The organism is Nocardia sp. NPDC055053 (assembly GCF_053608285.1).
This window is the reverse complement of sequence record NZ_JBSGVD010000005.1, coordinates 237,355-292,269: the sequence shown is the minus strand read 5'-3', so window position 1 is coordinate 292,269 and position 54,915 is coordinate 237,355. Positions and strand designations below refer to the sequence as shown.

Annotated in this window: 56 protein-coding genes and 1 pseudogene (1 of these 57 only partly in view); 25 read left to right on the top strand and 32 right to left on the bottom strand. The window is 68.3% G+C overall.

Annotated features, from left to right (window positions below):
* From ACWF82_RS07995 to ACWF82_RS07980, 4 genes and pseudogenes are all read right to left on the bottom strand, one after another.
* Positions 1 to 896 carry the 5' portion of an RNA-guided endonuclease InsQ/TnpB family protein gene (locus tag ACWF82_RS07995; protein WP_452499139.1) on the bottom strand. Its footprint begins 253 nt before the window's first position, so 896 of the gene's 1,149 nt are visible here — the first part of the coding sequence; it begins with the start codon at positions 894 to 896; its stop codon lies beyond the left edge, outside the window.
* Positions 897 to 976: 80 nt separating this feature from the next.
* Complete coding sequence (locus ACWF82_RS07990) at positions 977 to 1,414, bottom strand: DUF6745 domain-containing protein (protein ID WP_452499137.1); 438 nt, start codon at positions 1,412 to 1,414, stop codon at positions 977 to 979.
* 240 nt (positions 1,415 to 1,654) lie between these two features.
* A pseudogene (locus ACWF82_RS07985) lies at positions 1,655 to 1,753 on the bottom strand (OsmC family protein); the annotation flags it as partial.
* A gap of 78 nt (positions 1,754 to 1,831) precedes the next feature.
* Positions 1,832 to 2,470 (bottom strand): TetR/AcrR family transcriptional regulator, encoded by a 639-nt coding sequence (locus tag ACWF82_RS07980; RefSeq protein WP_452499135.1) that lies wholly within the window; start codon positions 2,468 to 2,470, stop codon positions 1,832 to 1,834.
* 252 nt (positions 2,471 to 2,722) lie between these two features.
* Between ACWF82_RS07980 and ACWF82_RS07975 the strand changes: the two genes are divergently transcribed.
* From ACWF82_RS07975 to ACWF82_RS07965, 3 genes are read left to right on the top strand one after another with little or no spacing between them, the layout of a single operon-like run.
* The gene (locus tag ACWF82_RS07975; RefSeq protein WP_452499133.1) at positions 2,723 to 3,547 is read left to right on the top strand and encodes an alpha/beta fold hydrolase; all 825 of its coding nucleotides are present in this window, start codon (positions 2,723 to 2,725) and stop codon (positions 3,545 to 3,547) included.
* On the top strand, positions 3,544 to 4,035 hold the full coding sequence (locus ACWF82_RS07970) for a hypothetical protein (protein WP_452499132.1): 492 nt from the start codon (positions 3,544 to 3,546) through the stop codon (positions 4,033 to 4,035). The genes ACWF82_RS07975 and ACWF82_RS07970 overlap by 4 nt, the downstream gene beginning before the upstream one ends.
* 39 nt (positions 4,036 to 4,074) lie before the next feature.
* Positions 4,075 to 4,884, top strand: coding sequence for an SDR family NAD(P)-dependent oxidoreductase (locus tag ACWF82_RS07965; protein ID WP_452499130.1), 810 nt, complete (start codon positions 4,075 to 4,077; stop codon positions 4,882 to 4,884).
* Between the two features lie 41 nt (positions 4,885 to 4,925).
* On the opposite strand, the gene ACWF82_RS07960 is transcribed toward ACWF82_RS07965, so the two are convergent.
* Both ACWF82_RS07960 and ACWF82_RS07955 read right to left on the bottom strand, forming a co-directional pair.
* Positions 4,926 to 5,537, bottom strand: a complete 612-nt coding sequence (locus tag ACWF82_RS07960; RefSeq protein ID WP_452499128.1) for a class I SAM-dependent methyltransferase — start codon at positions 5,535 to 5,537, stop codon at positions 4,926 to 4,928.
* Positions 5,538 to 5,576: 39 nt separating this feature from the next.
* Entirely contained in the window at positions 5,577 to 6,662 is a 1,086-nt protein-coding gene (locus ACWF82_RS07955; protein ID WP_452499126.1) for a metallophosphoesterase, read from the bottom strand.
* A 143-nt stretch (positions 6,663 to 6,805) separates the two neighbouring features.
* Between ACWF82_RS07955 and ACWF82_RS07950 the strand changes: the two genes are divergently transcribed.
* A complete protein-coding gene (locus ACWF82_RS07950; RefSeq protein ID WP_452499124.1) occupies positions 6,806 to 7,750 on the top strand; it encodes an AraC family transcriptional regulator in 945 nt (314 codons plus the stop codon).
* 4 nt (positions 7,751 to 7,754) lie between these two features.
* Here the strand turns inward: ACWF82_RS07950 and ACWF82_RS07945 are convergent, their stop codons facing one another.
* A complete protein-coding gene (locus ACWF82_RS07945) occupies positions 7,755 to 9,233 on the bottom strand; it encodes a sugar porter family MFS transporter (protein ID WP_452499122.1) in 1,479 nt (492 codons plus the stop codon).
* A 182-nt stretch (positions 9,234 to 9,415) separates the two neighbouring features.
* Here ACWF82_RS07945 and ppk2 point away from each other — a divergent pair, with 182 nt between their 5' ends.
* Positions 9,416 to 10,351, top strand: coding sequence for a polyphosphate kinase 2 (gene ppk2, locus ACWF82_RS07940; RefSeq protein ID WP_452499120.1), 936 nt, complete (start codon positions 9,416 to 9,418; stop codon positions 10,349 to 10,351).
* Position 10,352: 1 nt separating this feature from the next.
* Here ppk2 and ACWF82_RS07935 read toward each other — a convergent pair whose 3' ends face one another.
* Positions 10,353 to 11,096, bottom strand: a complete 744-nt coding sequence (locus tag ACWF82_RS07935; RefSeq protein WP_452499118.1) for an SCO6745 family protein — start codon at positions 11,094 to 11,096, stop codon at positions 10,353 to 10,355.
* Between the two features lie 93 nt (positions 11,097 to 11,189).
* Between ACWF82_RS07935 and ACWF82_RS07930 the strand changes: the two genes are divergently transcribed.
* Both ACWF82_RS07930 and ACWF82_RS07925 read left to right on the top strand, forming a co-directional pair.
* Complete coding sequence (locus ACWF82_RS07930; protein WP_452499116.1) at positions 11,190 to 11,915, top strand: SIR2 family NAD-dependent protein deacylase; 726 nt, start codon at positions 11,190 to 11,192, stop codon at positions 11,913 to 11,915.
* Positions 11,916 to 11,967: 52 nt separating this feature from the next.
* The gene (locus ACWF82_RS07925) at positions 11,968 to 12,624 is read left to right on the top strand and encodes a CPBP family intramembrane glutamic endopeptidase (RefSeq protein ID WP_452499114.1); all 657 of its coding nucleotides are present in this window, start codon (positions 11,968 to 11,970) and stop codon (positions 12,622 to 12,624) included.
* Positions 12,625 to 12,675: 51 nt separating this feature from the next.
* Here ACWF82_RS07925 and ACWF82_RS07920 read toward each other — a convergent pair whose 3' ends face one another.
* A complete protein-coding gene (locus tag ACWF82_RS07920; RefSeq protein WP_452499112.1) occupies positions 12,676 to 13,560 on the bottom strand; it encodes an NAD(P)-dependent oxidoreductase in 885 nt (294 codons plus the stop codon).
* 50 nt (positions 13,561 to 13,610) lie between these two features.
* Between ACWF82_RS07920 and ACWF82_RS07915 the strand changes: the two genes are divergently transcribed.
* On the top strand, positions 13,611 to 14,018 hold the full coding sequence (locus tag ACWF82_RS07915; protein ID WP_452499110.1) for a MerR family transcriptional regulator: 408 nt from the start codon (positions 13,611 to 13,613) through the stop codon (positions 14,016 to 14,018).
* A gap of 75 nt (positions 14,019 to 14,093) precedes the next feature.
* On the opposite strand, the gene ACWF82_RS07910 is transcribed toward ACWF82_RS07915, so the two are convergent.
* From ACWF82_RS07910 to ACWF82_RS07875, 8 genes are all read right to left on the bottom strand, one after another.
* A complete protein-coding gene (locus tag ACWF82_RS07910; protein ID WP_452499108.1) occupies positions 14,094 to 15,572 on the bottom strand; it encodes a hypothetical protein in 1,479 nt (492 codons plus the stop codon).
* A gap of 91 nt (positions 15,573 to 15,663) precedes the next feature.
* Positions 15,664 to 15,855 (bottom strand): hypothetical protein, encoded by a 192-nt coding sequence (locus ACWF82_RS07905; RefSeq protein ID WP_452499106.1) that lies wholly within the window; start codon positions 15,853 to 15,855, stop codon positions 15,664 to 15,666.
* A 38-nt stretch (positions 15,856 to 15,893) separates the two neighbouring features.
* The gene (locus ACWF82_RS07900; protein WP_452499105.1) at positions 15,894 to 17,150 is read right to left on the bottom strand and encodes an MFS transporter; all 1,257 of its coding nucleotides are present in this window, start codon (positions 17,148 to 17,150) and stop codon (positions 15,894 to 15,896) included.
* Positions 17,151 to 17,283: 133 nt separating this feature from the next.
* Complete coding sequence (locus ACWF82_RS07895) at positions 17,284 to 17,586, bottom strand: hypothetical protein (protein WP_452499103.1); 303 nt, start codon at positions 17,584 to 17,586, stop codon at positions 17,284 to 17,286.
* Positions 17,587 to 17,662: 76 nt separating this feature from the next.
* On the bottom strand, positions 17,663 to 18,196 hold the full coding sequence (locus tag ACWF82_RS07890) for a DUF4334 domain-containing protein (RefSeq protein WP_452499101.1): 534 nt from the start codon (positions 18,194 to 18,196) through the stop codon (positions 17,663 to 17,665).
* Positions 18,197 to 18,215: 19 nt separating this feature from the next.
* On the bottom strand, positions 18,216 to 19,880 hold the full coding sequence (locus ACWF82_RS07885) for a GMC oxidoreductase (RefSeq protein WP_452499099.1): 1,665 nt from the start codon (positions 19,878 to 19,880) through the stop codon (positions 18,216 to 18,218).
* The gene (locus ACWF82_RS07880) at positions 19,877 to 21,325 is read right to left on the bottom strand and encodes a flavin-containing monooxygenase (protein WP_452499098.1); all 1,449 of its coding nucleotides are present in this window, start codon (positions 21,323 to 21,325) and stop codon (positions 19,877 to 19,879) included. The genes ACWF82_RS07885 and ACWF82_RS07880 overlap by 4 nt, the downstream gene beginning before the upstream one ends.
* Positions 21,322 to 22,122 carry an alpha/beta fold hydrolase gene (locus tag ACWF82_RS07875; RefSeq protein WP_452499096.1) on the bottom strand — a complete coding sequence of 267 codons (801 nt, stop codon included), beginning with the start codon at positions 22,120 to 22,122 and terminating at the stop codon, positions 21,322 to 21,324. Before ACWF82_RS07875 ends, ACWF82_RS07880 begins: the two co-directional genes overlap by 4 nt.
* A 141-nt stretch (positions 22,123 to 22,263) precedes the next feature.
* On the opposite strand from ACWF82_RS07875, the gene ACWF82_RS07870 reads away from it, so the two are divergent.
* Positions 22,264 to 22,923: a TetR/AcrR family transcriptional regulator gene (locus ACWF82_RS07870; RefSeq protein ID WP_378854874.1), complete on the top strand. Its 660-nt coding sequence runs from the start codon at positions 22,264 to 22,266 to the stop codon at positions 22,921 to 22,923.
* Between the two features lie 12 nt (positions 22,924 to 22,935).
* On the opposite strand, the gene ACWF82_RS07865 is transcribed toward ACWF82_RS07870, so the two are convergent.
* The 3 genes from ACWF82_RS07865 to ACWF82_RS07855 are packed head-to-tail and all read right to left on the bottom strand — an operon-like array spanning position 22,936 to position 25,155.
* Positions 22,936 to 23,565 (bottom strand): TetR/AcrR family transcriptional regulator, encoded by a 630-nt coding sequence (locus ACWF82_RS07865; protein ID WP_452499093.1) that lies wholly within the window; start codon positions 23,563 to 23,565, stop codon positions 22,936 to 22,938.
* Between the two features lie 31 nt (positions 23,566 to 23,596).
* Positions 23,597 to 24,685 (bottom strand): NAD(P)-dependent alcohol dehydrogenase, encoded by a 1,089-nt coding sequence (locus ACWF82_RS07860; protein WP_452499091.1) that lies wholly within the window; start codon positions 24,683 to 24,685, stop codon positions 23,597 to 23,599.
* Positions 24,685 to 25,155: a DUF4334 domain-containing protein gene (locus ACWF82_RS07855; RefSeq protein WP_452499089.1), complete on the bottom strand. Its 471-nt coding sequence runs from the start codon at positions 25,153 to 25,155 to the stop codon at positions 24,685 to 24,687. Before ACWF82_RS07855 ends, ACWF82_RS07860 begins: the two co-directional genes overlap by 1 nt.
* Before the next feature lie 93 nt (positions 25,156 to 25,248).
* On the opposite strand from ACWF82_RS07855, the gene ACWF82_RS07850 reads away from it, so the two are divergent.
* Entirely contained in the window at positions 25,249 to 25,812 is a 564-nt protein-coding gene (locus ACWF82_RS07850) for a TetR family transcriptional regulator (protein ID WP_452499087.1), read from the top strand.
* Positions 25,813 to 25,877: 65 nt separating this feature from the next.
* On the opposite strand, the gene ACWF82_RS07845 is transcribed toward ACWF82_RS07850, so the two are convergent.
* The gene (locus tag ACWF82_RS07845; RefSeq protein ID WP_452499085.1) at positions 25,878 to 26,537 is read right to left on the bottom strand and encodes a TetR family transcriptional regulator; all 660 of its coding nucleotides are present in this window, start codon (positions 26,535 to 26,537) and stop codon (positions 25,878 to 25,880) included.
* 130 nt (positions 26,538 to 26,667) lie between these two features.
* On the opposite strand from ACWF82_RS07845, the gene ACWF82_RS07840 reads away from it, so the two are divergent.
* Together ACWF82_RS07840 and ACWF82_RS07835 are read left to right on the top strand one after the other, a co-directional pair.
* Positions 26,668 to 27,594 carry an oxygenase MpaB family protein gene (locus ACWF82_RS07840; protein WP_452499083.1) on the top strand — a complete coding sequence of 309 codons (927 nt, stop codon included), beginning with the start codon at positions 26,668 to 26,670 and terminating at the stop codon, positions 27,592 to 27,594.
* Positions 27,595 to 27,691: 97 nt separating this feature from the next.
* Positions 27,692 to 29,116, top strand: a complete 1,425-nt coding sequence (locus tag ACWF82_RS07835; RefSeq protein ID WP_452499081.1) for an NAD(P)/FAD-dependent oxidoreductase — start codon at positions 27,692 to 27,694, stop codon at positions 29,114 to 29,116.
* On the opposite strand, the gene car is transcribed toward ACWF82_RS07835, so the two are convergent.
* Positions 29,073 to 32,576: a carboxylic acid reductase gene (gene car / locus ACWF82_RS07830; protein ID WP_452499079.1), complete on the bottom strand. Its 3,504-nt coding sequence runs from the start codon at positions 32,574 to 32,576 to the stop codon at positions 29,073 to 29,075. The genes ACWF82_RS07835 and car overlap by 44 nt on opposite strands.
* The gene (locus ACWF82_RS07825; protein WP_452499077.1) at positions 32,573 to 34,099 is read right to left on the bottom strand and encodes a carboxylesterase/lipase family protein; all 1,527 of its coding nucleotides are present in this window, start codon (positions 34,097 to 34,099) and stop codon (positions 32,573 to 32,575) included. Before ACWF82_RS07825 ends, car begins: the two co-directional genes overlap by 4 nt.
* Before the next feature lie 79 nt (positions 34,100 to 34,178).
* On the opposite strand from ACWF82_RS07825, the gene ACWF82_RS07820 reads away from it, so the two are divergent.
* Both ACWF82_RS07820 and ACWF82_RS07815 read left to right on the top strand, forming a co-directional pair.
* The gene (locus ACWF82_RS07820) at positions 34,179 to 34,937 is read left to right on the top strand and encodes a uracil-DNA glycosylase (RefSeq protein WP_452499075.1); all 759 of its coding nucleotides are present in this window, start codon (positions 34,179 to 34,181) and stop codon (positions 34,935 to 34,937) included.
* Between the two features lie 9 nt (positions 34,938 to 34,946).
* Positions 34,947 to 35,483 carry a DUF488 domain-containing protein gene (locus tag ACWF82_RS07815; RefSeq protein ID WP_452499073.1) on the top strand — a complete coding sequence of 179 codons (537 nt, stop codon included), beginning with the start codon at positions 34,947 to 34,949 and terminating at the stop codon, positions 35,481 to 35,483.
* 295 nt (positions 35,484 to 35,778) lie between these two features.
* On the opposite strand, the gene ACWF82_RS07810 is transcribed toward ACWF82_RS07815, so the two are convergent.
* Complete coding sequence (locus ACWF82_RS07810; protein WP_452499071.1) at positions 35,779 to 36,300, bottom strand: DUF2231 domain-containing protein; 522 nt, start codon at positions 36,298 to 36,300, stop codon at positions 35,779 to 35,781.
* Here ACWF82_RS07810 and ACWF82_RS07805 point away from each other — a divergent pair.
* Positions 36,293 to 36,424, top strand: coding sequence for a hypothetical protein (locus ACWF82_RS07805; RefSeq protein ID WP_452499069.1), 132 nt, complete (start codon positions 36,293 to 36,295; stop codon positions 36,422 to 36,424). The genes ACWF82_RS07810 and ACWF82_RS07805 overlap by 8 nt on opposite strands.
* 44 nt (positions 36,425 to 36,468) lie before the next feature.
* On the opposite strand, the gene ACWF82_RS07800 is transcribed toward ACWF82_RS07805, so the two are convergent.
* Together ACWF82_RS07800 and ACWF82_RS07795 are read right to left on the bottom strand one after the other, a co-directional pair.
* A complete protein-coding gene (locus tag ACWF82_RS07800) occupies positions 36,469 to 37,203 on the bottom strand; it encodes a hypothetical protein (protein ID WP_452499067.1) in 735 nt (244 codons plus the stop codon).
* Positions 37,204 to 37,259: 56 nt separating this feature from the next.
* Positions 37,260 to 37,532, bottom strand: coding sequence for a hypothetical protein (locus ACWF82_RS07795; RefSeq protein ID WP_452499065.1), 273 nt, complete (start codon positions 37,530 to 37,532; stop codon positions 37,260 to 37,262).
* Positions 37,533 to 37,731: 199 nt separating this feature from the next.
* On the opposite strand from ACWF82_RS07795, the gene ACWF82_RS07790 reads away from it, so the two are divergent.
* Positions 37,732 to 39,513 carry a thiamine pyrophosphate-requiring protein gene (locus ACWF82_RS07790; protein WP_452499063.1) on the top strand — a complete coding sequence of 594 codons (1,782 nt, stop codon included), beginning with the start codon at positions 37,732 to 37,734 and terminating at the stop codon, positions 39,511 to 39,513.
* 338 nt (positions 39,514 to 39,851) lie between these two features.
* Here the strand turns inward: ACWF82_RS07790 and ACWF82_RS07785 are convergent, their stop codons facing one another.
* Positions 39,852 to 40,508, bottom strand: coding sequence for a class I SAM-dependent methyltransferase (locus ACWF82_RS07785; protein ID WP_452499061.1), 657 nt, complete (start codon positions 40,506 to 40,508; stop codon positions 39,852 to 39,854).
* Between the two features lie 87 nt (positions 40,509 to 40,595).
* Here ACWF82_RS07785 and ACWF82_RS07780 point away from each other — a divergent pair, with 87 nt between their 5' ends.
* From ACWF82_RS07780 to ACWF82_RS07760, 5 genes are all read left to right on the top strand, one after another.
* On the top strand, positions 40,596 to 40,742 hold the full coding sequence (locus ACWF82_RS07780) for a DUF1059 domain-containing protein (protein WP_378853047.1): 147 nt from the start codon (positions 40,596 to 40,598) through the stop codon (positions 40,740 to 40,742).
* A 231-nt stretch (positions 40,743 to 40,973) separates the two neighbouring features.
* Entirely contained in the window at positions 40,974 to 42,683 is a 1,710-nt protein-coding gene (locus tag ACWF82_RS07775; protein ID WP_452499058.1) for a glycoside hydrolase domain-containing protein, read from the top strand.
* An 89-nt stretch (positions 42,684 to 42,772) separates the two neighbouring features.
* Positions 42,773 to 43,246: a hypothetical protein gene (locus ACWF82_RS07770; RefSeq protein ID WP_452499056.1), complete on the top strand. Its 474-nt coding sequence runs from the start codon at positions 42,773 to 42,775 to the stop codon at positions 43,244 to 43,246.
* Between the two features lie 94 nt (positions 43,247 to 43,340).
* A complete protein-coding gene (locus ACWF82_RS07765) occupies positions 43,341 to 44,966 on the top strand; it encodes an FAD-dependent monooxygenase (RefSeq protein ID WP_452499054.1) in 1,626 nt (541 codons plus the stop codon).
* 96 nt (positions 44,967 to 45,062) lie between these two features.
* Positions 45,063 to 46,130 carry an NAD-dependent epimerase/dehydratase family protein gene (locus ACWF82_RS07760; protein ID WP_452499052.1) on the top strand — a complete coding sequence of 356 codons (1,068 nt, stop codon included), beginning with the start codon at positions 45,063 to 45,065 and terminating at the stop codon, positions 46,128 to 46,130.
* 15 nt (positions 46,131 to 46,145) lie between these two features.
* On the opposite strand, the gene ACWF82_RS07755 is transcribed toward ACWF82_RS07760, so the two are convergent.
* The 4 genes from ACWF82_RS07755 to ACWF82_RS07740 are packed head-to-tail and all read right to left on the bottom strand — an operon-like array spanning position 46,146 to position 48,108.
* On the bottom strand, positions 46,146 to 46,598 hold the full coding sequence (locus tag ACWF82_RS07755) for an SRPBCC family protein (RefSeq protein ID WP_452499050.1): 453 nt from the start codon (positions 46,596 to 46,598) through the stop codon (positions 46,146 to 46,148).
* Positions 46,599 to 46,637: 39 nt separating this feature from the next.
* Positions 46,638 to 46,871, bottom strand: a complete 234-nt coding sequence (locus tag ACWF82_RS07750) for a hypothetical protein (protein ID WP_189029049.1) — start codon at positions 46,869 to 46,871, stop codon at positions 46,638 to 46,640.
* 26 nt (positions 46,872 to 46,897) lie between these two features.
* Positions 46,898 to 47,593 carry a hypothetical protein gene (locus tag ACWF82_RS07745; RefSeq protein ID WP_452499048.1) on the bottom strand — a complete coding sequence of 232 codons (696 nt, stop codon included), beginning with the start codon at positions 47,591 to 47,593 and terminating at the stop codon, positions 46,898 to 46,900.
* Positions 47,594 to 47,610: 17 nt separating this feature from the next.
* Positions 47,611 to 48,108 (bottom strand): STAS domain-containing protein, encoded by a 498-nt coding sequence (locus ACWF82_RS07740; RefSeq protein ID WP_452499046.1) that lies wholly within the window; start codon positions 48,106 to 48,108, stop codon positions 47,611 to 47,613.
* Positions 48,109 to 48,289: 181 nt separating this feature from the next.
* Between ACWF82_RS07740 and ACWF82_RS07735 the strand changes: the two genes are divergently transcribed.
* Positions 48,290 to 49,075: an alpha/beta fold hydrolase gene (locus ACWF82_RS07735; RefSeq protein ID WP_452499044.1), complete on the top strand. Its 786-nt coding sequence runs from the start codon at positions 48,290 to 48,292 to the stop codon at positions 49,073 to 49,075.
* Between the two features lie 12 nt (positions 49,076 to 49,087).
* On the opposite strand, the gene ACWF82_RS07730 is transcribed toward ACWF82_RS07735, so the two are convergent.
* Positions 49,088 to 49,726 (bottom strand): TetR/AcrR family transcriptional regulator, encoded by a 639-nt coding sequence (locus tag ACWF82_RS07730; protein ID WP_452499042.1) that lies wholly within the window; start codon positions 49,724 to 49,726, stop codon positions 49,088 to 49,090.
* Positions 49,727 to 49,928: 202 nt separating this feature from the next.
* Between ACWF82_RS07730 and ACWF82_RS07725 the strand changes: the two genes are divergently transcribed.
* From ACWF82_RS07725 to ACWF82_RS07715, 3 genes are all read left to right on the top strand, one after another.
* Positions 49,929 to 51,344 (top strand): NAD(P)/FAD-dependent oxidoreductase, encoded by a 1,416-nt coding sequence (locus ACWF82_RS07725; protein ID WP_452499040.1) that lies wholly within the window; start codon positions 49,929 to 49,931, stop codon positions 51,342 to 51,344.
* Positions 51,337 to 53,118 carry a hydroxysqualene dehydroxylase gene (locus ACWF82_RS07720; protein ID WP_452499038.1) on the top strand — a complete coding sequence of 594 codons (1,782 nt, stop codon included), beginning with the start codon at positions 51,337 to 51,339 and terminating at the stop codon, positions 53,116 to 53,118. The genes ACWF82_RS07725 and ACWF82_RS07720 overlap by 8 nt, the downstream gene beginning before the upstream one ends.
* 125 nt (positions 53,119 to 53,243) lie before the next feature.
* The gene (locus ACWF82_RS07715; protein ID WP_452499036.1) at positions 53,244 to 54,788 is read left to right on the top strand and encodes an acyl-CoA carboxylase subunit beta; all 1,545 of its coding nucleotides are present in this window, start codon (positions 53,244 to 53,246) and stop codon (positions 54,786 to 54,788) included.
* The last annotated feature ends 127 nt before the right edge of the window (positions 54,789 to 54,915 follow it).

Below are 54,915 nucleotides of genomic sequence, written 5' to 3'. Positions count from 1 at the left end.
AACATGCCCCATCCGGCATCATGCACCGACTTCGCCAACCGGGTTCGCGCCAAACCTCTCACACACAAGTCCTCGACATAGACCGCTTGGTTCTCGCGGATGATCGCCGTGGACTGTTTGTGCGCGAAGTCGCGGCGGGAGAAAGCCACCCTCGCATGGGCTTTGGCGACCCGAAGGCGTGCCTTGGCCCGGTTCTTGCTGCCCTTGTCCTTACGGGACAGGGCCTGCTGCGCCTTGCGGAGTTTACGTTCGGCGCGGCGCAGGAACTTCGGGGAGGTAATGGTTTTACCGTTCGACAAGACCGCGAACGTGGCCAAGCCCAGGTCGATACCGACCTCGGAGTCCACCTGGGGTAGTTGTGCGGGGCCGACCTCGACGACGAACGACGCGAAATAGCGGCCGGCCGCGTCCTTGACGACCGTCACACTGCTCGGCTCCGACGGCAGTACGCGGGACCAGCGGACCCGCATATCGCCGATCTTCGGCAAACGCAACTTCCCGCCCACGGTCACCTCGAAGCGCGCATTACGGGTGAACCGGATCGCCTGTCGGTTGTCGCGACGCGACCGGAACCGGGGAACCCCCAGTTTCGGGCCTTTCCGTTTCCCGGTAACCGAGGCGAAAAAGTTACGGTAGGCGGTGTTCGCATCGGCAAGAGCTTGCTGCAACACCACCGACGACACCTCGGCCAGCCATGCCCGCTGCTCGGTGCGTTTCACCGCGGTGAGCGCTTTCGACAGTTCCGCGTCTTTCGGGTACGACAACCCATCCCGTCGCGCCTGCTCGCGCGCGTGGATCGCGTCGTTGTACACCACCCGCGCACACCCGAACGCCCGCGCCAACGCGATCCGCTGGCCAGGCGTCGGGTAGACGCGAAAGTTGTACCGGAGCTGCATGTTCCGACCATATCCCAAGGGCACGACAGAACTGTCCGTCCAGGGCACGCTCGGCCCCGGAGGGCCTCCCGCGCGGGCCTTCACCCCCACCCCGACGGGCGGAGCACTGGCCCACCCCCATAGCCGTAGTGCTCGAGGATGACCCGCCGCAGTTCGGCGTTGTCCTCGTCGCGGATCCGCTGCGGCGTCAACGAGTCGAGGCTGCCGAGAAATTCGGCGGGCACCGGCATGGCGCGCCCGGCATATAGGCCGAAGCCGTCGGCGTAGGCCAGGGTGGGGCCGTCGGCGCGGTCGAGGCGTCCGGCCTCGTCCCGGTGCAGTGCGAGCGGCCGCTCGGAGATGATCGCGACCTTCTCATAGGCCCACCACCAGCCGACTTCCGTCGCGACCGCGGCGATGCCGTCGAGTGGTCGTCCGGGTGCGGTGTCGTAAGCGCTGGGCCAGGCCGCCTCGTGCTGGCCGAGACCGGAATCCGGTTCAGCGTCGGCATCGTCGGCCTGCCCGAACACCTCGACCACGCCCGCCGCACCGGTTCCTCGGTATCTCGGTCGACGGCGACGGCGAGGTTCGCCGCTGCCATTTCGTCCGCACCCCACTGGGCAACCTCTACGACGGCTCCTACCGCGCGGCACTGCCGCCACGACTGCGCCCACTGACGGTGTGCGACTGCCACATCGGCTACGTCCACCTCGAAACACTGCCGCTCTACGCGTATCCGCCGGCGGCGTCCTGGAACGAATCCCGGCCGCGCCTGCGGTTCAGCCGATGTCGAGTGTGGTGCACACCGGTGTGACACCGGTCGACAGGTCGAGCACCTGGCAGTGCGCGTCGACCGCCTGCTGCAGTTCGGCATAGCGCTGCACGGACTCGGGACCGCTGATCCGCAGGTTCACTCGCGGCATCGAACCCTGACCAATCAGCTGGTGATGTATTGGTCAGCCAGCGGTGTTCAGTACGGCGCCGACAGCTTCGACCATCAGGTCGGTGGTGCGCTGGAGAACAGTGGTCAGGGGTTCGGCGAATTCGGTTGCGGCCCAATGGTCGATGCCAGCGAGATATCCCCAGGCCGCCTGCGCGGCGGCGTAGCGGATGGTCAGGTCGTTCTCGTCGCGGCCGAGCCGAAGGGCGAGCAAGCGCCGGATGCGGTGTTCCAGATTGTGCAGCTGTTGCAACTCGCCGGTTCGGACCTCCGGTTCGGACGTCATCAGGCGGACTCGGCGTCGGATGCGTTGCTCTTCGCTCGCGTGCCCGACGGCCACAATGATGATCGGCGCGACAGCGGTTACCGCGGCCAGTAGCTCGGCCGGTGTGACGACGTCGGTGTCGGCGGTCAGCAGGGTGAGGGCTTGGGTGTCGACATGATCCCAAACAACCAGTTGTTCCTTGGTGCCGAAGTAGCGGTAGATCGTGCTGGCCGAGACTCCGGCCGCGGCGGCGACCTGCTCCACCGACACCTTGCGGTAGCCGTCGGACTCGAACAATCCCAGGGCGACGTCCTGGATTTCCAGCATCGCCTGAATCTTGCGGCGCTCGAGCAGGCCGGGCGCTTGTGATTGACGGACGGGATCGGGCACGCCGAAACGATACGCGAGCCCATTGCCGAAGACTGACAGTGACTTGCAGAACCTTCCCAAGCGACGCTAGTCTCTGAAAGTCACTTTCAGCTCGAAAGTGACTTTCAGATCGGTGGGACGACGAACTCCGAGCCACCGACAGTGCGAGGGGGAGCCAGGGTGGGCAGAAACTCCACAGTCAGCGTCGGATCCGCGAGCCGACCGAATCCGCAGCGGCACGATCTCGTCGTCAACGGGCGTCGAGTCGCTTACATGCAGGCTGGTGCCGGTGAACGCGTGTGTGTCCTCGTCCATGGACTGGGCGGATGCTGGCGGCACTGGGCTGCAACAATCCCGGCGCTGGCGCGCACGCACCGGGTCATCGCGGTGGACCTGCCGGGATTCGGCGATTCCGAAAAACCGCAGGTGTCGACCATCGGCAACGCCGTGGCGGTGATCGACGCACTGCGGCAACGGTGTGAGGTCGAGCGGACCGATGTGGTCGGGCATTCGATGGGCACACTGGTGGCGTCCGAGGTCGCGGCTGGACTTCCCCACACGGTGGACCGAATCGTGTTGGCCGGTGGCCCGATCACCTCGGTGCTGGCACTGTTCGACGCACCGATGACTACCCTGTGCCGCCACCCCGGGCTGGTGAATTTCCTGATCGAAGCGGCGACCGCGGGTCTGCCGCTGCCGTCCTCGATCCAGGCACTGATCGTTCGAACCCCCTGGGCGCGAAAACTGGCACTGGCACCCTATGTTCCGCGTCCGAACGACATCTCCGAAGAGACGTTCGGCCACTTCCTCGCCGGTGTCGGCGGTCCCGGCACCCTATCGACGTTGCGACAGGGATTCGGTTATGACTTCACCGCCGCACTGACGCTCACCCGTCCGACACTGCTGATCGGCGGCGAGCTCGACCGGATCGCTCCCGTAGCCGACTTGCGCGGCTTCGCCGCCAACAACCCGACAGTGCAGCAGGTGGAAATCCTCCCCGGTACCGGGCACCTGCCGATGCTCGAACAGCCCAACGAATTCAATCGGATCGTCGCCGAATTCCTCTCTACCGACACAGAAATCCAGGTGAAACCATGACCACGATCCCCACCCGCATCACCGCCGATCTGCACCGTCTCGTCGAATCGGAAGACCTCGGCTCGTCCTTCTTCGCCGCCGCTGCCGACCACGCCTCGTCCTCCCGCCGCCGCGCCGGCTGGCAAGCCCTGCACGAGTTGGAGATCCGGACCCAGGCCGGCGTCAACGCCTTCCTCGAACGCGCCCATCTGGCTATTCCACCGACCAACGCCATGGCCGACACCCTCGGCCGCATCGGTGGCAGCGGATTGCACCTGTTGCCCTACGGGCTGCAACTACGCGCGGTCCGCGAAACGACCACCCGCTACCTGCCCGCCTTCCACCGCCTCGCACGCCACTACGAAAACACCCCCGAGGCCCAGTTCTTCGACTACGTCGTCCGTCACGAACTGGCCATCATCGAATTCACCAGCCACGCCCTCGCCGACGCTCCCGGCTGCATCGACCCGGTCCTACGCCTACTCGACCATCCGGTCCCTCGCATCTGAACCGGCATTCAATCACAGAAACTATTCAGAGGACGATCCATGGAACGCGAAACTCATGGCAGTGACCTGGAACGAACGGCCCTGATCACGGGGGCCGGCAGCGGCATCGGTGCCGCCTTCGCCCGCGTGCTCACGCGGCAGGGCTGGCGCGTTGTGGCAGTGGGACGCGATCGCCGCCGTCTCGACAAACTGGCCAGCGAGATCGGAGCGGAGGTCCTCGTCGCAGACCTGTTGAACGAACACGACCTCGGTATCGTCGAAGACCGTCTCCGTGATCGGGTGCAACTACTCATCAACAACGCCGGATACACAACCTACGGAGCCTTCGCCGATCTCGAACTGACACCCGAAGTCGGGCAGCTGATCTTGCATGCGGTCGTACCCCTGCGGTTGTGCCACGCCGCGGCGCAATCGATGCAACCTGGTGGCCGCATCCTCAATATCGCCTCCCTGGCAGGAATTGCCGCCGCCCCCGGCCTGGCTTCCTACGGCGCCAGCAAAGCAGCACTGATCTCGCTGAGCGAATCACTGCACCACGAGCTGCGGGACAAGGGAATCACCGTGACCTGCGTCTGCGCCGGATACACCCGAACCGAATTGCAGACCCGCGCCGGAGTCGATGCCTCAGCATTGCCCTCAGCGATATGGACCGACCCGGAATTCGTGGCAAAGAAGGCCCTGATCGCCAACGAACGAGGCCGTGCCCTCGTTTTTCCCGGCCGTCTCAATACCCTGACGGCAACACTGATGCGACTTCTGCCGCGCGCCCTGGCCCGCCGCGCGGCAGCCGGCACCTACGCAATGGTCGTGCCCGTCGGACCGGAAGAACTAGCCGACAAAATACCCTAACCGTCAGCGACAAACTCGCCCTGTGCTCGGCATGATTCCAATCAGCGCGCGACACCCAGCGACAACGCGGCGAAGGCCTTCGGGGCGCCGGGTTGATAGAACCGGTCGAGTTCGACGGTCTCGAACCCGGCGTCGCTGATCAATCCGGGGATGTCGCGCACGAGGTGACATCCGCCCGCGATCCGCTGCTGGATCGGATCGAGCCGGTGCTGCCAGGTCCGGACCGATGCGTCGGGAGCGAGGCCGTGTTCGACGAAGTGCAGTGTTCCACCGGGCTTGAGCACGCGGCGGATCTCGGCCAGCGCGGTCGTGACGTCGGGGATGGTGCACAGCGTGAACGTCGACAGCGCGGTATCGAAGGTCGCGTCCGGAAACGGCAGCGCCTGACCGTCCAGCCCGGCCCGCTCGATCGGGACCCGGCTCGCCGCGACCCGCTTCGCCGCGATCTTCCACGCGATGTCCGCGGGTTCGACACCGCTGACCCGCTTCACCGCGTCCGGGTAGAACCCGACATTGGTCCCCGACCCGAACCCCACTTCGAGCACCTCGCCGTGCAGACCGGCGCAGGTGCGGCGGCGCAGGGGATCGTTGTTGGCCACCCCGCACACGGTGTCGACGATGTGCGGCAGGATCCGGTCGGTATAGAAGCCCATCCCCCGATCATCCTCCTGCCGGCAGCGAACCGCCGTCGATCAGGCCAGTCGGCGGTCGAAGACCTGGGTGCCCGCGCCCGACCCGGGGTCGACCGTGACCACACGCAGGTTCACCTTGTCCGGGGTCAGATCCATGACCATGAAGCCCAGTTCGTGCTGGGTCTCGTACAGGGCAGGGTGCCGCGATCCGGTCGCGGCGTGGCCGCTGGCCGTCTTGCCCGCCGCGCCCGAGATGATCTGGCGGGTGCCCTTCGACGCGGCGGTCGGTTCGAGCACCTGCAACGTGTGGTCGTGGCCCGACAGCAGAAACGACACCTTGCCCAGCACATGATCTTCGAAGAACCGTTTGGCGTGCACACCGTTGAGCGGCTCGATCGGCAGGCCCTCGTAGTTGCCCGCGTCGCCGTGCGGACCGTTGCTGAGGTACGGGTGGTGGGTGCAGGCGATCTTCCACCGCGCGGTGGATTCGGCGAGGGCGCGGTCGAGCCAGGCGCGCTGTTCGTTCATGTACTGCCCGTCGACCGACCAGTACGGGTCGAGCAGCGGTGGAATGTAGGCCGCGAGCGGGTTGACGTCGAGGACGAAGAGCTCCACCACCGGGTTCTGTTCGGGCACCCGCACCGAGTAGTAGCGGCTCGGCATCCACCACCGCGGCGATGTCGCGTGGTACTCGACCTCGTGGTTGCCGCGGACCAGCCAGCCGCCGTCACCGGGGAATACACCGGAGGTGTCGTGGTTGCCCAGCGCCATCGCCCACGGAAAGTCCAGTCCCGCATTGGGATCCTCGAACTTCGTGGCGAACTGCACGTCATCGGGACCGTCGGGGCCCGATTCGTAGATGTTGTCGCCGAGACCGACGGCCATCGTGAACGGCTCACGAGCATGGAACGCGCGCGCGGCGTCGGCGACCGCCCACTGCGTGCGGCTGCCCGTTCCGGCGTCACCGGTGATCAGAATCCGGGCGGTGCTACCCGCCCGTGGTGCGAACTTCGGCACCTCGGCGGGCACGGCCGCCGCCGGCGTCAGCCCGACGAGCGTGATACCGGCGACAACGCCTGCCGCGCCGGCCAGAACTTCCCGTCGGCCGAACCCTGTCGGCGTGGAATCGGTGGTGGAGTGCGACACGGGGATACTCACCTTCTGGTCAGGGATCGAGGGAAACTTACACCGCGCACATCAACGGCACGACTCCGCACGCGACACGCTCCGGATCGTGGCTATCACGACGATCGGGCGACAAGGACGGTTGCCCGTTGGATACTGGGCCGATGCCCGACCGGATGTCTCCCCTCGTGCTGAGCACCGAGAGCGTTTCCGCCCGCGAGGCTTTCGACTATTGGCGCGACAGCGTCTGCGCGATGTATGTCCGGATGCAGGTCGATCCGCTGACCCCGGCGGACTTCCACGCCCGGATCGAGTACGCCACGCTGGAGAACTCCGTCGGCCTGTCGAGAGTCAGGGCCGACGCCCAGCGTGCGCGCCGACGCCCGGTCGACCTGCAGGCCGACGCCGAGGACTGCATCCTCGGCGTCATCGCCCTCGACGGGCAGGCGGTTCTCGAACAGGACGGCCGCACCGTTGCCGCCGAGCCGGGCACGCTGATCCTCCTCGACAGCACCCGCCCCTACACCGCGACCTGGACGGCGACGTTCGAGGAACTGGTGGTGCAGGTCCCGAAACACAGCATCTCGGTCACCGACACCCGCTCGCTGACCGCCCAAGCCTTCGGGCCCGGCACCGTCGCACCGGTCGTGGCCTCGTGCTTCACTTCCCTTTTCGACCTCGTCTCCACCGACCCGGCCCAGGCAGCCCCGCTGGTCCCGCACGCCCTCGGCTTGTTCGGCGCGGCCGTCGCGACCGCGGCGGGGCGCAAGAGCGAGCCGGAGGAGATCACGGCGCTGCTGCGTCAACAGGTCTTCGACTTCCTGCACAGTCACGCGGGCGATCCCGAACTCGGTGCCGACACGGTCGCCTCGGCGTGCGGCGTGTCCCGGCGGACGCTGTACCGGATCGTCGGCGGTGGCGGCATCGCCCACCATATCCGCGAGATCCGGATCGATCGCGCCAAGAAGCTGCTACAGCGCGAGCGCTATCAGTCGATGGGGGCGATCGCCGCGGCCTGCGGTTTCGGTAGCGAGTCCGGGTTCCACCGCGCGTTCCGGGAGTCGGTGGGCGCGACACCGGCCGACTACCGGCAGTTGGTGCGCCCGTAGGCGATCACACGGCCGAGGTGGGCCGCCCGACTCCGGTCGCGGCATCCATGTCCTCGAGCGACATGCCCTTGGTCTCGGGCACGAACCGGGACACGAACAGCAGCGACAGCAGGGCGAACGCCGCGTACATGCCGTAGGCGAAGCCGAGCGAGAAGGTCTTCAGGCTCGGGAACGACACGGTGATCGCCCAGTTCGCGGCCCATTGACCGGCCGCGGCCAGCGAGAGCGCGGCGCCGCGGATCCGGTTCGGGAACATCTCTCCGAGCAGCACCCACACCACCGGACCCCAGCTCATGCCGAAGAAGACGACGAACAGATTCGCCGCGACCAGCGCGATCGGGCCGCTCGCGCCGGTCAGCTGCGGCTCCAGGACGCCCTCGTCGTTCGGCACCTGGTCGGCGGTGCCGAAGCACACCGCCATCGTGGCCAAGGTGATGGTCATGCCGATCGAACCGATCAGCAGCAGCGGCCTGCGCCCGATCCGGTCGATGAGCATGATCGCGACGATGGTGGTGGCGATATTGACCACCGAGGTGAACACGCTGATCTGGAACGACAGCGACTCCTCGAATCCGACGGCCTCCCAGAGCACATTCGAGTAGTAGAAGATCACGTTGATACCGACGGCCTGCTGGAACACCGACAGCAGCAGACCGACCCACACGATCGGATAGATCCCGCCTGCGGGGCGGCGCAGGTCCTTCCACGACGGCTTCACATCACCCTCGAGACTGGCCTCGATCCGGCCGATGGTGAGTTCGAGGTTCTTCTCGCCGAACAGCACCGTCAGGACCTTGCGTGCCTCGGGGATGCGGTGCGTCGCGACGAGGTAGCGCGGCGATTCCGGAATCGTCGAGGCCAGTACGCCGTACACCACCGCGGGCACCATCATCGACAGGAACATCCAGCGCCAGGCGTCGAGACCGAACCACAGTGTCTCACTGGCCCCGCCCGCGATCTCGGCGAGAACGTAGTCGACGAGCAGTGCCAGGAAGATGCCGAGCACGATCGCGAGCTGCTGCAGCGATCCGAGTCTGCCGCGGATGCGCGCCGGTGAGGTCTCCGCGATGTAGGCGGGGGCGATGACCGAGGCGACGCCGACACCGAGGCCGCCGATGACGCGCCCGATCACCAGGATCCAGACGCTCGGCGCGAACGCGGTCACCACCGCGCTGAGGAAGAACAGCGCGGCCGCGATCTTCATGACCTTGATCCGGCCGATCCGGTCGGCGATGCGGCCCGCGGTCATCGCACCGGCGGCGGCGCCGAGCAGGGCCGAGGCCACCGCGAAGCCGAGAACGGCGTCGTCGACACCGAATTCGTCCTGGATCGCGGCGACCGCGCCGTTGATCACCGCACTGTCGAAGCCGAACAGCAGACCGCCCAGCGCCGCGACGGACGCGATCCGGACGATGTGGTTGCCCGCCGCGCCTTCCTCGTCGGGTGCGGCGGACTGATCGGTGAAGGAACCTCCGTCGGACATCGGCGTCGTCCTCTCCGCGGCGCGGCAGGCGGATGCCACGCTGAGCACTGGGTGGGCCAGGTCGCAGTATGCCCTGACCTGCGGACCGATGTCGTCGAGGACACGCGCACGAGCGCAGCGCCACCGGCGGCCCGCACCGCGTGTTCACCTCGGCGACACGGTCGTCGGTTAGCGTCCGGCAGATGACCGATGCCGCGACGCGCACGATCCCCCGCGACCTCAGCGAGATCGCCGATCTCGCCACCGCAGTGAATCTCGCCGACACCACGGCGTTCTCCGTCGACGACAGCGACGACGACGATCCCGTCCTGCTCACCGAGCCCGGCGGCCTGATCGTCGACACCTGGCGGGAGGGCTACCCGTACGACGAACGCCTCTCGCGCACCGGCTACGAGTTCGACAAGCGGCTGCTGCAGATCGAGCTGCTGAAGCTGCAGAACTGGACCAAGGCGACCGGCCGTCGCATCGTCATCGTCTTCGAGGGCCGCGACGCCGCGGGCAAGGGCGGCACCATCAAACGGTTCATGGAGCATCTGAATCCGCGCGGCGCGCGGGTGGTGGCGCTGGAGAAGCCCTCGGCCCGCGAATCCACCCAGTGGTATTTCCAGCGTTATGTCGAGCACCTACCCGCGGCCGGTGAGATCGTGCTGTTCGACCGCTCCTGGTACAACCGTGCCGGTGTCAAACGGGTGATGGGTTTCTGCACGCCGGAACAACATCGGCGCTTCCTCGCGCAGGTGCCGCTGTTCGAGCGGATGCTCGTCGACGACGGCATCGATCTGGTGAAGTTCTGGTTCTCGGTGTCGCCACTGGAACAGCGCACCCGCTTCGCGATCCGCCAGGTCGACCCCGTGCGGCACTGGAAGCTCTCGCCGATGGATCTGGCCTCGCTGGACAAGTGGGAGCAGTACACCGCGGCCAAGGAAGAGAACTTCGAGCACACCGACACCGACTACGCGCCGTGGATCGTGGTCAAGAGCAACGACAAGAAGCGGGCGCGCCTGAACGCGATGCGCCACGTGCTCAACCGGTTCGAGTACGACAACAAGGACGACGAGATCGTCGCCACCGCGGACCCGCTGATCGTGGGCCGCGGTCGCGACGTCCTCGGTTCCTGAGTCAGCGCACCAGCATCACCCGGTGTGCCGCGGTCAGCAGGACCGCCAGCTCGTCGCGTTCGCCGGTGTCGAGTACCTCGAAGCAGGGGGCGATGAGCTCGTCGGTCAGCGCCTCGGCGGCGTCCCAGCGCGCCCGCATCTCGTCGGTGACCTCCTCGAACGGTTCGGACCAGCCGAGCAGTCGCGCGTGGGTCGGGCCGTCCGACATCGGTGAGCCCGCGATCAGGATCGCTTGCAGCGGGGTCAGCCCGTTGGCGGTCACGGCGATGAAATGCAGACCGCCGCGCAGTTCCCGCAGGACGTGGCTCACCTGCACGAGCGCTGCCTTGCCGTCGCCGGGCAGCGGCATCGCGCGCCAGCCTGCGAACAACGGCAGCCCCGCCGAGGGCGCGGCGTCGACGACGCGGCCCAGCAGTCCGGCGAGGCGAGCGGCGTCGGCCTCGTCGAAGCCGGCGAGCTTGCGGCGGCCGAAGTCGTGACAGGCGGCCAGGTAGGCCGCGGCCGCGTCGGCGGCGGGCATCGGCACCGATTCCCATGCGGCGCGGACACATCCGGGTTCGAAGAAGCCGAAGGCCGCCGAGACCACATCGGCGTCGACGTCACCGAGGACGCCGCCGCGCCCGCGGGTGTAGGTGCCGTGGAATCCGGGGACCCCGACCGTGTTCCCGAAGTCCCTGACCTCGCGCGAGAGCATGAACGCCCCACCGAGTTCGAGCACCTGCTGTTTGACCGCTGTCGCCGTCATCGTCCGACCACCTTCCGCTGTGTACGTCCTCCAGGCAGACTTTAGCGCACCATAGCCAGATTGGGCAGCCCTCAGTTGCCCTACGCTGAACTCATGAACGGCCGGCCCCTCGTGGCGATCCTGTCCGGCGCCGGTGTTTCCACCGACAGCGGCATCCCCGACTATCGCGGGCCGAACGGCTTGTGGCAGCGCGATCCCGACGCCGAGAAACTGGTCACCTACGACTATTACATGCGTGACCCCGACATCCGCCGCCGATCCTGGCTCATGCGCGGCGAACACCCGGCCTGGCGCGCCCGGCCCAATGCCGCGCATCTGGCCGTCACCGCCTTGGCTGACGCCGGGGTGGCGGTGCGGGTGATCACCCAGAATGTCGACGGACTGCATCAGCTCGCCGGTCTGCCCGACCGCAAGGTCCTGGAACTGCACGGCAATGCCCGCGCGGTGGTCTGCACGGCGTGCGAGGACCGCACTACCACCGAGGCCGCGCTGGACCGGATCGCGGCGGGCGAAGACGATCCCGCGTGCCTGCGCTGCGCCGGCATCCTCAAGACCGCGACGGTCATGTTCGGTCAAGCGCTCGATCCGGAGGTCCTCGGGCAGGCGATGACGATCGCGCAGGCATGCACGGTTTTCATCGCCGTCGGCACGAGCCTGCAGGTTCAGCCCGCCGCGTCGCTGGCAGGCATCGCCGCCGAGCACGGGGCGCGGCTGATCATCGTCAATGCCGAGCCGACGCCCTATGACGCGCTCGCCGACGAGGTGATCCGCGAACCCATCGGCACGGCACTGCCCGCGCTGCTGGCCACCCTCGCCTGACTCGCTCGACTCGCCGGCGGCGCGATCCCGGCGCCGCGGCTAGTCTCGGGACATGACCGTCGATACCGGCCTCGGCAGCCGGAAGACATGGCTCACAGTCGAATTCGCCGGACTGTTCTTCGGAGTCGCCGGCATATACGCGGTGTTCCTGCGCGGTGTCAGCCCGCTGCCGTTCCTGCTGGTCGTGGCCGGGTGTGTGGTGGTGTATCTGCGCCGGACCGGGTTCGACCGTCGTGATTTCTGGCGGGCCGATGCCCTGCGCGGCGCGTTGCCCGGGATGCTCGGGTTGTGGGCGGTGGCGGCGGTCGTGCTCGGTGTCGCGGTCGCGCTGTTGCGTCCGGGATCGCTGTTGGACCTGCCGCGGGAGCGCCCGCTGATCTGGCTGCTGGTGCTGGTGTTCTATCCGCTGGTCAGTGTGTATCCACAGGAATTGTTGTTCCGCGCCTTCCTGTTCCACCGCTACGCGCCGGTGTTCGGTGACGGTGTCCGGATGGTTGCGGCCAGTGCGGCCGCGTTCGGGTTCGTGCACCTGATGTTCGGCAGCTGGCTGTCGGTGGCGCTGAGCGCGGCCGCCGGGTGGCTGTTCGCCGAACGATACCGCCGCACCCGTTCCCTGCTGACCGTCTCGATCGAGCACGCGCTCTACGGCTGTCTCGTGTTCACCATCGGCCTCGGTGACTTCTTCTTTCACGGCGCTGTGACGGCGTGACCCGCGAATCGGTGTGCCGCCCAGTCGCTCTGGGCGGCACACCGGCCACGATCAACTGCCGTGGGGCTTGGAGAATTCCTCGATCAGCACCGGATACTGTTCTCCGCCATGTCCGGCCGCGATCGACCGGTCGGCCATCGCCTTGATCAGCCTCGGCAGCTCGGCGTTGACACCCAGTGCCTCGCATTCCTCGACCAAATGTGCCATCGACCGCGCATCGGTCGCCAACGCCGCCACCTCGGCGGGAAACTCACCGCGGTCGATCTGCTCGGCATAGCCGGGCAGCCACTCGGCAACGCCGGTGGCGATCAGCTGCGCGAACGGCGCATAGGTCGCGGCGTCGACGCCCGCGGTCCGCAGCATCGCGGTGCCCTGCAGCCACGCATTGAGCACGCTCCACATCATGGCCAGGCCCGCCACGTCGTACAGCGACGCGAGCCCGTGGTCGGCGCCGAGGTAGCGGACGCCGCCGAGCGCTTCGAATGTCGGCCGGTGTTCGTCGAAGTCCGCTTGCGGCCCGCTGTGCAGGATGACGGCCGCGGCGGTTCCGATCGTCGACGGGATTGCCATGACGGCGCCGTCGAGGTAGCGGAGGCCTCGCTGCTCGGCCCACCGCGCGGCTTCCCTGGCCTGGGCCGAATCGCCCGAAGTCAGGTTGACAACGGTTGTACCGTCGAGCGGAATATCGCTCGCGCCGAGCAGTTCGCGCACTGCTGCGTAGTCGGTGACGCAGACGATGGTCAGCGGACTCGCTGCGAGCGCGTCGCCGACCGTTGGCGCCAGTCGTGCGCCCCGGGTCACCAGGTCGTCGGCTTTGGCGGCGGTGCGGTTCCAGACGGTGGTGGGATGCCCGGCGGCGAGGAAGGCGCCTGCCAGTGCCTGGCCCATCAGGCCGAGTCCGATGACGGTCACAGGTGTGTCGGTGGTGTTGTTCATGGGAGCATCGTCAACGTTGATACCGGTGTGAAGGTCAAGTGAGGGATTCGATGCGAATCGGGGAACTGAGTCATCAGACGGGCGTCAACGCCCATCAGCTGCGCTATTACGAGGCCCAGGGACTGCTCGAGGCCGACCGCAGTGCCAACGGCTATCGCGATTACCCCGAGCATTCCGTACTGCGGGTGACCCAGATCCGGCACCTGCTCGGTGCGGGCCTGTCCTCGGAAGACATCGCCTACCTGCTGCCCTGCGCCCAAGGCGAAGTCCCCGAGCTCCCCGGCTGCCCCGATCTCCTGGCCGCCATGCAGTCACGGATGCAGCGCCTCACCGACCAGATCGACCGGCTGGCGCGGTCTCGCGACGCGTTGGCGGCCTATATCGCGGCGGCCGAGCAGACCGGCGGTGACAGCTATCCACCGTTCGACGGTGCCGGCCGTGAAGCTGTTCCCGCCTGAGATTCCGCACGAGCCGGGCAACCCGGTCCCCACAATGCGGATCAGCATCAGCCCATCCTCCAGCACCGGCGCAGCTCACGGCTGGAACTGTGTCGCCCCGATCCGCAGCAGCGACCAGATCAGCAGTGCGCCGACACCGATCGTGAGGAACACGATCATCGGAAGATCCCCGTCATCACGGGTTTTCGTGATGATCTTCACCGCGCCCGATTCGAAGAAGAAGGCCAGCACGAGCACCGCGTTCACCGCCACCGCGGCCCACATCGCGCCGGGCTGATAGGCCAGGTAGCCCAGGATCCAGCCGGACAGCAAAGTGATCGGCAGCCCGAACAACATCCAGCCGAAGCCGAGGACCACCAGGTTCGCACCGTGCGCCTTCGGATCGGTCTCGACCATGTCGTCCAGCGATGCACCGGCTATCGGGCGGACCCGGCCGATCTGCACGACGGCATGCCCGAGGCTGGCCACCGCGCACCCGATGACCAGGGCGAAGTATCCCTCGGCTGGGTCGAGCGGTGGTTCCGACGCCCATCGCATCGGCAGCCACCCGCCCCACACCATCAGCACGATCGCCGCCACGGCGGAGCGCCGTGCCCGCAGCCTTTTCCGCGCGTACCCATCCGGGAACAGGTGCTTCTCGCGCCCGTACAACCAGCCTGCCCACATGGGCGCCATGACACCGACGGCGACGGTGAGCCAGCGCCACTGCGCGGGAGCCAGGAACATCGACACCATCGCGAGCAGCCAGCTCGTCACGACGATCAGCACGGCGGGTCGAGCGACGGCCGTCCACAGCGTGTCGGCGCGAGCACACAGCGTCACCACGGGGTCGGGTTCCGGTTCCGGTGGCGGGAGCGCGCGCTCCGATTCGGCTGTCATCTCGTGGGACGGCTGCTCCCACTCCCCCTCGAACGCCGATCCCGGACACAGCACGGGACTGTCGTCGTCGCGATAGTCGTAGTCGACATCCACCTCGCCGTAGGTGCGCATCCGTTCCATGCGTGTGGTGATCGCCAGCCCGTGCCAGGGCTCGTCGCAGTACGGGTTCGGACAGTCCGGATAGGTCGGATCGTCGTAGTCGTACCCGACCTGCGGCTCGCCGTCGCGCAGGCTCTCCTCGACGAGCTCATCGATCTCGTCGAGCAGCCGCCGCACCGGTTCCTCGACCGTGACAGGTTCGGCGAGAACAGGTTCCGGCGCGACACCGCCCGCCGACACCACGGCGTAGTCGACCGATCTGGCCTCGGCCGCCACCACGTCGACCGAGGTGGGCCGCCGCCGGTCCCGGCGAAACCACAAGTGCCGCACCAGCACCGCGTGTGCGGTGCCACCGACCATCAGCAGGAACAAGCTGATGTCGAACACCGTCTCGTGTGTCCGGAACGTCCACAGCGCCAGGGTTAACAACCCCAGATACCCGAGTGCGGCGCACGCCACCGGCCACGACCGGGCCCGCACCGCCAGGACCGTGAACAGCAGCCACGTCAGAAAACCGAGCGAGAGCAGCGGAACGAAGGACACGACCCAGCTCGCGCCCCTGAGTACGGTCGACACGACAAATCCCCCCACTACCCGGACGTGATCCGCCGATCCTAGGGTCGGCCCCGCACCGAGTCCAGGCGTTTCGCGGGCACTCGGCTCCCGTCTACGACCTGAGTTCGGGAGCCACCGCCTCGGCGGAACGGCGCCGGTCCCGGACGACGAGGACCACCGCGGCAACAGACCAGATGACGCCGTAAGCGACAGCACGCATCGGGCTCCAGTTGGTGATCAGCAGCAGGACAGCGACGCCACCGAGCAAGCCGAGCAACCGCGGGGTGTTCGCTTGACCTTTCATGCGGCAGATCATCGCACGGCTCCCGGTCCCATCGCTGGTCAGTTGTCGATGCGGGCGTCGACGGGGCGAACCTCGTCCCGCACTCGCGAGCGGCGGGTACTCCACGCCAGCGCCGGGACGATGAGCAGCGCGATCGCCGCGCCGAGGTAGGCCAGGCCCGGGAAGTCGGCGGCCGCGACGATCAGTCCGGATCCCAGGCCGCCGCCCGCCCCCGCGATGGCGATGCCCACGTCGACGGTGCCCTGGGTGCGGGCGCGGGTCGCGACCGGGGTGGCGTCGGCGATCATCGTGGTGCCCGCGACGAGGCCAAGGTTCCAGCCGAGGCCGAGCAGCCCGAGCGCGGCCGCCAGCGCGATCACCGAACTCGGCGGGGCCAGCGCCGCGGCCAGCCCCGCCGCGACCAAGGTGGCTGCCGCGGCCACGGCGACCAGCCCGGCCCCGAACCGGTCGACGAGCAGGCCCGACAGCAGCGACGGCAGATACATCCCGGCGACGTGCACCGCGATGACGAAGCCCGCGGCCCCGACACCGTGACCGTGATGCTGCATGTGGATCGGCGTCATCGTCATGACGGCGGCCATGACCAGTTGGGTCACCACCATCACCGTCGCCCCGGCCACGATCGGCCCCGACCACGTCTTCGCGGGGAGCGTCCCGGCCGACTCGGCGGCTTCTTCCGACACGGCGATGCCGCGGGCGAGCACGAGCGGGTCCGGCCGCAACGCCACCCACAGCACGATCCCGGCGACCAGATACGCCGCACCCGACAACACGAATGGCCCCGACAGTGGCGGAATCCCCCACGCCGTGGCCAGATCGGCCGTCGGATGCAGCAGATTCGGACCGACGACCGCGCCAACCGTCGTCGCGACGAGGACCGTGCTGATCGCTCGCGCCCGGTGCGCCGGGGTGGCGAGATCGGCGCCGGCGTAGCGGGCTTGCAAGCTCGTCGCCATGCCAGCCCCGTAGACCAGCAACGACGCGAACAGCACCGCGATGCTCCCGGTGACCGCCGCGACGACCACACCGAAACTGCCGAGCGCACCGACCAGATAGCCGAAGGTCAGCCCGGCTCGGCGTCCGGCACGCTGCGAGATCCGCCCGACCGCGACCGCGGCCGCCGCCGACCCGACGGTGAACATCGCACTGGGCAACCCGGCCAGTCCGGTCGACCCGAGCATGTCCTGTGCCAGCAGCGCGCCGACGGTGATGCCAGCGGCCAGGCCCGCTCCACTGAATATCTGGGCGGCCACGAGCACTGTGAGAGTGCGCCGCTGGGCGGGATGTTCGCTCATGACCGTCAACACTGCGCCAAAGATGGACAGTGGTCCAATCAGTTTCCGGTCAGTGCGCGGCGAGATCCCGCCGGACCTGACGCACGACTATCGCCCGGGCAGATGCTGCCCGGGCGAGGACCAGCCGGTCACCTCAGTGGCCGCCCGGGTCACTCAGGTGCAGTCCCTCACCGAGCTTGATCCGGCGGTGCTCCGCGAGCACGATCATCACTCCCGACAGCAAGCACACGCCACAGATCAGGCCTGCGATCACTGCCCACCCGACGTGGCCGGATCCCGCGGCGGTCAGCGTCGCGGCGAGAAAGACGATGCCGACACCGATGAGGAACAGTCCGGGCCAGTTGAGCGAATCCTGGATGGACTCACCCGCGTGGGAACGGAACGTGCGCTCGGTATCGGGGAACTTGTGTACATGCGGATCGTGGTGTGTAGCCATGGCCTGCCGTCCTTTCGACCAGCCGTTCCATATCTCATGAGTACCCCTGATCGCGGCGATGCACCACCCCTGACCGTCAGTCGCGGGCCAGGACGAAGAAGTACGGCTCCGGCATGTCACGGAAGTCCATCAAACCGAGCACGGTGTCGTCGTCGACCCGGCGGAAGACGTCGATGATCGGCAGGTGGTCGTAGACCATGGCCGCCGTCACGACCCCACGGTGTTCGACCCCGCGCAATCGCGCCCGGTACCTGCGCGTGCGCAGCGCGGGCCCGAGCACCCCGAGCAGGCCGCGCACACGCTCGACGAGCGCGTGCGGCACCTTGTCGGCGATTCCGAGAGGCACCTTCTTCGGGTCGACGGCGAAGATCTCACCCGCGGGGTCACAGAACAGCAGCGGATGGACGCTGTCGAGGCCGTCGAACTGTTTGCCGTACCAGCCCGACGCCGCGAGCAGCCCGTCGAGCGGGTGGCCGGTGGCCAGTTCGCGACCGTGCCAGCGGCCGGTGAGCTCGCTCGCAGGCACGGGCGGGAGGCTGTCGAACAACGCCAGCGCCGCGTCCCGGCTACAGGCGGGTTCGAGGAGGGTGAGCTGAGCGGTGGCGGTCATGGATTCCTCTCCGGAGATGTCAGGCGGGCAGGCGCAGCGCGCCAGGCGCCGTCGCGGGCACCGCGGGCTGGGCAGGGGCGACCGGGCTGATCCGCCGGTAGGGAGCTCCGAGGTCGGGTCGCGGATCCTCCTCGCCCTTGTTGGGCCAGAACGCCATCGCCCGTTCCGCCTGCGCGGTGATGGTGAGCGACGGGTTCACGCCGAGGTTCGCGGTGATGGCGCTGCCGTCGGCGACGTGCAAACCCGGGTAGCCGTAGACCCGCTGGTAGGGATCGATCACCCCGGTCTCACGGGAGTCTCCGATCGTGCACCCGCCGATGTAGTGGGCGGTCGCGGGGATGTTGAAGATGTCGGTGGCGACATTGCCACTGATGCCGTCGATCTCGCCCGCGTACTTGCGGGCGATGTCGTGCGCCAGCGGAATCCAGGCCGGATTCGGTTCCCCACTGCCCTGCTTGGTGACCAGCCTGCGCCCCTTCAGATACGAGGTGAGCGAGTTGTCCAGTGACTGCATGACCAGCAGGATCACCGACCGGTCCGAGGCGCCGTGCGCGTTCTGCGAGCGCAGGAACTGCAGCGGATGCAACAGGATCGTCAGCAGCAGCCGCAGGAACCGGAACGCCCCGCCGTCGACCATCGGCACCGTCTGCAGGAACAGCGCGTTCTGCCCCGACCCGTAGGTGCACACCTCCACGTGGGTCTGCGGTTCGGGATGGATGGAGGAGGTGATCGCCACGCCCTGGGCGAAGTCCTTGCGGGACTTGCTGGTGACACCGATGATCGCCTCGGAATTGCTGCGGGTCAGCTCGCCGACGCGCGGCGACAGCTGCGGCAGCGTGCCGTCGGCGCGCAGCGTGTGCAACAGCTTCTGGGTGCCGAGCGCGGCGGCGGCGAACACCACCTGCTGCGCGGTGAACGTGCGCCGCTCCTTACGCAACCAGCCGTTGGACGCGACGGTCCCGACCCGGTACCCGCCGGCGCCGTCGGGCGCCACCGAGGTGACCGTGGTCAGCGGATGTACCTGCGCGCCACGGCTTTCCGCGAGATGCAGGTAGTTGACCGTCGTCGTGTTCTTCGCGTTGTGCTTGCAGCCGGTGAAACAATCCGAACAGTGGATGCAGCCGGCGCGGCGCGGGCCGGCGCCACCGAAGTAGGGGTCCTCGACCTCGGTGCCTTCGTTGCCCTCGTTGAAGAAGACCCCGACCTGGGTGCGGTGGAAGGTGTCGGCGACGTTCAGCCCACGCGCGATGTCGAGCAGCACTTCGTCTTTCGGACCGAGCCGCGGGTTCTCGACGACGCCGAGCATCCGCTTGGCCTGGTCGTAGTAGGGCGCCAGCTCGCTCTTCCAGTCGGTGATGTGCGCCCACGCGCGGTCGCGGTAGAACTCGGGCAGCGGCTCGTAGAGCGTGTTGCCGTAGATCAGCGAACCACCGCCGACACCGGAACCGCTGAACACCAGGCACTTGCCGAGCACGCTGATCCGCTGCGGCCCGGTCAGCCCGAGGCGCGGCGCCCAGATGGCCTTGGGAATGTTCCAGTTGGTCTTGGGATAGTCCTCGGCGTTCCAGCGCCTGCCGGATTCGAGAACACCTACCCGGTAACCTTTTTCGGTCAGGCGCAGCGCGGTCACGCTGCCACCGAATCCGGAGCCGACGACGATCACGTCGTAGTCGTACGCAGTCATGCGGAGATCACCTCGTAGTCGGCGGGGTCGAACCGCGCCTGCTTCTTGTATTGGAATCCGAGCAGTGGCCAGTTGGTGGTGATCCGGCCGTCGGCCTGCCGGTACCAGGACGTGCATTGACTCCACACACTGCCCGACAGCCGTGCCTGGATCTGTTCGTCGTAGGCCTGTTCCACCTCGGGGCGCACCGTCAGCGGTTTCCCGGTCGCGGTGAGATGGGCGACGTAGTCGCCGAGGTATTCGGCCTGCGCCTCGAGGAAGTAGATGATCGAACCGCCACCGGTATTGGTGTTGGGTCCGTACATGATGAACAGGTTCGGGAACCGCGGCACCGTCATGCCGTAGTAGGCGTGCGCCCCGGTTTTCCACTCCTGCTCCAGCGGAAGACCTTCCGCGCCGGTGATCGTCATCGGCGCCAGGAACTCGGTCGTCTTGAACCCGGTGCCCCAGATGATGACGTCGACGTCGTGTTCGCGTCCGTCGGCGGTGTGCACCCCCTCCGGGGTGATCCTGGTGATCTTCTCGCTGGTCACCTCGACATTCGGCTCGGTCAGGGCAGGCAGATAACTGTCGGAGAACAGGATCCGCTTACAACCGATCGGATAGTCGGGCCACACCTGCTCGAACAGGCCGGGCTTGGCCTTGGTCTGTCTGCGCATGTGCGCTTTGGACCACGACTTGACCACGGCGGCAGCCATTTTCGAGTAGACCCAGGCGAAGCTGAGGCCCTCGGTCACCCCGTACCAGGTGCCGCGTTCGGCGAGCGCGGTCACCGGCAGTTTCTCGAACACCCGATGGTGTAACGGGGAGAACTCCCGGTCGGGTCGCGGGATGATGTAGGGCGCGCTGCGCTGGAAGACGGTCAGTGTCGCGACCTCGGGCTGAATCTCGGGAACGAACTGGATCGCGCTCGCGCCGGTGCCGATCACCGCGACCCGTTTGCCGGTCAGGTCGAGGTCGTGATTCCACTCGGCGGAGTGGAAACTGTCTCCCGCGAAGGAGTCCCGGCCCTCGATAGCGGGCAGCGCGGGCCGCGAGAGCTGGCCGACCGCCGACACCACGACATCGAAGACCACGCTGTCCCCGGTGCTCAACCGCACGGTCCACGTGCCGGTCGCGTCGTCGTACTCCGCGGCGGTGACCTCGGTGCCGAAGCGGATGTGGCGGCGCACATCGTATTTGTCGGTGACGTTGCGGATGTAGTCCAGAATCGCCGGTTGCCGCGAGAACCGGTGCGGCCAGCGCGGATTCGGTTCGAACGAGTAGGAGTAGAACGGCGAGGGCACATCGCAGGCGGCCCCGGGATAGGTATTCTCCCGCCAGACGCCGCCGACGTCGTCGGCCTTCTCGAAGACGACGATGTCGTCGAAGCCCCGCTTCTTCAGCGCGATGACAGCGGCCAGCCCGCCGAAACCGCTTCCGATGACCGCGATCGACGGTGTCATGAGGTCCTCCGGTTGTCGAGGATGGTCCGGGTGCACAGCTGCGGGTCGTCGCTGAACGGCAGGTGGCCGCAGCCGGGGAGATCCAGGTGCCGTGCGAACGGCAGGACTTCCCGCGCGCGAGCGCTCTGGGTGCGATGGATGAGCACGACGTCGCGGGTACCCCAGGCGATCGTCAGCGGGATATCGCGCAGCGACCCTGGGTCGTCGCCGGGGTCGAGGCGGTAGGCGGCGAAGTCGTCGCGCGCGTCGGTGAACGAGGTCGCGCCCGCCAGTCCTGCCAGCGCGCCGCGCGCGGCGTCGGGGTCCACCCGCGTCGGGTGACCGAACATCACCGACAGCAGCACGGCCCGGCCGAGGCGATGCCCGACCGCGCGGTCGAGCCCCGGACCCGCCGACCGTGCCGCGGCGCGCATCGCGGTCAGCGACCCCTGCACCCAGCGCAGGCCCGGTGTGCCGTAGAAACCGACAGGCGAGAACGCGGTGACAGCGGAGGCGACGCCGGTGCGCCCCAGCTCGATGGCGATACCGCCGCCCATCGAGCTCCCGACGACGTGCGGCCGTCGGATCTCGTTGTCGCGCAGCCATTGCGCCAGCCAGCTCGCGTACCCGCGTGGTCCGGGCCGGATGCCTGGCAGCGGCGGTGAGGCGCCGAATCCGGGGAGGTCGACGGCGATCACCTCGTGCTGTTCGGCCAGCAGGTCGATGACCGGCGCGAAGATCTGCCAGCGGCTGCCGAGCCCGTGCACGAGCACGATCGGGGAGCCGGTGCCCCGGCGAACATGAGAGATCTGCGTCATCGCAGCCCTTCATCCAGAAGAAACAGTTACTGCGTACGGTTTGTTGATTGCACCAGGTCATCACTGCTGCGTCAATAGGCAATCGGACAACAAGACGCGCGAGATCCCCAATCTTTACCGTCACGGCGTACGATTTCTCGGGTGACCGTGCAACAACCGCGCCGCACCCAGGCGCAACGCCGTGCCTCTACCAGGGCCCTGATCCTCGACTGCACCGCGCAATGCCTGCTCGAACGCGGCTACGCGGCGACCACCGTCAGCGCCGTCCAGGAACGCGCCGGCCTCGCGCGAGGCACCGTGCAGCATCACTTCCCCACCCGCACCGAACTGCTCATCGCGGCCACCACCCGCGTCGTCGACCTGCGGCTCGAACAGTTCCGCCGCGAGGCCGAACTCCTGCCACCGGGCCGCGACCGGCTGCAATCGGTCGTCGACCTGGCCTGGCGCGACCTCAACAGCCCCGCCTTCTTCACCGCCCTGGACCTGTGGGTCGCGGCCCGCACCGACGCCGAACTGCGCGAGCGCCTCGTCCACGAGGAACGGCGTGTGTTCACCGAGATGCGCAGGCTCTACCTCGAGGTCGTCGGCGAACCGTACGCCTCCGATCCGCGCGCGGAGATCCTGGTCGAATTCACCATCGACCTGCTGACCGGCCTGTCCATGACGGCCATGCTCACCGGAACGCTCGGCGAGCGCGAAGCGGTCGTACGCCGCTGGAAGCGCGCACTCGCCGTCCTGATCGGCCGGCTGCCCAGCGACGAACTGCTCGACGGCAGCCCCCTGCCCGCGGTCGCGAGCTGAGCTGACCCCGCGTCAGCTGATCCCGGACAAGCCGTTCCAGCACAGCGCGACCGTCGTCGCCACGGCATCACGCTTGGGAATCGGGCGGCCCGTGTCCAGCCACTGACGGGCCGCCAGATGACTGGCCCCGACGACACCGAACGCGCACGTGAACGCCCGTGCGTCATCCATGCCAGCCGCCCGCAACTCGGCACTGACCAGCACCGCGCACTCGCCGAACGCGTGCCGCGACCGCCAGCGCACGCTGGGTTCACTGGGCACCGGCGACTCGAAGATCAGCACGTGACCGTCCGGGTCCTCGTCGACGAAGTCGAAATAGGCCCGCACCGCCCGCCGCACCTTGTCCTCCTGCCCGGTGGCACCGGCCAGCGCATCACGGATACCGCGCACCATCCGGTCCAGATGGTGTTGCAGGACAGCGAGATACAGATCCAGCTTGTTCGCGTAGAGGGTGTAGATCACCGGCTTGCTCATTCCGGCGCGCGCGCTGATCTGGTCCATGCTCGCGCCGTGATAGCCGTGCGCGACGAACACCTCGCGCGCCGCGTTCAGCGCCGCGAGGAGCCGTTCCGCGCGGGCGGCGACGGTACCGCCGCCGGACTCGTCCTCGGAGAACAGGATCTCGCTGTGCAGGACTGTCATGAGACCAGCCCTCCTTCGCTGGGTCGTTCGGTCACCATGTCAGCACCGGCTTCACCACACGCCCGGCCCGCTGATCGGCCAGCGCGGCCGCGATCTCGGTGTGCGGATAGCGGCCGATGAGCCGCTCGACCGGGAACCGGCCGCTCGCGTGCAGATCGAGCAGGTGCGGAATGAAGGTGGCGGGCACGCTGTCGCCTTCGAGGCAGCCGCGAATGGTCTTGCCGCGCAACACGATATCGCTGACATCCACCGGCGGGGCGCCCGCACCGAGACCGACCGCGACCACCGTCGCCCCGGTCGTCAGCGCCGACACCGCATCCGCCAACACCGCCGGGACGCCCGTGGTGTCCAGCGCGTGGGTCACCCCACCGCCGGTGAGGTCGCGAATCCGCGGCACCGTCGGCCCCTCGGCCGGATCCAGCGCCACCTCGGCACCCAGCTCGAGCGCGAGTTCCCGCCGGGCGGCCGACGTCTCGACCACCACCACCCGTACCCCGGCCACGGTGCGCGCGGCCAGCAGCGCGGCCATCCCGACCGCGCCCGCGCCGTAGACCGCCAGCCAGGCGCCCGATTCGGGACGCAAAGCATTGAGAACCGCGCCAGCGCCGGTCTGGAATCCGCAGCCGAACGGCGCGGCCGCCGCCAGGTCGATCGCGGCGTCGACGACGACGGTGTTGTCCTCGGTCGTCAGCGCGTACCCGGCGAAACTCGACTGGCCGAAGAATCCGTCCAGCACCGGCGTGCCGTCGAGCAACACCCGCGGCGTGTCGTGGGCGCGGCGCCCGAACTGGTTGAGCGCGACCGAGCGATGACAGTAGGCGGGGCGACCGGCAAGGCAGGTCGCGCACGCGCCGCAATGCCGGAAGGTCAGCACGACATGGTCACCGGGTGAGACCGTGCTGACGCCGGGCCCGACCGCGGCCACCACACCGGCGCCCTCGTGGCCCAGCAGGATCGGCCGGTCCGCGGCTCCTGCGCGCCGGGTCACCAGGTCGGTGTGACAGATCCCGGCGGCGGCGATCCGCACCAGGATCTCCCCGGCCCTTGGTTCGTCGATCTCGACCGGCTCGATCGAGAACGCCGCGGACGGGTCGCGCGACAGGACCGCCGTCGTCCGCATCAGGACACCCGTTCCAGCAGGAAGTAGAAGTGTTCGCCGCGAGACAGCACCAGCTCCGGGCGACCGTTCATGATGCCCATCAGGGTCCGCTCGTCGAGCCACTTGAAATGGTCGAACACGGCGCGACCGTCGTAGACCATCGTCGCGGTGACCTCGCCGCGGAACTCGATGTTCCACAGCGTCGCCTCGCCCTGTCCCAGTTCGACATTCGAGAACAGGGTGCCGTCCTCGGCGCGGCAGATCAGCGGTTTGGCATCGTCGAGGGCGAGGAAGGTCTTGCCGTACCAGCGACTGGCGGGCAGCGCACGGCACAGCGGGTGCCCGGTCTGGAACGCGCCGCCGTGCCATTCGCCGAGGATGTCCTCGGCGCGGGCAGGCCGTAGCCGGGTCCAGAGCGCGTCCAGTTCCGCGGTGGAGACGCCGTCGGTCTCGTCCCGCAGTTGCTGCCAGCGTGGCTTGTCCGCGCCCATGGTGTCCTCGTCTCGCCGTTTTCAGAACCATCCGGTTCCAGAACGGACCATAGTTCCGAACCAGATGGTTCGGCAAGAGGTACCATCCACCTCATGCGGGCAGCGGGTGAGGCGACCAGGGAACGAATACTCGCCGCCGCGAAGGCCGAGTTCGCCGAATTCGGTATCGCCGGAGCCAGGATCAACCGCATCGCGGCCGCCGCCAACGCCAGCAAAGACCGGCTCTACGCCTACTTCCCCGGCAAGAACGAGCTCTACGCGGCCGTCACCGAACGCTGGACCAGCCACACCGCCGTCGAAACCGCTCTGAACGCCGACGACCTCCCCGCCTACGTCGGCCGCCTCTTCGACCACTTCGTCGCCAACCCCGACAACGCGCGCCTGCAAGCCTGGTCCGACCTCGAACCGGCGGGCGCCTTCTTCGGCGCCATCCTGCGCGACACGATCGACGCGAAACTCACCGAACTACGCCGTGGACAACGCGAAGGGCTGATCACCGCCGACATCCCGGCCCCGATCCTGCTCCGCATGCTCTCCGACCTGGCCCGCACCAATGCGATGCGAGCCAGGTTCGCCGCCGAGAAGGGCGACAACGACCAGCTGGCGACGCGCCGCGCGGCAACCGTCTGCGCCGCCACCCGCATCGTCGCTCCCTGACGCCGCGCCGTCTTCCGCCGTCGTGCAGGTCGGCGCCGATCTCGTGCTGTTCGTCGCCGCCGTCCTCAGTGCGCGGGCGTCGCGCGGGGACTTTCGGTGCGCGGGACCTGGAGTAGCTGCCGGGCGATGAGGTCGGTGAGATGTTCGCGCGTGGTGTCGAATTCCCCGCGCATCCACGCCGCCACCAGCTCGAGGGTGCCACTGACCACGACGTAGGCCGACATCGCCGAGTCGAGCACGTCGTCCGTGGAATCCGGGAGGAGTTCCCGGGCGACCGCGGCCATCGCCGCGGCGATCGAGTGCTGGGTGGACAGCCGCGCGGCTTGCAGCGCTTCGGTGCTGCCGGCAGTCAGCAGCAGCGCGTGCCTGCGTGGGTCGGCGATCAGGAACCCCAGCGCGGCGTCGGCGGCGGCATGAACCTGACTGTGGATATCGGGAGCCGCCGCGCGGGTGGCCGCGACGACGGTGACGATGCCTTCGGTGGTGAGCTCGTCGACCAGCGCCGACAGCAGGGTGTCGCGGTCGGCGAACTGCTCATAGAAGTAGCGATCGTTGAGACGCGCGCGCGTGCAGACCGCCCGTTTGGTGACCGCGGGTGCGCCACCCTCGGCAAGCAGGTCGAGCGCGGCGTCGAGTAACGCGGCACGACGCCGGGACCGCCGCTCGTCGGCGGCCACCCCCGCGTAGGCGCGCGGTGTCGCCGTGCTGTCGGAAGACTCACCCATGCTCTTGACCATCCCACCATTCTGGTGCACTCTGACACCATACGAGTTTCTGGTGTCACTTGGCACCAGATTGGCGCCAAGGCGTCGATCGGGCTCGCATGTACTCGACGCTGGAACAAAGGAGTTCCCGATGACCTGTCCCGTGCCACACATCACCGAATCGACCGCACCCGAACACCTGTCCGGTGCCGTCGCACGATTCGAGCGAGTGGGCGGATCGGTGCTGTTCGGCCTGTTCGCGGTAGGCCTGTTCGATCAGCCGATGCTGCCGCCGGTCTCGGCCGCATTGGAAGCCACCGGACGTTCACGGAATCAGCCGTGGGCACGAGCGGTCCGCACCGCCGCCGCCGACCAGCTCATCTACCACGGCGAAGACCCCGAACGCGCCGCCGAAGCCCAGCGGCTCATGGTGCTGCACCGAGACGTCAAAGGCATCGGCCCGGACGGCGAACGGTACTCCGCGCTCAACCCGCAGGCATGGAACTGGATCCTGTACTCGGCGTTCTTCGTGCAGCGCGGCGCCTACATCGCCCTCACCGGCACCGAACCCACCCCCGCCGAGAACCAGGCGATCTGGGACCGCTACCGGCACAAGACCGACGGCCTGCACCTGCCCGGCAAGTCCCGGCCGATCGAGGACTACACCGAACTGGTCGCCCACTACGAGCGCATGGCCGCCGACGAACTCCGCGCAACCCCCGCACTCGCCGCCGCCACCGACTCGGTCCGGCAGGCGCCGCTACCGGACTTCCTCCCCGCCCTGGCAGGCCCGCTGTGGCGGCTGGGATCCCCGATACTCAGCCATGTCGTGATGGTGCTCGGCTGCGGCATCATGCATCCCGACGTACGCGCCCGCATGCCCATCACCTGGACCCGCCGCCACGACCGGGAATTCGCGGCGATCACCGCCGTGCTGCGCGTCGCCTTCGACCGGCTGCCCGCCTCGGTCACCGATTCCCCGATGGCACGCAACCGGCGCAAGTACCGCAAGCTGGTGACGCAGTATCGCGAGGTCGGACTGACCTCGTTCGCGCCGGACCCCGCCGTCAGGTCGTGAGTGACAGGGCCGAATCAGGCCCTGTTGACAGCATCTGACCACCACCGGATCATCTTCTTGGACATTTGTCCGAGACTCGATGCCCGAGGCGGTACCCATGCTCGATTCCCCCGTCACCTCGGTCGAACAGGCCGACGTCGTCGTAGTCGGCGCACGCTGCGCCGGCTCGGCGACGGCAGTGACGCTGGCGCGAGCAGGACATCGGGTCGTCGTCCTCGACGCCGCTCCCCTGCCGTCGGACACGCTGTCCACGCATCTGCTGTGGCCCGGCGGGCTCGCCGAATTACGGCGACTCGGTGTACTCGCCGAGGTCGAGGAACTCGGCGCGCCCCGGCTGACCAAGGCCTACGCCGAAGGCGCCGGGTACGACATCGAATCGCCGTTTCCCGCTGTCGACGGGATCGACTACGCGATGTGCGTGCGGCGCACCGGCCTCGACGGCGTCCTCGTACGCGCCGCGATCGAGGCAGGCGCCGACGTCCGCCCGCGCTGCCGGGTCACCTCCGTCGTCTGGGCGCAGAACCGGTGTGCCGGGGTGCGATACACCGATCCGTCCGGTGCCGTCGTCGAGATCAGAGCAGCGCTGGTCGTCGGCGCGGACGGCCGCCACAGCACCATCGCCCGATCGGTGGGCGCCGACCAGCCGTTCCTCACCACGCCCAGCGGACGCGATTGCTACTACGCGTACTGGCGTGACACCACCGGCGAGCCACGCCACACCGCCGCCCAGTGGCGCCACGGCGCCGACCTCGGCACCGCGTTCCCCTGCGACGACGGCCTCGTCCTGAGCCTCGTGCAACCACCCGCGGCACCGGGCCGATCCGGTCCGGGGGAAGCCGAACGGCGCTATAGCGAAGCGGTCGAACGGATTCCCGCACTGGCCGCCCGGCTCCACGGATGCGAACGCGTCGGCCGGGTCCGCGCGGCCACGGGCATCGCCTCCTACTTCCGGCGATCCGCGGGCCCCGGCTGGGCGCTGCCCGGCGACGCCGGACACTTCAAAGATCCCGTCACCGCCCAGGGCATCCGCGACGCCCTGCACTACGGACGACTCCTCGCCCACGCCGTCACCGTGGACATCGACGACCCGCACGCACTGGACAGATCACTGCTGGAATGGGAACGACGCCGCATCATCGAATGCCGCGACATCTTCCACTGGACCAACCGGCTCGCTCGCGGAGAAGCCATGCGCCCCTTGGAAATCGCGTTGTATCGCAGCGCCGCCACCGACCCGGAACTGGCCCGCATCACCACCGGCATCTTCTCCCGCACCCGCAGACCCGCCGAACTGCACACCCCGTCGCGCGCCGCACGGCTGGTCCTCGGCGCGGTGCGCCACCAGCGCGCGGACACCCGTGCCCTACTCCACGACCTCGCTCTGGAGGTCCGCACGGGCGCCCGCAACTGGTTCACGAACCGAACTGCCTTGCGCGGCACTATGCCGCCCTCGCCGCCCCGCACACGCGTCCGGCGGCCTACCCCGCCTGTGACCGAAGGTCGAGCAACCCGAGGCCGGTGAGGTCACTGACATACTTCTCGATCAACTCCGGACCCAGGTGCGGAATATCGTGATCGGCCCCGATCCGCGCCGCCCGCACCGCCGCCCGGAAACCGTCGGCAGGCAACGCCGAACCCGGTAGCGGCCTGCCGGGACGGCGATGCGCGTGCAGCAGCGGAAGCAAGGTGTGTTTGCGCTGCTCCTCGGGCAGGGCCCGCAAGGCGGTCTCGAAGCGGGCGAACCATTCGTCGTAGTCGGCGATCCGGTCCACCTGATGTCCCGACTCGATCAGCCAGTCGACGAACACATCGAGCGAGATGCCGTCGTCGTGCGGGTTGACGACATCGTAGGTGCGATACCCCTCGGTCGCCGCCGCACCGAGCCCGGTGACCGCGGCCGCGACGAAGTCGGCGGGCAGCCCGTCGTAGTGCGCGCGCTGCCGCTGACCACGGGAATCGGTGACATAGAACGACATCGGCGCGACACCCGTCACCAGCACGCTCAGCAGCAAGCGGGTGAACACGTCGGGCACATTGAGCTGACCCGGACAGGTGCTGTGCGCGAGAATCATGTCCGAACGGAACACCGCCACCGGCAGCCCGAAACGGTCCGAAGCCTCCCGCAGCAGAACCTCACCCGCCCACTTGCTGTTGCCGTAACCATTGGCATAGCTCCGGTCGAGGCGGCGCACAGGACTCATCATCCGCACGTCACCGTCCTCGGCGAAGGACTCCCCCTGCGCCGCGACCGCCACCGTCGACAGATAACCCACCGGCTTGCGCGTCGACGTCAACGCGAGCCGGATGACCTCGGCGGTGCCGACCACATTCGGGCCGAACAGCTGCGCATAGGGCAGCACATGATTCACCAATGCCGCCGAGTGCACGATCAGCTCGACATCCTCGGCCAAGCGCTGCCAATTCGACGGGTCGAGACCGAAATTCGGTTCCCCGATATCGCCGGGCAGCACCTCCAGCGCGTCTGCGGCGAGCGCACGGAACCGCTCGCGCAGATCGCTACCGGTGTCGAAGGCCGCGTCGAGTCGCGCACGGGCGGCAGCGGCATCCCCGCCCCTGACCACACAGATCACCCGGCCGCCGACCGGTGCCAGCCGTTCCAGCCAGGTCAGCAGCAGAAACCGGCCGAGATAACCGTTCGCGCCGGTGATCAGCACCGTGTTCGCCGGAGCCGTCGCCGCCGGAATACCTGGCGCCGCAGCCAATGTCTTGGCTTCGATGAACTGTGCCAAGGTCAGGTCGATGGCACGGATCGTGGACGCGTTCGCGCCGTGCACCGCGTCGCTATCGACTCTGCGCGTGCCCGGTTCGCGTTCACGGCGGATGTACTCGGCGATCCGGGTCAGGTCGCTGTCGGGTCCGAGCAGAACATTCACCGGAACGTCGACATCCAGGAGTTCCCGCAGCAATGTCGAATACGACAGGGCCGCCAGCGAATCCCCACCCAGATCACCGAACCGCGCATCCGGGCGCAGATCCGAAGCCGCGCAGCCGAGCACCGCCCGCGCGGCGCGAGCGACGGTGTCGAACAGCGGAAGGCCCGCGACGTCGCGGCGCAGGCTCGCCAGCTCCGCCTCCTGATCCCGCACCACCTCGTCGTACAGCGCCTCCAGACGCTCGCCGTAGTGCTGCTTCAGCTTGGGCCGCAACAACTTCCCGACACCGGACAGCAGCCCGTTGGCGATCGAGAACGGTTCGGGCTCGATCAGGAAGTCACGCGGGATCTCATACGGCTCCAACTCCGCGACGGCGGCGGCGCGCTGCAAAGAAGCGCCAACCGCCGCCCGCAACCCGTCGGCCGGTCCGGCCAGCGCCGCTTCGGTCGGCACGACAACGGCCAGCAGATACGCCCGCTCACTGCTGCCGTACACATAAATCTGGCGCACCGCCTCGGCACCGGCGAAGATCGCCTCCAGCCGCGACACCGTCACGAACTCACCCTGCGACAGCTTCAGCACATTGTTGCGGCGATCCACATAGGCCAGCCGGTCGGGTGCCAGCTCGGCGACCACATCCCCCGTCCGGCAGAAACCGTCCTCGTCGAACACCTCGGCGGTGACCTCGGGACGCCGGTAATAGCCCGCGATCATGGTCGTCGTCTTCAACAACAGCTCACCACGCGGATACGGCTTGTCGGTACGGAAATAGCCCAGCTCCGGCACATCGACGAGCTTGTAGTCCAGCACCGGTGGCCGCATCACCTTGGTATCGAAGATGACGCCCCCACCGGTCTCGGTCGACCCGTACCCGTCGTGCAGCCGCAACCGCAACACCGACTCCACGAAACCGCGCAGATCCGGCGCGATCGGCGCGCTCCCGCACAGCACGGTCAGCAGACGGCCACCCAGCAACTGTTCGCGCAGTTCGGCTCTCACCTCGTCACCGAGCGCGTCCAGGTCGATTCCCGGCCGCGAGCGCCGATCGACCTCGCGCCGGTAGCGCTGCAGGATCATGTCGCACACCCGCGGTACCAGGAAGATCTCCGTCGGCCGCACCAGTTCGATGTCCTCGAACAGCGTCGACATATCCGGTGCCGCGGCGAAATACGCGGTCCCACCGCGGGCAAGCACACCGTTCAGAGTCAGCCGGGCCGCGATATGACTCATGGGCAGGAAATTCAGATTGATGACGGCATTCGGCCGGGCATGCTGCCACCCCGCCGCGACGAGGCGATGGGTGTACATCGCGCCCTTGGGTGTACCGGTGCTGCCGGAGGTGTAGATCAGCATCGCCAGCGGATCCTCCCCCACCGCAGGTACAGACAGCGGTACGGGATCGACTGTCCGGCCTCGGCCGACCGTCTCGTCGATGGTGTGGAGCGCGACCGTGGAGCCTGCCGCAGTCAGCCGGGCACGAGCCACGGCGAATGCTTCGCGATGATCATCGTCGTCGGCGTGATGATCGAACACCAGCAGCGTGCGTGGTGACGCACCGGCGAGAACGGCATCGACCGCGAGCGCCAGATGCGCGGTGTCCACCGCGAACAGCCGCGGCTCCGTCTCGTCCAGGATCGAACGCAGTTGCGTCAGACCCGCACCCGCCTGCAACGGAACCGCCACCGCGCCCACGTGGATCGTCGCCAGATCGAGCACGGTGTAGTCCGCGCCGGTGAAACCGAGGGTCGCGACGAAATCGTCCGCCGCGACACCGTCGGCGTGCCAGGCAGCAGCGAGAGCGCGAGCCCGCTCCCACACCTCGCGATAGGTCAGCAGTTCGAACTCCGGCAGCAGGCGCCGCGTCGCGCGTCCACCTTCCGACACCAGTTCGGTGCGCCGGACTCCCAGCGCGGGCCGGTCCGCGTACGCGGTCATCACCGTCGAAACGATCTCGGCCAGCGGGAGACCGGGAGTGGTGACAGCCGCGTAGACGTCCTCGTCGGGTGCCGCCGCGCGGATCTGCGCGTCTTCGGCGTAGAGCGTCTTGATGCGGTGCGCCAGCTGGCCCGCGTCGAGATCGACGGTCATGCCTCGGTCTTCCGATCGGCGGCACCCGGCAGCGAGATCCGAACACCGTGCCACGCTTCGCGTTTCGCGGCATCAGGATCGATCAGCACGCGGGACGGATGGTCGATGATGCAGGTCGCCCGGCGTTCGGCCGTGTAGGGCGTCCAGGTCGGCAGCGGCTGGCCGGTGCGGGCGAAACTCAGCCAGTTGTCCTGAACCAGATCCTGCACGGACCGGAACGCGCGCCGCCCACCCACCGACGTCATCGCCCGGCCGACCGGAGTATCGACCCACCCGAACACCGGAACCAGGTCGAGGGCGTGGGTCGCGCCGAAACCAGCCAGCCGCACCGCGCGCGGCGCGAAGTCGAAGCGGTAGGCGTAGGTCGGCGCGAACCGGCTGTGGCCTTCCAGCACGGCCAGCGTCGGACGCCAGAACATGAAATCACCACCGATCCGCACCGCGGTCCTGGCCGCGGGATAGCCGGGGTAACTCCTGAGCACACGCTGCTCGGCACCGGGATCGCAGCGACCGAACGTCGTCGTCAGCTGCTCGGGAGTATGCGGGACCGACTTCGCGAACCGCTGGAACAGCGTCGCCTCGTCCCGGTTGGTGCCGATGATCAGCGGCACCGGGTGCGCACGGCCCGCGGTGATCGCATCGATCGGCGCCTCGGGCAGGAAGTCGCCGTCGACCACCGGGGAGTACGCGAAGCTGCCCGGCAGCTCACGCAGGGACCGGCCCAGCGCCCGGTCGGCCGCCCGGCACAACTCGCTCGCCTTGGCCGTAGTCAGGGCGGTCGCGGCGTCGGCGGGATCGGCGCCGAGCCGTTGCAGGCAACTGCGGGCGAAGCGGCGAGCCTCCTCCGGTTGTGCCGTCCAATCCGCCGGTGCGCTCTGGGCGATCGCACGGTGGAACAAGCCACGCGCCGCCGGCGTCGCCAGCAGCGTGATCACCGCGTGCGCGCCCGCCGATTCACCGAAGATCGTCACATTGCCGGGATCACCGCCGAACGCCGCGATATTGCGCTGCACCCACTCGAGCGCCGCGACCTGATCGCGCAGGCCGAGATTCGACTCGAACGGCCTATCCGCCGTGGAGAATTCGCTGAAGTCGACATAGCCCATCGCGCCGAGCCGGTAGGTCACCGACACCACCACGACATCACCACGCACAGCCAGCCGCGCACCGGAATACATGCTGGCCGCCCCGATGACATACCCGCCACCGTGAATGAACACCATGACCGGCCGCGGGGTCGGCGACGGTGTCGCGGGGGCGGTCACATTCAGGGTGAGGCAGTCCTCGCCGATGGGCTGCCAGGTGCGCGGACCGGTGCGGGCGCCGTTGGGATGCTGCGTCGCGGCGAAACCGAACTCCGTCGCCGAGCGCACCCCCGTCCACGGTTGCGCCGGCTGCGGGGCGCGGAACCTCAGTTCGCCGACGGGCGGGGCCGCATAGGGCAGGGCACGCCAGCTGACGACTCGACGGCCCGCACGACCGCGCACGACTCCGTCGGCGGTCACGATCTCGGTGGACACCATGTACTCACAGTACGTGGTACCAGCGGTACCGCGCAGGCGGTTCGGTCGCCTGACGGTCCGCGCTGACTAGACTGGGCCGATGGCCGGCGCCGACCCGGAAAAGGCCCCGCTCGCAGCAGCGAACGTCCAGAGCATCGCCGAACTCGACTGCCTGGTCTCCACCTGCCGTGCCTGCCCCCGCCTCGTCGCCTGGCGGGAAGAAGCCGCCCGCGTGAAACGCGCCGCCTACCGCGACGAAGAGTATTGGGCCAGACCGGTTCCCGGATTCGGCCCCGACGATGCCGAGATCCTCGTGGTCGGCCTGGCGCCTGCCGCCAACGGCGGTAATCGCACCGGACGGATGTTCACCGGCGACCGCAGCGGCGATGTCCTGTTCGCCGCACTGCACGCCGTCGGCCTGGCGACCGGCGCGCATCCGGTCAGCGTCGACGACGGCATCGAACTCGTGAACACCCGCTTGACCGCGCCCGTGCACTGCGCACCGCCGGAGAACAAACCGACCAGCGAGGAACGGCACCGGTGCGCGCCGTACCTGAGCCGCGAACTCGAACTCCTCCGGCGGACGGCGAAGGTGATCGTCGTGCTCGGCGCCTTCGGGTGGCAGGCGCTGTTCACCGTCCTGAGCGAAGGCGGCTGGAATGCGCCAAGGCCGCGACCGCGTTTCGCCCACGGCGCGCAGGTCACCCTCACCCATCCCGACGGACGCGCGATCACCGTCCTCGGCTGTTATCACGTGAGCCCACACAACACGTTCACCGGACGACTCACCCCAGCCATGCTGGAGAACGTCTTCCTGACCGCGAAGCGGATCGCCGAATCCGAACGCACCGTCGCCTAGGATCGACCAGTGCTGACTGTGTACACGATCGGCCATTCGACGCGGACCACGGAGGAATTCATCGGTCTGCTCCACCGCTACGACGTCACGCAGCTGGTCGACATCAGGACCGTGCCGCGATCTCGGCATAATCCGCAGTTCGGCAGGGAGGAACTACCCGCCACCCTGCGCGCGGCGGGCATCAACTACGTCTACCTCGCCGCACTCGGCGGGCTCCGGCGCGGGCCACGCAGCGACGTCAATGCAGGATGGCGAAACGCGTCGTTCCGCGCCTACGCCGATTACATGCAGTCACCGGAGTTCACCGCGGGCATCGACGAACTCGTCGACCTGGCCGGCGGCGCGCCGACGGCGATCATGTGCGCCGAAGCCGTTCCGTGGCGGTGCCATCGTTCGCTCGTCGGCGATGCGCTGCTGGTCCGTGGTGTGCGCGTGCTCGACATCATGTCGGCCACCCGCGCACCGGAACATCAGCTGACGAACTTCGCTCATGTCGAGGGAACGACCATCACCTACCCCTCCCCGACGGACCCCCTGCCGTCCTGAGCTTGTTTGTGTCGGTTGTTTTGGTTGTTGGCGGCCAGGCTATTGAGGGATTTTTCATTAGTAGATGCGCATATCCACGTATCAACATGTTTTTTCCCATTCATTTGCCACGATCACCCCGAGTGCTTCAACACCAGCGAGTCGCTCCACGGTGCGCGCCTCCCCAACCCACGACCGCCGCACACCACACCCTCTCCCCCGGTGCTGGCTGCCCGGCGCCACTCCCCCGCTCCCCAGAGATCCTGGAATGCGCAAGCAGACTTATGAAGTAGCTGCGGCCGGTGCGGGTCAGCAGTCAGTGCAATGACGTGTCCCGCATGAATCCGGCGGCCTGAGTTGTTTCGTCGGCAACCCGGACACCGTAGTGATAAGCCAGTTTTCCGCCGAGATAGCCGGAGATCCCCAGAACAGCCAAGCTCACCGCCGACAACGCCAGCTGACCGGCAGGGACCGGCCCGTCCGGCTCCGACCCTCGCCACCAGAAACCGACCGCGAAAGCGATCGTCACCACCAGGTTCAAACCCATATGGACCAAGCCCGTACGGAACGCGGGCGTGCCGGTAGGAATCGCCAGCAGGTCCAGCAATCCGACGGCGGCGGCGACCAGCGCACCGAGCACACCGATGGCGATCAACCACCGTGCGCCCTGAGCCAGGAACGCGGGATCATCCACGATGCGCGAACCCACGTCGAAGATCAGACTCGCCACCCACGCCCCGATCGGGACGGTGACCAGGATCGGATGGAACGGGTGCCCATACGGGCCGGCCAGGACCGCATTGACAGGCCGCTTGGCCTGTCCTGAATCAGTGTTCACGACAACCTCCGTTGCGCTCTGTGATCACATCATCGGCATGCCGGGAATCATGTTCAACAGCCCCATGAACATGTTCATCATCTGCATGCACATCTCGGGCATCATCATCAGGATCACCTCCTAACACCCAAATCCAGCCCACCTTCGCCCTACCCCGAATCAGCGCGTTCATGCACCGCGCATCGCCTCGATGGGGCGGTCGAGAAAGGTGTGGATCTCGGCGAGGAGTTCGAGAGTCGTCACGTCGTCGGTCCGATCGAAGGCAGCGCCGACGGCACCGAGCGCAGGTCCGCCGTTGAGCCAATGGACAAGCTCGTCATGCGTCGACGATGTCCTGTCCCAGTAGGCGTTCGCGGGAAGGATGACACCCTTCCGCGTGCGCAGGTGATGTCTCACGAACTCGTGCAATCGCCAGATCGCCACAGGATCGCCGAGCCTTCCCCACTCCCCCAGCCGTGGGACGATCGTGGTTTCTGCGATTCCGAGCGCGCACAGGACACCGTCGAGCTGACCGCGCGCCGGCTCATGGGTTAGCACGTCGATCCACAACGCATCCATCACGGCCGCCAGTGCGTCGGCCTGTGGCCACGACCGCCAGTCGGCGTGGGCAAGCTTGCCGTACACGACTTCGATATCCGGCATTTCGGGGTCGTTGGCATGCAGGAGTTGCAGTATTCGCCCTGCCAGGTACCGGAAGTCGGCGACAGAGCCCACCGTGGACATCGCCCGCAACGTGTAGGCGCCGAGGTCTGCTCCCGTCATCAGGTGACGGGGCCTGGTCAAGAGTGCCGCGTGGTTGTCGGCGCTGCGGCAGCACGGACACGCCTCGATTCTCGTCGGCGCAGCTACCGGCGCGAATGCGGACTCGAGCGCCGCCAGCGAGGCAGCGAGCCGCGGTGTCATTCGGACAATCCCCCACGCACCGCGGCTACGTTACAGGCCAGTCCCTGGCTGGGCTGTTACCGCTCGCGGGCCTTTACCCGGCGGTGTTCGCCGTAGACCAGCAGGGCGCCGCCGATCAGGCAGATGGCGCACAGGGCGCCGGTGATGAAGGCCCAGCCCTCGAATCCGTAGCCTGCGCCGGTCAGGGTCACTCCCAGGAGGACGATGCCGAGGGCGACGAGGATCAGGCCCGGCCAGTTGCGGGTGTCTTCGATCGATTCGCCGGCGTGGGGTCGTGCGGTTCGCGCGTCGTCGGGGAAATGATCGTTCGGGGGTTCCTGAGTGTTCATGGGAATCCTTTCGGGCACCGAAGATCTGCCTTCACTCGGTCATTCAGCAACCGGCACATACCCGGGCGGCCGCCGTCTAATCACCGCCCCTGTTCGGTGGCTGCGGTTTCGCCGGCGCCGACCTGGGCATATCGGCACCAGGAGACATGCCGATCCGTAGACGGCCGACACGGTGGCTCCCGAACAGCTGGAGGTGGCCATGGGTATCGAAGTGGGCGACCACATAGTCGCCCGGCTCCAGGAGTGGGGAGTCGAGCAGGTATTCGGCTATCCCGGTGACGGGATCGGTGGCTTGGTCGCCGCCTTCGGCCGGGCAGGCAGCCCGGCGTTCGTGCAGACCAGGCACGAGGAGATGGCGGCCTTCGCCGCGACCGGCTTCGCCAAGTTCAGCGGCCGGATCGGCGTCTGCGCCGCCACGTCGGGACCGGGTGCGATCCACCTGCTCAACGGCCTCTACGACGCCAAACTCGATCACGCACCGGTGCTGGCGCTGGTCGGCCAGACCGCACGCGGCGCCCGCGGGGTCGGCTTCCAGCAGGAGATCGATCTGCAGAGCCTGTTCAAGGATGTCGCCTCCGAATACCTCGTGGAAATCGACGTACCGGATCAGCTGCCCGCCGCGCTCGACCGCGCGATCCGCGTAGCCACCACGCGGTCCGCACCGGCGGTGGTGATCGTGCCCGCCGACGTGCAGCAGGAACAGTTCCGCCCGCCGGAAGTCGGCTTCGGACATGTCGGTTCGAGCCCGCCCGGCGACCTGCACCAGGCTCGCGCCCTGCCACCGAGGGAGGACATCGCCGCGGCCGCTCAACTACTGAACCACTGCACCCGGCCCGCGATACTGATCGGCCAGGGCGCACACGGCGCGGCCGACGAGGTGCTCGCTGTCGCCGAGCGACTCGGCGCGGGCGTGGCGAAAGCCTTGCTGGGCAAGGACGTCCTGCCCGACGACATCCCCTTCGTCACCGGCTCGATCGGCCTGCTCGGTACCCGGCCCAGCTACGAGATGATGCGCGACTGCGACGCTCTGCTCATCGTCGGCTCGAATTTCCCGTACACCCAGTTCCTACCCGAACCGGGAACAGCCAAGGCCGTACAGATCGACGCCGACGGAACCCGCATCGGCATGCGCTATCCCACCGACGTGAACCTGATCGGCGACGCCGCCTCGACCCTGTCCGCGCTGACCGAACAGCTCTCCACCGATCGCGACCCGAGCTGGCGCGACCAGATCGAGAAGAACGTGGCGAGCTGGTGGGAGACCGTAGAACGCCAGGCCATGCTCGATGCCGACCCCGTCAATCCGATGCGCGTGGTGTGGGAGCTGTCGAGCCGGCTGCCCGAGGGCGCGATCGTCACCGCGGACTCCGGATCTTCGACCACCTGGTACGCCCGCTGTCTGCGGCTGCGGCACGGAATGCGCGGATCACTGTCGGGCACACTGGCGTCGATGGGAGCGGCGGTGCCCTATGCGATCGGCGCGAAATTCGCCCATCCCGATCGCCCGGTGATCGCGCTGGCCGGCGACGGCGCGATGCAGATGAACGGACTGACCGAACTACTAACCATCCGCCGCTACCGCGACCGCTGGCCCGACCAACGGCTTGTCGTCTGCGTCTTCCACAACAACGACCTCAACCAGGTCACCTGGGAACTGCGCGCCATGTCGGGGGCACCGAAATTTACTGATTCACAGGAGCTTCCGGATGTGTCGTACGCGGAGGTCGCCAGCGCGGAGGGGCTGACCGCGATCGCGGTGGGCCGTCCGGAGGAGGTCGGACCGGCCTGGGACCGGGCGCTCAGCGCACACGAACCTGTCCTGCTGGACGTGCGCTGCGACCCCGAAGTGCCACCGATCCCGCCACACGCCACCCTCGAACAGATCGAGCACACCGCGGCGGCCGTCCTGCGCGGCGACCCCAACGCCTGGCACCTGCTGGTCCAGGGCGCGAAAACCAAAGCGCGGGAACTGTTCCACTGACCGCCCACCATCCGAAGGAGACCGATGTCGATGACCCAACCCCCGCTCCCCAACCCACCGGAACCCATTCCGCCGACACCACCGGAGCCCACCCAGCCTCCCCCACCCCGCCCCGACCCCGTTCCACCCGCACCGGTCCCACCCGGGCCTGCCCCTGACCCTGCCCCGCCCGGCCCGAGCCCCGACCCCATTCCCCCGATCCCCACTTTGGCTCCGCCGCTGGAGCAACCGACCGCGTAGCCGCGGCGCACGTGCCGATCACCGGTCACCGGCGCATTTGGAATCCATCGGTCTCCCTTACTGCGCCTTCGTGTTCGGCTAGTATCACCGACCCTGGGTCAGGTGCAGGCGGCGGTGCGCTGCAGTATCCGCAGGGAACCGGTCACGGAGAGTTCGCGGAACTTTCCGCTGTCGAGGGCACGCCGATAGATGTTGAACGGGGCGCGTCCACCATCGGCCGGATCGGGGAAGACGTCGTGGATCGCCAGCAGTCCGCCGCCGGCCACCCAGTGCACCCAGTTGTCGTAGTCGCGCTGGGCCGCATCCTCGGTGTGCCCGCCGTCGACGAAGAGCATGCGCAGTGGTGTCCGCCAGACGCGTGCGGCGGCCGAGGAGGAACCGATGATCGCGATGACGGTATCGGTCAGGTCCGCGCGGATCATGGTGCGCCGGAACGCCGTCACGGTGTCGAAGACGCCGGTCTCCGGGTCGACCAGCGTGGTGTCGTGATACTCCCAGCCCGGCTGATGCTCCTCGGAACCGCGATGGTGATCGACGGTGAACACGGTGGCGCCGGTTTCCCGCGCCGCGGCGCCCAGATAGATCGCCGACTTGCCACAGTAGGTGCCGATTTCCATGATGGTTCCCGTGCCCACGTACTCACGGGCGGCCGCATACAGCGCGCGCCCCTCGTCGGCCGGCATGAATCCGGTGACCTGCTCGGCGAGGGCGAACAGCGCACCTGCCTCGGCGGAAATCTCGTCTACAGGTCCCATGCCTCACGCTAACACAGGAACTGGAATACAATCCGAACTACTGTCCAGCAGATTGCCGGACGCGTCGAATCACACAGGAGAACACCGATGAAGACCCGCCTCAACTGCCCCTGCGGAACCCTGATCACCGGCGTCGACGAGGACCACCTGGTCACGCAGACCCAGGCGCACCTCGCCGAGAACCATCCCGACCACGACTACACCCGCGACGAGATCCTCTTCATCGCCTACTGACCGGCCTTTTCGCCGGCAGTGCGACACCGTGCGCGGCTGTTCGTGCGGTTGCTGCCATGAGTGAAACTGCGTAAGTCCAGACTGTCAGACGGTTCGTCTATGAATCGCGATGCAGGGCTGAGTGTTTCGATTAGAATGGGTGCTGGGTGAGATCCTCGGTCACCCGGTGCCGATTCTCGGGCACCAGCGTGAGTCATGCCAACAGTTCTGAAGTCATGCAGGGGGTCAACCATGTCGACAGCTGTCGATTTCGCCGCCCGTCTCATCGATCCCGCCGCCATCGTGGCAGCGGGGCACTCGGCGGTCCTCGCCTATGTCGCACCGAGCAGGCCGGGTGCGAATTTCGGCGCCAAACCGATCACCGCCGAGTACGCACGCGCACTCGCCGCGGCGGGCCTGGATGTCGTATCCATCTGGCAATACGGCAAACCCGGCAATGTCACCCCCTCGGACTGGACGACGGGATTCGACGGCGGCAGGCGGATGGCCGAGCAGGCGCTGGCCACCCATCTCAGCGTCGGCGGGCCGCGGCAGGCGCCGATCTTCTTCGCCGTCGACGAGGACATCTCGCTCGCGCAGTGGAACCAGACGGCCGTCGAGTTCTTCCGGGGTGTCAACGCGGTGCTCGGTACGGAATGGACCGGCATCTACGGGCATTCGCGGGTGTGCGCGTGGGCGATCGAGGACAACGTGGTCGGTAGTCGCGGCGATTTCAGCTGGGTGTGGCAGACCCGCGCCTGGTCGGGCGCCGAGCGCGAGCCCAGAGCGGTGCTGTACCAGCGGATCATCGATACCCCGAGCAATCCCGGCCCGCTCATCGACGGCACCCACGTCGACGTCAACGACATTGTGGCGCCCGACTTCGGGCAGTGGAACCTGGATCGCTCGGTCCCGGTGCCGCAGTTCACCGAGCTCGACCGGCTCGGCCGCTCACATTCCCCGCGCGACGGAGCGCGGATCACCAACTTCCTCCTGCACACCCAGGAGGGCAACGGCACCGCCGAATCGCTGGCGGCCTACCTCAACAACCCCGCCAACGGCGTCTCCTACCACTACACCCTGCGTGACGCGATCGTGGTGCGGGTCGTGCCGGAGGAGCTGGCTTCCTGGTCGGTACTGTCGGCCAATCCGTTCACGGTGAACCTGTGTTTCGCGGGCAGCCGGGTCGCGTGGTCGCGGGCACAGTGGCTGTCCATCGACGACGACCTGCGGATCGCGGCCTACCTCGCCGTCCGCAGCGCACACCGGCACGGCTATTCGACGGCCGTCATCGCCCCGGACTACCACGTGGGCGACGGCATCGCCGATCACCAGTACGTGACCCGGGCGCTGGGCATCGGCACGCACACCGACGTGGGCCCGAACTTTCCCTGGGACGTCTTCGCGGGCTATGTCGCCGCCTTCGCCGGCACCGCACCGAACGCCATCGATGACAGGGCGGCGGCATCGCCCTGGCTCGGCACCCGGCGCACCGACGGCGAACTCACGACTCCCGACGGCCTCGGCCGCTTCGCCGAGTTCGAGCACGGGTACGTCTACTGGCACCCCGACACCGACGCCCACGCGATCCCGACGGCGATCATGACCAAGTACGCCGAACTGGGCTGGGAGGCAGGACCGCTGGGCTACCCGACCACCGAGCACGCCGAACTGCCCGACCCGCGCGGCACCGGTCCCGGTCTCGCGCAGACCTTCCAGGGCGGCACCGTCTACCGCCGCGCCGGGCAACCCGCGTATCGCGTCCACGGTGCGATCGGCGCGCGATGGTCGGCGGCCGGATCCGAGAACGGTGAGCTCGGCTGGCCCGCCTCGGACGAGATCACCCACGACGACGGCGTCTACCAGGAGTTCGAGTTCGGCCGGATCTACTGGGTTCCGGAACAGATTGTCGCGCTGCGCAATTCGGGCGACCCCGATACTCCGCTCGAGCGTCCCGCGTGAGCGGACGAGCGACCGTGCCGCCGCACTGACTACGCTGGCGGCGTGCCGCGCGCGGACGTGGCACGCCGACCCGTGAGGAGAACCGCGCCATGTGGCCGACCGACTGGCCGTCGTCAGCTCGCACGATCGCTACCGCCGTCGAGGCCGCCGTCACCGCGGCGCACGCGGCCGACGAACCCGCGTTCACCGAGGCGGTCGCTGACCTCGCCGAGCTCCCCGCCGACCAGGTCAGCTCGGTGCTGGCGGCGATCGTGCGGGAACTGCTGGAGATCGCGCATCCCGACGGGCTCACCGGCGACGATGTGCGGGCCGTGCTGGAGGCGGTGGTGCGGCAGTCGGCGACGTGGTTCTCCCGCATCGACGCCACCGCTGTCGTCGGCGCGCTCACCGGCGCGCTCGGGGTCGACGACGCGAACGAACCCGGCCACACCGCGACGAACCCGCAGCCCGCCGCGGTGCTGCTCATCGCCTACCTGGCCGGGCTGGCGCGGGTACCCGCACAGGACAGCGTCCGGCGGGCCATCGACGAGATCGCCAGGGCCGAAACGGTCGAGATGCCCTGAGCGACCGAATCCGTTCGTAGTGTCCCCACGGCCCCTCGGCGTACGATCGGCACACAACACTGACGCGGATTCTTCCAGCACGAGGTGATGTCGCATGGTGGACACCGAAGTCCTGATCGTCGGCGCCGGTCCGGTGGGATCGGCAGCGGCCGTCGAACTGGTTCGGCGCGGGGTACGCTGCCGGATCGTCGACGCGCTGGCCAGTCCACCGCGGTATGCGAAAGCGGTCGGAATCCAGCCGCGCACGCTGGAGCTCTTCGAGGCGATGGGTGTCCTGCGGGAGATCCTCGACGCCTCGATTCAGCTGCGCGGTCAGCTCGTCTACGTCAACGGGATCGAAGCAGACCGGCTGGAGCTGAGCTTGCCGCCCGACGTGCCGTTCGGGTTCGTCGGCATTCCCCAGTACGAGACCGAACGCGTTCTGTGGCAGCGGCTGGCGTCGATGGGGACGCGTATCGAGCGTGGCGTCGCGCTCACCGGGTTCACCCAGGATGACGACGGCGTCGAGGCCACACTCCGCGGACCCGACGGCGAGCACACCGTCCGAGCGCGCTATCTGGTGGGCTGCGACGGCGCGCACAGCACCGTCCGCAAGGCACTCGGCCTGAGCTTCGAAGGCGCGGCGTTCACCGAGCAGTACATGCTCGGCGATGTGGAACTGGACTGGTCGCAACCGCGTGGCTACGGCGTGCGGGCGATGCACCGGACCGACGGCGTCACCGATGACGTGCTGGTCTGCATCCCGCTGCCGGGCCACCACCGCTACCGGGTGTCGATGCGCGTGCCGCCGGAGCTCGAGATCACCGACGGCGACAAGGTGGCGCACGGCATCAGCAGCGGACCCGCGCCCGAACTCTCCCACATCCAGGCCGTCCTGGACCGGCTGGCACCCGAACCGACGACCGCGTCGCGGATGCGCTGGTCGTCGGTGTTCCGGATCAGCCACCGCATCGTCGACTCCTATTCGCGGGGGCGGGTTTTCGTCGCGGGCGACGCGGCCCATATTCATCCGCCCACGGGCGCTCAGGGCATGAACACCGGCATCCAGGACGCGCACAACCTCGCCTGGAAGCTCGCCCTCGCGGTCGCGGGTGTGGCCGCGCCGGATCTGCTGGCGAGCTACGACGCGGAACGCAGGCCCGTGGGGGAGGAAGTCGTCGGCCGCACCGTGCGCCATGCCAGGGAGGGCATCGGCGCCGGGGAAACCGACCCCGAACAGGTCCTGCGGCGCGAAGCCCAACTGCTGATCGACTATCGCGACAGTCCCGTCGTGGCCGAATCCGCCGCCGGCGCACCGGCACCATCGGCGGGCAGCCGCGCCCCGGACGCGACCGGACTGACCCGAGCGGCGGTGACCGACTCCTTCCGGCTGTTCACCCTGCTCACCGGCCCGGACCACACCGTTCTCGGCTATGTCGACGGCACCTGCGACGCCGCCGCGATCGACACCATCGAAGCCTGGGTCGAGCGCATCCGGGCAGTGACCGGCGGCAGGCTCGATACCTACCTGATCGCCGCACCCGACGCCCTCATCGCGCAGACAACGCTGCCGATCATCCGTGACCGTGACGGTGACTTCGCACGGCGGTACCACGCCGGTCCGGGCGCCGTCTATGTCGTTCGCCCCGACGGCTACCTGGGATACGCCGCCTGCCCTGTCTCGGCGGACGACGTCACCCACCACCTCGAAACGATCTTCGCTCCGCTGAAATCAGCCTGACCGCCCCCGCGTGAGGCCCTCAGCGGCGCCGGTTTCGCCTCGGCCGCCGCGGGTAGGCGCGCAGGAAGGGGGTCGCTGACGACGTGAGGAGTAGGCATGCGTGTCGTGATTGTCGGAGCCACCGGAAACATCGGAACCAGCGTCATCGAAGCGCTGGCAGGGGAAGCACAGGTCGACGAGATCGTCGGCATCGCCCGCCGGATGCCCGCCGAGGAGCGGCCGGGCGTGCGGTGGGAACGCGCCGACGTGCGCACCGACGACCTGGAGTCGTTGTTCCACGGCGCGGACGTGGTGGTGCACCTGGCCTGGCTGTTCCAGCCGTCCCATCAACCGCTGACGACCTGGCGCGCCAATGTCGGCGGAACCGAACGGGTGTTGCGTGCCGTCGCCGCGGCGCAGGTTCCCGCACTCGTCTATGCCTCGTCGGTGGGTGCGTACTCACCCTGCGACGACCAGCGCCGGGTGCCGGAGAGCTGGCCGACCGACGGCTGGCCTGCCGCCGGGTATATGCGCGAAAAGGCTTATGTCGAACGGCTTCTCGACCGATTCGAAGCCGAATATCCCGACCGCCGGGTTGTGCGGATGCGACCGGCGTTCAGTTTCCGGCGCGAAGCCGCGAGTGAACAGCGGCGGCTGTTCCTCGGCCCGTTGCTGCCGAACAGACTCGTCCGGCCCGGCGTCCTGCCGATCCTGCTGCTCCCCCGCGGGCTGAGGTTCCAGGCTGTGCACAGCCGCGATGTCGGGAAGGCTTACGCGCTCGCCGTCACCACCCAGGCGCGTGGCCCGTTCAATCTGGCGGCCGAGCCGGTGGTGGACCGGGCTGCGCTGGGCGCCGCGCTCGGTGCCCGCACCGTGGAGGTCCCGCCGATGCTGGTGCGCACCGCGCTGGCGACGGGATGGCACGCGCGCCTGGTCCCGGCCTCACCGGACCTGTTCGACGCGATGATGCATCTGCCCCTCATGGACACGGGCAGGGCACGGGCCGAACTCGGGTGGGAACCCCGTTTCAGCTCCCAAGAGGCGATCCACCACATGCTGGGCGGTCTGCGCAGCGGCGCGGGCAGCGCTACGCCGCCGCTCGATCCACACTCAGGTGGACCGCTGCGCGTCCACGAATTCGCCACGGGAATGGGGAGCCGGGAGGACGCCGCTCTGCGTGTCTGAGGTATCCCGCAGCGGCTACGGCGTCGTGCTCGGGTTCCGGCCGACCGCCAGATCGGTGAGGCGGGCAAGCGATTCGCGGTTGCGCGGCACGAGCAGAACCGCCTGGGCCGCGTGCGGGATCAATCGGCCGGGCCCGCGTACCGCGCGTTCGCTCATCGTGATCTCGCACGACGCCGGGCCGGTCGCGCGCAGTTCCAGCCGGACGACGGCGGCGCCGACCGGCCAGAGCCTGGCATCGAGTTCCAGCGTGTACGGCGGGTCGACGGATCGGACCGAGGTCGTGTCCTCGATGGTCAACGGCCACGGTCCGACGCTGTGATGGATCCGCGCGCCTTCCGCGGGCCACGCCTCGTCGACCTCGCGGATGTGGGCAGCGCCGACCACCCAGCCCGAATACAGCCATCCGTCGGCGAGCACGGCGAACACCTCGTCCACCGAGGCTTGCGCCCTGTGCGTCACCTCGACCATGCTGCCTCCGATTTCCGGGACGTCATGTCCTGGGTCCGCTCACGCACTGTCGACGAGCTCGTTGTGGCCTGCCATGCGGGCACAGCTGGCGCAGCAGTACACGGTGCCGGTCGCCTCGACGCCGTGGCCGAGGATCCGGCAGCCGCAGTGCGCGCAGCTCGGTGCGAGTTTCGATGCGGCACATTCGATGCTGTCGAAGGTCCAGCTGTCGCCATTACGGCTGACGGTGAAGGATCGGGCGTAGTCGTTACCGCAGGTTTCGCAGATGGCCATGGGTGATCACCTCTCTCGAATCGATGTCAGCGTTGACGGACGAACGCGGCTACGCCGTCTTCCGACGGCAGGCCACCGGATACCGTGGTCACTTCGGCGCCCATCAGGAGCGCGGCGACGGGCAGGGCTTCATCGGCTCGGCAGGTCTGGTGTGGTGCCGTGCCCGCGGTCCAGCTCGCCGGCCCGTCCGGGCCCGCGACCACCTGCGCTCGGTCGGCGCCGACCAGGACTGTGCGGTCGCCGAGCCGGTCCGGGTCGATCAGCAGGCGATCGACATTGGCCATCCGCAGCGCCTCGGCGGTCGCGCCGAGTCCGGCGACGGCCAGGCCGCCCGCACGGCCGAATTCGGCCGCGAAGGTGTCGAGCACCTCCTGCTGCACCGCGTGCTGACGCAGCAGCGGTATCAAGTACGGCAGCGCCGACACCCGGACGACATCCCGCGCGGGTGTTTCGGGCAGGTACTCGTCGACGTGGACGGTGTTCTCGTCCAGGATCAGCAGCCTGCCCGCCCGGCCGCGCCCCGGCGGGATGTCGGTGATCGCGCGGTCGAACAGGTCGAGCATGCCCTGGCCCGCGCCCGCGGTCACCAGCCGTTCCCGGATGGATCGGCAGCGCAGGGCCGACGGCTGTGCGGAGTCCTCGGTGTCGGGTGACGCGTCCATGTACACGACGGCGAACGGCCCGCGCCGCTCCGCTATCTCCAGCAGGTTCATGTCAGTCACACCGCGCGCGTACCCGATCACGGGAGCCCGAATCGGGTTGTCGCCGATTTCGGCACACCGAGTCCGGGTGGGGCCGGGTACTCGGCCGGTGGCCGAGCAGCCGGGTCCGCACGCGCGGTAGGAGCGTCGGCCGTGGCTTCGGCCAGGTCGGTGTACAGCGGCAGCCATTCGGTGAGGCCCGCGGCGGTGACGATGCGGTCGATCGTCGAGGGCACGGGGTCGACCACGCTCATCCGAGCGACGCCGTTGCGGTACGCCTTGGCGCAGGCGGCCATGTCGAAGATGGCACGGCACGACATGAACGTCACGTCGCTGATGTCGACCACCAGGTGGCCGTGCTCCCCCGCGGTCCGCACGGCGTCGTCGAGGATGTCCCGCCACCGGGCCGCGGTACAGGCATCGATCTCCCCGTACACCTGCAGGACGGTGGCCCCGCCGCCGAGGACGAGTTCGGCGCGCAGGCGTGACGCGAGGTCGACGGGCTGGTCGTCGCCGCGGCTGGAAGTGGTGTCCACGAGTACCCATTCCTCGGCACCGGCAAGCACGGCCCCACCGGTCCTGGCTGCTCGAGATCGGCTGGTTTTTCCCATTCCAGCACGCCAAATCGGCGCTGTCATCGGTTGTAATCCACCTGATGCGGAGCACCGGAATCGCGGGATCCGATGAGTTTCGGCGTTCGGAACCGTCATCACCACCATGAGGACGACCACATCGAAGGACGGCACGGAACTCGCCTACGACGTTTCCGGCGACGGTCCGGCGCTGATCTACATCACCGGCGCCACGTGCTTCCGGAAGTTCCGGCCCATCACCGCCGACGCCGCGGTGTTCGCCACGGAGTTCACCGTCTACAACTATGACCGCCGCGGCCGCGGCGACAGCGGGAACACGATGCCGTACGCGAGGGAGCGGGAGGTCGACGACATCGAGGCGCTGGTCGATGCCGCCGGTGGCACCGCGATCCTCTACGGCCATTCCTCGGGCGCGGCCCTGGCTCTCGAAGCCGCGGCGCGCATGCCGCACAAGATCGCCGCGGTGGCGATCTACGACGCGTCCTACGTGCACGACGAGGCCGAACGGGTTTCCTACGCCCGGTTGGCCGAGAAGGTGGGCGCCCTGCTCGCGGCCGACGAGAACGCCCGGGCGCTGAAGGTCTTCCTCCGCGGAATCGGCATGCCGCGCGCGTTCGTCGCGCTGTTGCCGTTGTTTCCCGGTTGGAAGACCATGAAGGCCCTCGCTCCGACCTTGATGTACGACATCGGCCTGACCGAGGTTCTGCCACCGGTGCAACGGTTCACGAGTATCGACCTGCCTGTGCTTGTCGCGGTCGGCGAGAAGAGCCCGTCCGGCCTGCATCAGGTGGCCGGTCAGCTGGCCGAAGCCCTCCCCCATGCGACCCATCGCACGCTGGCCGGACAGAACCACATGGTCGGTGCCAAGGCGTTGCTGCCGGTTCTGCGAGAAGCTGCGGTGAACGCCTGACCGGCAGACCCGTCAGGGCGCGTCGCCGTAGATGACGAGCCAGATCGCGCGGCCGAGCGCCTCGGCCAATTCCTCGTCGCCGATACCGGTTTCGGCGGCGAACGCGACGGAAATCGTGCGCTCGACCATCGAGGTGAGCACCAGCGCGGTGGCCCGCGGATCGAGCTGCTGCCCGACGCGGCCCGCCGTCCGCTCGGCCTCGAGCCGCGCGCGCACCAGTTCGGCGAACGTCGTCACGCGCGAGCGCCAGTAGGCGCCGACTTCCCGGTCGTAGGAGGCGACTTCGCTCAGCGCGAGCAGCAGGTAGCGGTGGTCGCGGAAACCGCCGATCATCGCCCGCATCGCTTGCACGACACCGGCCTGCTGATCGGTGTGCTCGGCGCTCCACCACAGTTCCGCCGCCGCGAACAGATCGGTGGTCGCCAGCTCCGCCATCCGGATCAGCAACCGGCTCTTGTCCGGAAAGTAGCGGTAGAAGGTCGATCTCGCCGCACCGGAGGCGGCGGCGATCTTCTGCACGGCGATCTCGGTGAACGGCGTGCCGTCGGCGAGCAGGTCCTCGACCGCGGTCAGGACCCGGCGCTCGAACTCGGCGCGCCGGTCGTCGGCGGGTTTGCGCGCTGATCGCGGGACCCGGGTCAGCGAGGGCATCGGCGGACCGTTGCCGGTGTCGAGGCTGGTGCGCTGGCATTGACCATGCGCCCATTGTGCCCGTCGCGCGCCGGGGCAGTTCGGCGGCCGGGTGCGGGCACCGGCAATCCTGTTGCGCGGGTTCGCTATTGACACCTTCGCTCGGATCACCTCATCATCAATCGGACACACTGTCCGAGACTTGTTGACCGAGGCGGTTCTCATGGTCGATTCCCCTGCCACAGCGGTCGAACGGGCTGACGTCGTCGTGGTCGGCGCGCGCTGCGCGGGGTCGGCGACGGCGGCGACGCTGGCAGGGGCGGGTCGCGAAGTCGTCGTTCTCGACGCCGCCGCCTTTCCGTCGGACACGCTGTCGACCCATCTGCTCTGGCCCGCCGGTCTGGCCGAGCTGCAGCGTCTCCACGCGCTGGCCGCCGTCGAAGCTCTCGGTGCGCCACGGCTGACGACGGCCTTCGCGCAGGGTGCCGGCTACGGCGTCGGTTCCGCGTTTCCCGCGGTCGACGGGATCGACTACGCGATGTGTGTGCGCCGTACCGGGCTCGACGCGGCGCTGGTGCGCACCGCGGTGGCCGCCGGCGCCGAGGTCCGGCCGCGCTGCCGGGTCACCTCGGTGGTGTGGGACGGAAACCGTTGTGCCGGTGTGCGTTATCTCGACAGCGCGGGCAGGGTCGTGGAGATCCGCGCGGCACTCGTCGTCGGGGCCGACGGTCGGCGCAGCACCATCGCACGGGCGGTGGGCGCCGAGCAACCGTTCCTGACTGTGCCCAGTGGGCGCGACTGCTACTTCGCCTACTGGCGTGACAGCGCCGATGCTCCGCGCCATATCGCTGCCCAGTGGCGCGAAGCATCCGACCTCGGCACAGCTTTTCCGTGCGACGACGGATTGGTGCTCAGTCTGGTGCAGCCGCCCGCTGTCGCCGATGGCGCACGCGGGCCCGGTGCAGCGGAACGCCGCTATACCGAAGCCCTGGCACGGATTCCGGACCTGACCGAGCGGCTGCGCGGCTGCGAGCGGGTGGGTCGTGTTCGCTCCGCCACCGGCATCTCCTCCTACTTCCGGCGCTCCGCGGGTCCCGGTTGGGCGCTGCCCGGGGACTCCGGACATTTCAAGGACCCCGTCACGGCGCAGGGCATCCGGGACGCACTGCATTACGGACGGACACTCGCCGAGTCGGTCGTCGGGGTTCTCGACGACCCGCGCGCACTCGATGCGGCCCTGACAGAGTGGGAGCGCCGTCGCATCACCGAATGCCGCGAGATCTTCCACTGGACCAATCGGCTCGCCCGCGGTGAGGCCATGCGCCCCTTGGAGATCGAGCTGTATCGCACTGCCGTCGACGACCCGGAACTGGCTGAGATCACCACCGGCATCTTCTCCCGCACCCGCAGGCCCGCCGAGCTGTACACCCCGGCACGGGCGCTGCGCCTCGCCGTGCGCGCGCTGCGCCATCAGCACACCCCCGCCGTCCTCGCCGATCTGGCGCGCGAGCTCCGCGACGCGACCGGCGAATGGCACACCACGCGAACGACCCTGCGTGGCACCGTCTCTCGCTCCGCGGCACCGTTCCCGCCGCGCGCCACCCTCACCACCGCAGGTCCAGGAGAACACCATGCCTGATCAGCCGACACCGTTGTCAGCACCGATCACCCGGCGCACCGCGTTGCGCGCCGGACTCGTCGCCGGAGCCGCACTCGCGGTCGCTCCCCCGGGCGCCGCTGCCGCCCGCCGCTCGCCACTGCTGCGGTCCGGCGGTAGGGCAGTCGCGATCTTCGGCGGCGGCATGGCCGGCCTGAGCGCGGCCCACGAACTGGCCGAGCGCGGATACGAGGTCACCGTCTACGAACCCGCGTTCCTCGGCGGTAAGGCCCGCAGTATGGGTGTGCCGGGGACGGCGTCACCCGGCCGCGCGGAGTTGCCGGGCGAGCACGGCTTCCGGTTCTTCCCCGGCTGCTATCAGCACGTTCCCGACACCATGAGCCGCATTCCGTTCCCCGGCAACCCGAACGGCGTGCTGGACAATCTGGTTCGGGTCGAGGGCACGGTCGCCGGATTCGAGGGCCTGCCGCCGATCTTCACACCTGTAGAACTGGCCGGAGTGGGACAGCTGACGCCGGAACTGGTGCAGAACAGCATCATCGGCGCACTCGGCTTCGTCCCCGACCTGCCCGCGCACGAGCTGGCGTTCTTCGCCAAACAGATGCTCGTGTGGTTCACCTCCAGCACCGAACGGCGCTTCGGCCAGTGGGAATACGTGACCTGGGAACAGATCATGCAGGCCGAAGGCAAGTCGCCCGCGTACCGGAAGTACCTGGTGAACGCGCTCACCCGGATCACCGTCGCCGCGAAACCGCAGACCAGCTCGGCGCGCACCATCGGCACGATCGGTGAGGCACTGGTCCTGGCCGCCTCCGGCACGATCCCGCAGTTCTCCGGTGGAGTCGACCGGATCCTCAACCGCCCGACCAATGCCGCGTGGATCGATCCGTGGGTCGACTACCTGCGCTCGATCGGGGTGCGTTTCGTGATGGGACAGGGAGTTTCCGCGCTGCGGCTGGCCGGCGGTCGCATCACCTCGGCGGCGGTGACCGGCGCGCGTGGCACCGCCACGGTCACCGCCGACCACTACCTGTGCGCCATGCCGGTCGACCGCGCCGTCGACCTCCTCGACGGGTCGATCCTCGACGCCGATCCGCGCCTGGCGGGGATGCGAAACCTGGTCACCGACTGGATGGTCGGCATCCAGTACTACCTGCGCCGCCCGACCGACATCCCCGAAGGACACATCGCCGCGCTCGGCTCGCCCTGGGCACTGACCGCGCTGCGCCAAGCCCCCATGTGGGTCGGCGATTTCCCCGCCACCTACGGCGACGGCTCGGTACTGGAATGCCTGTCGGTCGACATCTCCGACTGGGACACACCGGGAATCCTCTACGGCCGCACCGCCAAGGAATGCAGTGCGGACGAGATCGCCGCCGAAACCTGGGCCCAGCTCGAGGCCTGGCTCAACACCGGCACCGGCTGGCTGCGCGGCGAGGACATCCACTCCTGGCACCTCGACCCCGGCATCACCTGGTCCGGCGGTGGCATCCACAACGAGACCCCGCTGCTGGTGAACACCGTCGGCTCCTACGACAACCGCCCCGACGCGCACTGCGCGATCCCCAACCTCTACTTCGGCGGCGACCACGTCCGCAGCCATATCGACCTGGCCACCATGGAAGGCGCCAACGAGTCCGGTCGCGCCGCCGCCAATGCCATTCTCGACTCCGCCGACGACCCGGGCCCCCGCGCCCAGATCTTCCCGCTGGTCTCCCCACCCGCCTTCGCCGCCGCCAAAGCCATCGACGCAGACCGCTTTCGAGCCGGCCTGCCCCACCTGCTCGACGGCTGACCACGCGTGGGTGGTGAAGGCTCACAACCCCGGCGGGATGGGTCTTCCCCGGCGGCCCCGGTACTGTGGCACAACGCCCACCGGACGCGGTGACGGCGCCCACTGCGACAATCTGGATGTAATAGATGAGTGCTACTGCCGAAAAGCTTGCCGACCTGCGGGAAAAGCTGGCGCTTGCGCAGGAACCGGCCGGAGAGGCGGGGGCCGCCAAGCGAGCCCGCAAAGGCATCCCGTCCGCCCGCGATCGCATCAACATGTTGATGGACCCGGGCACCTTCATCGAGATCGGCGCCCTCGTGCGCAACCCCACCGACAAGAACTCCCTCTACGGCGACGGTGTGGTCACCGGGCACGGCCTGGTCGACGGGCGTCCGGTCGCCGTGTTCTCCCACGACCAGACCGTCTACGGCGGCACCATCGGTGAGATGTTCGGCCGCAAGGTCGCCGCGATCATGGACCTCGCGGGCAAGATGGGCTGTCCACTGGTCGGCATCAACGACTCCGGCGGCGCGCGCGTGCAGGAGGCCGTGTCGTCGCTGCGCTGGTACGGCGAGCTGGCGACCATGATGGAGCCGCTCTCGGGTGCGGTGCCGATGGTCTCGCTCATCCTGGGCAACTGCGCGGCGGGTGCGGTGTACCAGCCGATCTGCACCGATGTCGTGGTGGCCACCGAGAGCGCGCACATGTTCGTCACCGGTCCCAAGATCATCGAGGACGCCATCGGTGAGAAGGTCGACATGGAGGAACTGGGTGGCGTCTACAACCAGGCCGCCTACGGCAACATCCACCATGTCGCCAAGGACGAGCCCGCCGCCTTCGACTGGGTGCGCACCTACCTGAGCTACCTGCCGTCGAGCTCCACCGAACTCCCGCCGATCGTGAATCCCGGCCTGGAGCCGGAGGTCACCGAGTCCGACCTCACGCTGAACAAGCTGGTCCCCGACTCCGACAACATGGTCTACGACATGCACGACGTGCTGCTGCGGATCTTCGACGACGGCGAGTTCCACGAGATCGGCGCTGCCGCCACCGAGAACATCATCACCGGCTTCGCCCGGGTCGACGGCAGGCCCGTCGGTGTGGTCGCCAACCAGCCGACCGTACTGGCGGGCGCGCTCGACGCGAAGGCCAGCGACAAGGCCTCGCACTTCATCCACATCTGCAACGCCTTCGAGATCCCCCTGGTGCTCGTGGTCGACACCCCCGGCTTCCTGCCCGGCGTGGAACAGGAGAAGGCGGGCGTCATCAAGCGCGGCGGCCGGTTCCTGTTCGCCTACGTGGAGGCCACCGTCCCCAAGGTGACCGTCGTGATCCGCAAGGCCTACGGCGGCGGCTGGGCCGTCATGGGCGCCAAGGCGCTGGGCTGCGACGCCTACCTGGCCTGGCCGACCGCGCGCATCGCGGTCATGGGCGCCGAGAGCGCCGTCGGCCTGACCCAGCGCAAGATCCTCGACGCCACCCCCGAGGACCAGCGCGGCGCGATCCGCCAGCAGATGATCGACTTCTACAACGCGACCATCGCCACCCCGTGGATCGCCGCCGAGCGCGGCTACATCGACCGCGTCATCGAGCCGTCGACCACCCGTCTGGAAATCCGCCGCGCCCTGCACCTGCTGCGCGACAAGAAGGTCGTCCGCTACCCACGCAAGCACCACCTGCTGCCGCTGTGATCCGGTCGGGGGGGGGGGGGGTCACCCCCCACCCCCCCCCCCATGAAGGGCCGCAGTTGGGCGCCCCCGGGACGCCGGGTGGGGCCCCCCGCCCGCCGGGGCGCAAGCAGAGAGCCCGCGGCGCCCG

Excerpts from the sequence above, each read along its gene's own strand:
- ACWF82_RS07975 (WP_452499133.1), top strand. The coding sequence starts at position 2,723 with ATGCAGGCTGGTGCCGGTGAACGCGTGTGTGTCCTCGTCCATGGACTG.
- ACWF82_RS07970 (WP_452499132.1), top strand. The coding sequence starts at position 3,544 with ATGACCACGATCCCCACCCGCATCACCGCCGATCTGCACCGTCTCGTC.
- ACWF82_RS07965 (WP_452499130.1), top strand. The coding sequence starts at position 4,075 with ATGGAACGCGAAACTCATGGCAGTGACCTGGAACGAACGGCCCTGATC.
- ACWF82_RS07960 (WP_452499128.1), bottom strand. The coding sequence starts at position 5,537 with ATGGGCTTCTATACCGACCGGATCCTGCCGCACATCGTCGACACCGTG.
- ACWF82_RS07950 (WP_452499124.1), top strand. The coding sequence starts at position 6,806 with ATGCCCGACCGGATGTCTCCCCTCGTGCTGAGCACCGAGAGCGTTTCC.
- ACWF82_RS07945 (WP_452499122.1), bottom strand. The coding sequence starts at position 9,233 with ATGTCCGACGGAGGTTCCTTCACCGATCAGTCCGCCGCACCCGACGAG.
- ppk2 (WP_452499120.1), top strand. The coding sequence starts at position 9,416 with ATGACCGATGCCGCGACGCGCACGATCCCCCGCGACCTCAGCGAGATC.
- ACWF82_RS07935 (WP_452499118.1), bottom strand. The coding sequence starts at position 11,096 with ATGACGGCGACAGCGGTCAAACAGCAGGTGCTCGAACTCGGTGGGGCG.
- ACWF82_RS07930 (WP_452499116.1), top strand. The coding sequence starts at position 11,190 with ATGAACGGCCGGCCCCTCGTGGCGATCCTGTCCGGCGCCGGTGTTTCC.
- ACWF82_RS07925 (WP_452499114.1), top strand. The coding sequence starts at position 11,968 with ATGACCGTCGATACCGGCCTCGGCAGCCGGAAGACATGGCTCACAGTC.
- ACWF82_RS07920 (WP_452499112.1), bottom strand. The coding sequence starts at position 13,560 with ATGAACAACACCACCGACACACCTGTGACCGTCATCGGACTCGGCCTG.
- ACWF82_RS07915 (WP_452499110.1), top strand. The coding sequence starts at position 13,611 with ATGCGAATCGGGGAACTGAGTCATCAGACGGGCGTCAACGCCCATCAG.
- ACWF82_RS07905 (WP_452499106.1), bottom strand. The coding sequence starts at position 15,855 with ATGAAAGGTCAAGCGAACACCCCGCGGTTGCTCGGCTTGCTCGGTGGC.
- ACWF82_RS07900 (WP_452499105.1), bottom strand. The coding sequence starts at position 17,150 with ATGAGCGAACATCCCGCCCAGCGGCGCACTCTCACAGTGCTCGTGGCC.
- ACWF82_RS07895 (WP_452499103.1), bottom strand. The coding sequence starts at position 17,586 with ATGGCTACACACCACGATCCGCATGTACACAAGTTCCCCGATACCGAG.
- ACWF82_RS07890 (WP_452499101.1), bottom strand. The coding sequence starts at position 18,196 with ATGACCGCCACCGCTCAGCTCACCCTCCTCGAACCCGCCTGTAGCCGG.
- ACWF82_RS07885 (WP_452499099.1), bottom strand. The coding sequence starts at position 19,880 with ATGACTGCGTACGACTACGACGTGATCGTCGTCGGCTCCGGATTCGGT.
- ACWF82_RS07880 (WP_452499098.1), bottom strand. The coding sequence starts at position 21,325 with ATGACACCGTCGATCGCGGTCATCGGAAGCGGTTTCGGCGGGCTGGCC.
- ACWF82_RS07875 (WP_452499096.1), bottom strand. The coding sequence starts at position 22,122 with ATGACGCAGATCTCTCATGTTCGCCGGGGCACCGGCTCCCCGATCGTG.
- ACWF82_RS07865 (WP_452499093.1), bottom strand. The coding sequence starts at position 23,565 with ATGACAGTCCTGCACAGCGAGATCCTGTTCTCCGAGGACGAGTCCGGC.
- ACWF82_RS07860 (WP_452499091.1), bottom strand. The coding sequence starts at position 24,685 with ATGCGGACGACGGCGGTCCTGTCGCGCGACCCGTCCGCGGCGTTCTCG.
- ACWF82_RS07855 (WP_452499089.1), bottom strand. The coding sequence starts at position 25,155 with ATGGGCGCGGACAAGCCACGCTGGCAGCAACTGCGGGACGAGACCGAC.
- ACWF82_RS07850 (WP_452499087.1), top strand. The coding sequence starts at position 25,249 with ATGCGGGCAGCGGGTGAGGCGACCAGGGAACGAATACTCGCCGCCGCG.
- ACWF82_RS07845 (WP_452499085.1), bottom strand. The coding sequence starts at position 26,537 with ATGGGTGAGTCTTCCGACAGCACGGCGACACCGCGCGCCTACGCGGGG.
- ACWF82_RS07840 (WP_452499083.1), top strand. The coding sequence starts at position 26,668 with ATGACCTGTCCCGTGCCACACATCACCGAATCGACCGCACCCGAACAC.
- ACWF82_RS07835 (WP_452499081.1), top strand. The coding sequence starts at position 27,692 with ATGCTCGATTCCCCCGTCACCTCGGTCGAACAGGCCGACGTCGTCGTA.
- car (WP_452499079.1), bottom strand. The coding sequence starts at position 32,576 with ATGACCGTCGATCTCGACGCGGGCCAGCTGGCGCACCGCATCAAGACG.
- ACWF82_RS07825 (WP_452499077.1), bottom strand. The coding sequence starts at position 34,099 with ATGGTGTCCACCGAGATCGTGACCGCCGACGGAGTCGTGCGCGGTCGT.
- ACWF82_RS07820 (WP_452499075.1), top strand. The coding sequence starts at position 34,179 with ATGGCCGGCGCCGACCCGGAAAAGGCCCCGCTCGCAGCAGCGAACGTC.
- ACWF82_RS07800 (WP_452499067.1), bottom strand. The coding sequence starts at position 37,203 with ATGACACCGCGGCTCGCTGCCTCGCTGGCGGCGCTCGAGTCCGCATTC.
- ACWF82_RS07795 (WP_452499065.1), bottom strand. The coding sequence starts at position 37,532 with ATGAACACTCAGGAACCCCCGAACGATCATTTCCCCGACGACGCGCGA.
- ACWF82_RS07790 (WP_452499063.1), top strand. The coding sequence starts at position 37,732 with ATGGGTATCGAAGTGGGCGACCACATAGTCGCCCGGCTCCAGGAGTGG.
- ACWF82_RS07785 (WP_452499061.1), bottom strand. The coding sequence starts at position 40,508 with ATGGGACCTGTAGACGAGATTTCCGCCGAGGCAGGTGCGCTGTTCGCC.
- ACWF82_RS07780 (WP_378853047.1), top strand. The coding sequence starts at position 40,596 with ATGAAGACCCGCCTCAACTGCCCCTGCGGAACCCTGATCACCGGCGTC.
- ACWF82_RS07775 (WP_452499058.1), top strand. The coding sequence starts at position 40,974 with ATGTCGACAGCTGTCGATTTCGCCGCCCGTCTCATCGATCCCGCCGCC.
- ACWF82_RS07770 (WP_452499056.1), top strand. The coding sequence starts at position 42,773 with ATGTGGCCGACCGACTGGCCGTCGTCAGCTCGCACGATCGCTACCGCC.
- ACWF82_RS07765 (WP_452499054.1), top strand. The coding sequence starts at position 43,341 with ATGGTGGACACCGAAGTCCTGATCGTCGGCGCCGGTCCGGTGGGATCG.
- ACWF82_RS07760 (WP_452499052.1), top strand. The coding sequence starts at position 45,063 with ATGCGTGTCGTGATTGTCGGAGCCACCGGAAACATCGGAACCAGCGTC.
- ACWF82_RS07755 (WP_452499050.1), bottom strand. The coding sequence starts at position 46,598 with ATGGTCGAGGTGACGCACAGGGCGCAAGCCTCGGTGGACGAGGTGTTC.
- ACWF82_RS07750 (WP_189029049.1), bottom strand. The coding sequence starts at position 46,871 with ATGGCCATCTGCGAAACCTGCGGTAACGACTACGCCCGATCCTTCACC.
- ACWF82_RS07735 (WP_452499044.1), top strand. The coding sequence starts at position 48,290 with ATGAGGACGACCACATCGAAGGACGGCACGGAACTCGCCTACGACGTT.
- ACWF82_RS07730 (WP_452499042.1), bottom strand. The coding sequence starts at position 49,726 with ATGCCCTCGCTGACCCGGGTCCCGCGATCAGCGCGCAAACCCGCCGAC.
- ACWF82_RS07725 (WP_452499040.1), top strand. The coding sequence starts at position 49,929 with ATGGTCGATTCCCCTGCCACAGCGGTCGAACGGGCTGACGTCGTCGTG.
- ACWF82_RS07720 (WP_452499038.1), top strand. The coding sequence starts at position 51,337 with ATGCCTGATCAGCCGACACCGTTGTCAGCACCGATCACCCGGCGCACC.
- ACWF82_RS07715 (WP_452499036.1), top strand. The coding sequence starts at position 53,244 with ATGAGTGCTACTGCCGAAAAGCTTGCCGACCTGCGGGAAAAGCTGGCG.